49 protein-coding genes and 1 tRNA gene (2 of these 50 running past the window's edge) are annotated in these 57,671 nt (G+C 43.7%); 28 read left to right on the plus strand and 22 right to left on the minus strand.

What is annotated here, in order from left to right:
• A protein-coding gene (locus LJ707_RS09900) for a hypothetical protein (protein WP_228950651.1) crosses the window boundary here: on the plus strand, positions 1–936 show its end. Its footprint begins 1,827 nt before the window's first position; the window shows 936 of its 2,763 coding nt (coding positions 1,828–2,763); its start codon lies beyond the left edge, outside the window; it ends in the stop codon at positions 934–936.
• On the opposite strand, the gene LJ707_RS09905 is transcribed toward LJ707_RS09900, so the two are convergent.
• Together LJ707_RS09905 and LJ707_RS09910 are read right to left on the minus strand one after the other, a co-directional pair.
• Entirely contained in the window at positions 933–1,661 is a 729-nt protein-coding gene (locus LJ707_RS09905) for an esterase family protein (RefSeq protein ID WP_228950652.1), read from the minus strand. The genes LJ707_RS09900 and LJ707_RS09905 overlap by 4 nt on opposite strands.
• 62 nt (positions 1,662–1,723) lie before the next feature.
• Positions 1,724–2,320, minus strand: a complete 597-nt coding sequence (locus LJ707_RS09910; RefSeq protein WP_228950653.1) for a GDSL-type esterase/lipase family protein — start codon at positions 2,318–2,320, stop codon at positions 1,724–1,726.
• 225 nt (positions 2,321–2,545) lie between these two features.
• Between LJ707_RS09910 and LJ707_RS09915 the strand changes: the two genes are divergently transcribed.
• Positions 2,546–5,038, plus strand: coding sequence for an ATP-binding protein (locus LJ707_RS09915; RefSeq protein WP_228950654.1), 2,493 nt, complete (start codon positions 2,546–2,548; stop codon positions 5,036–5,038).
• On the opposite strand, the gene LJ707_RS09920 is transcribed toward LJ707_RS09915, so the two are convergent.
• The 10 genes from LJ707_RS09920 to LJ707_RS09965 form a co-directional block, all read right to left on the minus strand.
• The gene (locus LJ707_RS09920) at positions 5,035–6,405 is read right to left on the minus strand and encodes a sigma-54 dependent transcriptional regulator (protein WP_228950655.1); all 1,371 of its coding nucleotides are present in this window, start codon (positions 6,403–6,405) and stop codon (positions 5,035–5,037) included. The genes LJ707_RS09915 and LJ707_RS09920 overlap by 4 nt on opposite strands.
• A 93-nt stretch (positions 6,406–6,498) precedes the next feature.
• Entirely contained in the window at positions 6,499–6,888 is a 390-nt protein-coding gene (locus LJ707_RS09925) for a hypothetical protein (RefSeq protein ID WP_228950656.1), read from the minus strand.
• 163 nt (positions 6,889–7,051) lie between these two features.
• Complete coding sequence (locus LJ707_RS09930) at positions 7,052–7,933, minus strand: glycoside hydrolase family 25 protein (RefSeq protein ID WP_228950657.1); 882 nt, start codon at positions 7,931–7,933, stop codon at positions 7,052–7,054.
• Positions 7,934–7,995: 62 nt separating this feature from the next.
• Positions 7,996–8,391 carry a hypothetical protein gene (locus tag LJ707_RS09935; RefSeq protein ID WP_228950658.1) on the minus strand — a complete coding sequence of 132 codons (396 nt, stop codon included), beginning with the start codon at positions 8,389–8,391 and terminating at the stop codon, positions 7,996–7,998.
• 12 nt (positions 8,392–8,403) lie between these two features.
• A complete protein-coding gene (locus LJ707_RS09940; RefSeq protein WP_228950659.1) occupies positions 8,404–8,958 on the minus strand; it encodes an acyl-CoA thioesterase in 555 nt (184 codons plus the stop codon).
• A gap of 8 nt (positions 8,959–8,966) precedes the next feature.
• Entirely contained in the window at positions 8,967–10,619 is a 1,653-nt protein-coding gene (locus LJ707_RS09945; protein ID WP_228950660.1) for a M28 family metallopeptidase, read from the minus strand.
• Positions 10,620–10,864: 245 nt separating this feature from the next.
• Positions 10,865–11,248 carry a hypothetical protein gene (locus LJ707_RS09950; RefSeq protein ID WP_228950661.1) on the minus strand — a complete coding sequence of 128 codons (384 nt, stop codon included), beginning with the start codon at positions 11,246–11,248 and terminating at the stop codon, positions 10,865–10,867.
• Positions 11,249–11,392: 144 nt separating this feature from the next.
• Entirely contained in the window at positions 11,393–12,025 is a 633-nt protein-coding gene (locus tag LJ707_RS09955) for a uridine kinase (RefSeq protein ID WP_228950662.1), read from the minus strand.
• Entirely contained in the window at positions 12,018–13,016 is a 999-nt protein-coding gene (locus LJ707_RS09960; RefSeq protein WP_228950663.1) for a LysM peptidoglycan-binding domain-containing protein, read from the minus strand. Before LJ707_RS09960 ends, LJ707_RS09955 begins: the two co-directional genes overlap by 8 nt.
• Before the next feature lie 21 nt (positions 13,017–13,037).
• Positions 13,038–13,799 (minus strand): DUF4905 domain-containing protein, encoded by a 762-nt coding sequence (locus LJ707_RS09965; protein WP_228950664.1) that lies wholly within the window; start codon positions 13,797–13,799, stop codon positions 13,038–13,040.
• 98 nt (positions 13,800–13,897) lie between these two features.
• On the opposite strand from LJ707_RS09965, the gene LJ707_RS09970 reads away from it, so the two are divergent.
• Positions 13,898–14,377, plus strand: a complete 480-nt coding sequence (locus LJ707_RS09970) for a Dps family protein (protein WP_228950665.1) — start codon at positions 13,898–13,900, stop codon at positions 14,375–14,377.
• A 159-nt stretch (positions 14,378–14,536) separates the two neighbouring features.
• Here LJ707_RS09970 and LJ707_RS09975 read toward each other — a convergent pair whose 3' ends face one another.
• Both LJ707_RS09975 and LJ707_RS09980 read right to left on the minus strand, forming a co-directional pair.
• The gene (locus tag LJ707_RS09975; RefSeq protein ID WP_228950666.1) at positions 14,537–16,018 is read right to left on the minus strand and encodes an OmpP1/FadL family transporter; all 1,482 of its coding nucleotides are present in this window, start codon (positions 16,016–16,018) and stop codon (positions 14,537–14,539) included.
• Positions 16,019–16,057: 39 nt separating this feature from the next.
• Complete coding sequence (locus LJ707_RS09980) at positions 16,058–16,969, minus strand: hypothetical protein (RefSeq protein WP_228950667.1); 912 nt, start codon at positions 16,967–16,969, stop codon at positions 16,058–16,060.
• A 103-nt stretch (positions 16,970–17,072) separates the two neighbouring features.
• On the opposite strand from LJ707_RS09980, the gene proS reads away from it, so the two are divergent.
• On the plus strand, positions 17,073–18,545 hold the full coding sequence (gene proS, locus LJ707_RS09985; protein WP_228950668.1) for a proline--tRNA ligase: 1,473 nt from the start codon (positions 17,073–17,075) through the stop codon (positions 18,543–18,545).
• Between the two features lie 58 nt (positions 18,546–18,603).
• On the opposite strand, the gene LJ707_RS09990 is transcribed toward proS, so the two are convergent.
• From LJ707_RS09990 to LJ707_RS10000, 3 genes are all read right to left on the minus strand, one after another.
• On the minus strand, positions 18,604–19,539 hold the full coding sequence (locus LJ707_RS09990; RefSeq protein WP_228950669.1) for an endonuclease/exonuclease/phosphatase family protein: 936 nt from the start codon (positions 19,537–19,539) through the stop codon (positions 18,604–18,606).
• A 767-nt stretch (positions 19,540–20,306) separates the two neighbouring features.
• A complete protein-coding gene (locus LJ707_RS09995; protein ID WP_255678843.1) occupies positions 20,307–20,789 on the minus strand; it encodes an NADH-quinone oxidoreductase subunit B in 483 nt (160 codons plus the stop codon).
• Positions 20,779–21,408, minus strand: coding sequence for an NADH-quinone oxidoreductase subunit A (locus tag LJ707_RS10000; protein WP_228950670.1), 630 nt, complete (start codon positions 21,406–21,408; stop codon positions 20,779–20,781). Before LJ707_RS10000 ends, LJ707_RS09995 begins: the two co-directional genes overlap by 11 nt.
• On the opposite strand from LJ707_RS10000, the gene LJ707_RS10005 reads away from it, so the two are divergent.
• The 11 genes from LJ707_RS10005 (at position 21,407) to LJ707_RS10055 (ending at position 31,728) form a co-directional block, all read left to right on the plus strand.
• A complete protein-coding gene (locus tag LJ707_RS10005) occupies positions 21,407–22,621 on the plus strand; it encodes an NAD(P)/FAD-dependent oxidoreductase (protein WP_228950671.1) in 1,215 nt (404 codons plus the stop codon). The two genes, LJ707_RS10000 and LJ707_RS10005, sit on opposite strands and share 2 nt — an antisense overlap.
• Positions 22,622–22,688: 67 nt before the next feature.
• Positions 22,689–23,462 carry a 3-deoxy-8-phosphooctulonate synthase gene (gene kdsA / locus LJ707_RS10010; protein ID WP_255678844.1) on the plus strand — a complete coding sequence of 258 codons (774 nt, stop codon included), beginning with the start codon at positions 22,689–22,691 and terminating at the stop codon, positions 23,460–23,462.
• A 71-nt stretch (positions 23,463–23,533) separates the two neighbouring features.
• Positions 23,534–24,469, plus strand: coding sequence for an SIS domain-containing protein (locus tag LJ707_RS10015; RefSeq protein WP_228950673.1), 936 nt, complete (start codon positions 23,534–23,536; stop codon positions 24,467–24,469).
• An 87-nt stretch (positions 24,470–24,556) separates the two neighbouring features.
• A complete protein-coding gene (locus LJ707_RS10020; RefSeq protein WP_228950674.1) occupies positions 24,557–25,879 on the plus strand; it encodes a nucleotide sugar dehydrogenase in 1,323 nt (440 codons plus the stop codon).
• Between the two features lie 262 nt (positions 25,880–26,141).
• Entirely contained in the window at positions 26,142–27,545 is a 1,404-nt protein-coding gene (locus LJ707_RS10025) for an undecaprenyl-phosphate glucose phosphotransferase (protein ID WP_255678845.1), read from the plus strand.
• Between the two features lie 108 nt (positions 27,546–27,653).
• Positions 27,654–27,735: transfer RNA gene (locus LJ707_RS10030), tRNA-Leu, on the plus strand.
• Between the two features lie 287 nt (positions 27,736–28,022).
• Positions 28,023–28,604 (plus strand): Crp/Fnr family transcriptional regulator, encoded by a 582-nt coding sequence (locus LJ707_RS10035; protein WP_228950676.1) that lies wholly within the window; start codon positions 28,023–28,025, stop codon positions 28,602–28,604.
• A gap of 141 nt (positions 28,605–28,745) precedes the next feature.
• Positions 28,746–29,183 carry a nuclear transport factor 2 family protein gene (locus tag LJ707_RS10040; protein WP_228950677.1) on the plus strand — a complete coding sequence of 146 codons (438 nt, stop codon included), beginning with the start codon at positions 28,746–28,748 and terminating at the stop codon, positions 29,181–29,183.
• A 101-nt stretch (positions 29,184–29,284) separates the two neighbouring features.
• A complete protein-coding gene (locus LJ707_RS10045) occupies positions 29,285–29,875 on the plus strand; it encodes a TetR/AcrR family transcriptional regulator (protein ID WP_228950678.1) in 591 nt (196 codons plus the stop codon).
• Positions 29,876–29,917: 42 nt separating this feature from the next.
• Complete coding sequence (locus LJ707_RS10050) at positions 29,918–30,685, plus strand: SDR family oxidoreductase (protein ID WP_228950679.1); 768 nt, start codon at positions 29,918–29,920, stop codon at positions 30,683–30,685.
• A 38-nt stretch (positions 30,686–30,723) separates the two neighbouring features.
• Positions 30,724–31,728 carry an NADP-dependent oxidoreductase gene (locus tag LJ707_RS10055; RefSeq protein WP_228950680.1) on the plus strand — a complete coding sequence of 335 codons (1,005 nt, stop codon included), beginning with the start codon at positions 30,724–30,726 and terminating at the stop codon, positions 31,726–31,728.
• A 240-nt stretch (positions 31,729–31,968) separates the two neighbouring features.
• On the opposite strand, the gene LJ707_RS10060 is transcribed toward LJ707_RS10055, so the two are convergent.
• From LJ707_RS10060 to LJ707_RS10070, 3 genes are read right to left on the minus strand one after another with little or no spacing between them, the layout of a single operon-like run.
• A complete protein-coding gene (locus tag LJ707_RS10060) occupies positions 31,969–33,042 on the minus strand; it encodes a phytase (RefSeq protein ID WP_228950681.1) in 1,074 nt (357 codons plus the stop codon).
• Complete coding sequence (locus tag LJ707_RS10065) at positions 33,042–34,073, minus strand: hypothetical protein (RefSeq protein WP_228950682.1); 1,032 nt, start codon at positions 34,071–34,073, stop codon at positions 33,042–33,044. Before LJ707_RS10065 ends, LJ707_RS10060 begins: the two co-directional genes overlap by 1 nt.
• Before the next feature lie 32 nt (positions 34,074–34,105).
• The gene (locus LJ707_RS10070; RefSeq protein ID WP_228950683.1) at positions 34,106–36,814 is read right to left on the minus strand and encodes a TonB-dependent receptor; all 2,709 of its coding nucleotides are present in this window, start codon (positions 36,812–36,814) and stop codon (positions 34,106–34,108) included.
• 371 nt (positions 36,815–37,185) lie between these two features.
• On the opposite strand from LJ707_RS10070, the gene ligD reads away from it, so the two are divergent.
• The 4 genes from ligD (at position 37,186) to LJ707_RS10090 (ending at position 42,788) form a co-directional block, all read left to right on the plus strand.
• Complete coding sequence (gene ligD / locus LJ707_RS10075; RefSeq protein ID WP_228950684.1) at positions 37,186–39,924, plus strand: DNA ligase D; 2,739 nt, start codon at positions 37,186–37,188, stop codon at positions 39,922–39,924.
• Between the two features lie 2 nt (positions 39,925–39,926).
• Entirely contained in the window at positions 39,927–40,364 is a 438-nt protein-coding gene (locus LJ707_RS10080) for a hypothetical protein (protein WP_228950685.1), read from the plus strand.
• Positions 40,365–40,420: 56 nt separating this feature from the next.
• Positions 40,421–41,119 (plus strand): DUF72 domain-containing protein, encoded by a 699-nt coding sequence (locus LJ707_RS10085; RefSeq protein WP_228950686.1) that lies wholly within the window; start codon positions 40,421–40,423, stop codon positions 41,117–41,119.
• Positions 41,120–41,183: 64 nt separating this feature from the next.
• Positions 41,184–42,788, plus strand: a complete 1,605-nt coding sequence (locus LJ707_RS10090) for a tetratricopeptide repeat protein (RefSeq protein ID WP_228950687.1) — start codon at positions 41,184–41,186, stop codon at positions 42,786–42,788.
• 10 nt (positions 42,789–42,798) lie between these two features.
• Here LJ707_RS10090 and LJ707_RS10095 read toward each other — a convergent pair whose 3' ends face one another.
• Both LJ707_RS10095 and LJ707_RS10100 read right to left on the minus strand, forming a co-directional pair.
• On the minus strand, positions 42,799–43,272 hold the full coding sequence (locus tag LJ707_RS10095) for a hypothetical protein (RefSeq protein WP_228950688.1): 474 nt from the start codon (positions 43,270–43,272) through the stop codon (positions 42,799–42,801).
• A gap of 181 nt (positions 43,273–43,453) precedes the next feature.
• Entirely contained in the window at positions 43,454–43,672 is a 219-nt protein-coding gene (locus LJ707_RS10100; RefSeq protein ID WP_228950689.1) for a hypothetical protein, read from the minus strand.
• Positions 43,673–43,905: 233 nt separating this feature from the next.
• Between LJ707_RS10100 and LJ707_RS10105 the strand changes: the two genes are divergently transcribed.
• The 9 genes from LJ707_RS10105 to LJ707_RS10145 all read left to right on the plus strand — a co-directional run.
• Positions 43,906–45,819, plus strand: coding sequence for a tetratricopeptide repeat protein (locus LJ707_RS10105; protein WP_228950690.1), 1,914 nt, complete (start codon positions 43,906–43,908; stop codon positions 45,817–45,819).
• A 113-nt stretch (positions 45,820–45,932) separates the two neighbouring features.
• Positions 45,933–48,473 (plus strand): glycoside hydrolase family 38 C-terminal domain-containing protein, encoded by a 2,541-nt coding sequence (locus LJ707_RS10110; RefSeq protein WP_228950691.1) that lies wholly within the window; start codon positions 45,933–45,935, stop codon positions 48,471–48,473.
• Positions 48,474–48,529: 56 nt separating this feature from the next.
• Positions 48,530–49,891 (plus strand): M28 family metallopeptidase, encoded by a 1,362-nt coding sequence (locus LJ707_RS10115; RefSeq protein WP_228950692.1) that lies wholly within the window; start codon positions 48,530–48,532, stop codon positions 49,889–49,891.
• 87 nt (positions 49,892–49,978) lie between these two features.
• Positions 49,979–50,320 carry a HopJ type III effector protein gene (locus LJ707_RS10120; RefSeq protein WP_228950693.1) on the plus strand — a complete coding sequence of 114 codons (342 nt, stop codon included), beginning with the start codon at positions 49,979–49,981 and terminating at the stop codon, positions 50,318–50,320.
• A gap of 67 nt (positions 50,321–50,387) precedes the next feature.
• Entirely contained in the window at positions 50,388–50,969 is a 582-nt protein-coding gene (locus LJ707_RS10125) for a Crp/Fnr family transcriptional regulator (RefSeq protein ID WP_228950694.1), read from the plus strand.
• 136 nt (positions 50,970–51,105) lie between these two features.
• A complete protein-coding gene (locus LJ707_RS10130; RefSeq protein ID WP_228950695.1) occupies positions 51,106–52,002 on the plus strand; it encodes an SDR family oxidoreductase in 897 nt (298 codons plus the stop codon).
• 307 nt (positions 52,003–52,309) lie between these two features.
• Positions 52,310–52,720, plus strand: a complete 411-nt coding sequence (locus LJ707_RS10135; protein WP_228950696.1) for a response regulator — start codon at positions 52,310–52,312, stop codon at positions 52,718–52,720.
• Positions 52,721–53,068: 348 nt separating this feature from the next.
• Positions 53,069–54,583, plus strand: coding sequence for a GAF domain-containing protein (locus tag LJ707_RS10140; RefSeq protein WP_228950697.1), 1,515 nt, complete (start codon positions 53,069–53,071; stop codon positions 54,581–54,583).
• Positions 54,580–57,671, plus strand: partial view of a chemotaxis protein CheB gene (locus LJ707_RS10145; RefSeq protein ID WP_228950698.1) — the 5' portion only. It continues 1,744 nt past the right edge of the window; 3,092 of the gene's 4,836 nt are visible here — the first part of the coding sequence; it begins with the start codon at positions 54,580–54,582; the stop codon falls past the right edge of the window. The genes LJ707_RS10140 and LJ707_RS10145 overlap by 4 nt, the downstream gene beginning before the upstream one ends.

The raw sequence follows: 57,671 nt of genomic DNA on the forward strand, positions 1-57,671 counted from the left end.
TACCGCCTGTCTATCGTAGGGCAAAATGTGTTGAACACCTTTGAATCCGAACTGTATTTTAACTATAACCGTAACGAAGGTTACAAACAGGCAGGTTTTGATCTTACCTATGGTCAGCTTTTTCCATACCTGTCTGCCGGTGCCGATTATATTTATGAACGCCGCCGTATATACCGCGGCAGCGATGTTTACTGGAACGAGTTTAACATACATGGAGGTGTACAATTACCTTTTAACTTTACACGGGGCAAAAATATCACCGGCTTGAGTGTAGGCAGTGATTTGTATTACGCGCAAACCAATTACCAGGATGGTTTTGAGGCCTTTAACAGGCACTTTACTTACCTTAACAGTTACCTTAGCTTTTCAACCCGTGTACAACAGGCCAGGCAGCATATCAACCCCAGGTGGGGGCAAAGCCTGTTGTTCATCTATAAAAACGGGTTAAGCCTGTCGGCTAATCAATACCTGGCTTCGGGTACATTTTACCTGCCGGGTTTGTGGCCTAACCATAGTTTGGTTATCAATGCCGCGCATCAGCAGCATGGGCAAAACAACGCGGTAAGTTTTTCAAATAACTTCCCGTTTTCAAAAGGCTACTCGGTTGAAAATTTGTATAAGATGGATAAGCTGGGCGCTAATTACCATTTCCCGATTGCTTACCCTGATGCCGGGCTGGCCAATACCGTTTACCTGATGCGGATACGTGGAAATGCTTTTTACGAGTATACCCGCGCGTCTGACTTTTACACTACGGGCAACGTGTTTAAAGCCAATTTCAGGAGTGTGGGCGGAGCTGTGTTTTTTGATACCAAGTTTTTTAACGAAACGGCTATCTCATTCGGTGTAAGGTATAGCCGTTTGCTTGATCCGGATATTTTTGGTGGCACCGGCCGCGATCGTTTTGAGATAGTACTGCCGGTAAGTATTTTTTAAAGATAGAGCTGTACCATTTGTCGCCAGTAGCGTGGGCGGTGTGCATAGTTATCCCAAATGTACAGGCTGTTAGGTATTCCTTTATCCCAAAGTAACTGGCTAAACTCGTAGTTGTTATTCAAAAAAGGATCGGTTTCGCCAATAGCGAAAATATACTCGGAGCCGCGCAGTTTATCCAGCAGATCGGCATGGTGCATATTGCCGATGAATTGCATGGGTGAGTTGTAGTAAATTGAATCGTCGCGGTAGCCATCAAACAGGTCTTTGAATTCACCTATTACACGGGTAAGGTCATACCTGCCGCTCATGCATATTACTTTTTTAAAAACCGACGGATGTTTTAAGGCGATGTTAGCGGCATGGAAGGCGCCCATGCTGCAACCGGCCACTTCAAAAGTATCAGTATTGTTTTTTGAACGGATAAATGGCAGTAGTTCATCAAGTATATAGCCTTCGTACTGTAAATGCCTGTTTATACGTGCCGCCGGAGAAATTTCCTGATTATAAAAGCTTTCGCTGTCAATACTGTCAACGCAATATATCTGCAGGTGGCCATTTTCAAGCTGATCACGTAAAACCTCGATAATGCCCCAGTTCTCATAATCATAAAACCGGGCCATACGGGTAGGGAAGAAGAGTACCGCGCGGCCGCTATGCCCAAATACCAAAAGCTCCATATCGCGCTGCAATATGGTACTATACCATTTATGATATTCCCTGTTCATTTCGGCATAGCTTTTTGATGGTGAATATCAGTAGTGCATGTTACTTAATTGTGAATAAATAATTAATGATGAACCTTTAAATGATCAGATACTACCTGTTTCCACAGCTCGTAACCCTCCTTGCTTAAATGCAGTCCGTCATTAACAAAATACTTGCCTTTAGGATGGTCGCCGGCATCAACCATATGGCTAAATATATTAATAAAATGCCAGTTATTACCGCTTTTAACTATTTCAGTTTCAATTAAATTATTGGTGTATTTAAACCTGTCAATAATATTTCGGCGGTTTATGCTTGGCTTTAAGGATATATAATAGCAAGGTATATTGCCAAACCTGCTGCTTACCTCAACCATTAGTTGCCTGAAAAAAATGTATACCTCTTCGGGGGTGCGGCCATCGCCCAAATCGTTATCACCGGCGTATACCACCATGCGCTTTGGGTTATAAGTAAGCATTATCCGTTTAAAAAACCATACACAAGCGGCAAGTGTTGAGCCGCCAAAACCAAGGTTAACGGGTTTCAGGTCGGCAAAATCGGTGTATAGGTTTTCCCATAGCCGTATTGACGAGCTACCGTAAAACAATGTTTCAGGCTCGTAGGGCAATTGCCGGCTTCGTTTCTCTAACTCCTTAACGTCTTCTTCGTACCAATACATTCAAAAATACTTGTGTTTGCGGTTTCAAAGTAAGCAAATAATCAGCCAGCACAATATTATCATTTGCTTTTTAGCATCTGTATGCCAAATGCTTTTTAGTTAAAAACAAACATTTGGGTACAAAAATTAGTTGTTATACCGTTTATACAAGCCGCACAGATATATAGGTTAAACAATAGCGGCCAAGGTTTACGTTATAATATTTTGTCAATTTCTGATCGGTGAATGGCTGAAAATCATTGGAAACGGTTTATGCGCTCTATTAAAGGAAAGGTGGTTTTTGCCTTTTTGCTGGCTTGTGTTGCCCTTTTTTTAGCATGGAGTGTTAGCAGGGGCGCCTTTGATGAAATGCTGGATGCAGTTGAAAATATCTCCGCCCCGAATGATAAACTGCGCATTGTGAATGATCTTTCGCGGCGTGTGGCCCAGCTTGACCAGATGCAGCGTATGCAGGTGTTGCGTAATGGCGGCGAACACGATAAATTTTTTAAAGAAACCCGCCGCATTAATAAATCCATTGATACCCTGCAAGGTTTTTACCAGAATGACAGGGTGCAGCTTTGGCGCTTAAAATCGTTACGAAAGCTATTGCGTGAGCGCGATAAGCTGTTTATGAACTACCTCCAGGTGCGCGAAAAGCTGGTGAACAACAAGCTTTTTTCGGCACAGGTTGAGGTACTTAATGAGTTGGTTGATAAAAATGCCAAGGCTGATAGCGCCGCTGTAACTACCGAGAAAAAAACATCCACCACCATCATCTACCCTCAGAATAATGAGGACAGGCGTGGTTTTTTTGGCAAGCTGTTCGGTAAAAAGAAAAAGCCTGCCGATACTGCATATAAGGTGGTAAGTGAACAACTTAATATTGAAAAGGATACCGTTGCCCAGGCTATTAAGGACAGCATTATGGAGAGCATGACCCAGGCTGTATCCCGTATCGAAAAAAATCAGTTGCGTAAAAGTGCCCAGTTCATTAACCAGGAGGTGGTGCTGGCGAATGCCAATACCAAGCTCATAACGCAAATTCTCTCTATCCTGAAACAGGTTGAAAATGAGGTAGTATCACAAATAGAGTATAATAACAGCCACGCAAAAACAGTGGTGAATACCAGCGTTAAAAAGATAAGCCTGATCATGCTCGCTTTCTTTTTGATCACGCTGATACTGGTATCCTTAATATTGGCCGATATATCGCGCAGCAACCGTTACCGTAAGGAGTTGGAAGAAGCCAAGGAGATAGCCGAATATCATAGTATGGCCAAGCAGCGTTTCCTGTCAAACATGAGCCATGAAATACGTACGCCGCTGCAATCCATCATTGGCTATGCCGAACTCATCAGGCAGCAGGAGCATCCGCGCCGCAACCACATTGAGGCCATCTACCAATCGTCAGGCCATCTCATGCAGATTGTGGATGAGGTGCTGGATTATAACCGCATCATATCAGGCAAATTCACCTTTACCAACGCTGTGTTCAATATGCTCGAAGTGTTGAACGAGGTAGCCTCGGTAGTGCGTTTTCAGGCTGAAAAGAAAAAACTCAAACTGGAGCTTAAAGCCAATTTTTCGCCCCGGGTTTATGTTGATGGTGATGCTTTCAGGCTAAAGCAGGTTTTATACAACCTGCTGGGTAATGCTATCAAATTTACTGATGAGGGTTCGGTAAGGCTGGCGGTAACATGCGTTACACAAGGTGGTCGCTTAAACTTTACGTTCAGGGTGGCTGATACGGGTATGGGTATGGCTCCTTCAGATCTGCAAAAGATCTTTAACGAGTTTGAGCAGGCCGATAATAACCGTACGCAGATAGGTACCGGCCTGGGCCTTACCATTAGCAAGCAACTGGTTGAAGCGCAGGGCGGTAGTATACACGTAAGCAGCAGGCTGGGCCGGGGCTCGCAATTTATATTTCACCTGAGCTTCCCTGTAGCCGCCGAGCCGGAGAAGCATCATCAGCATACTGCCCCGCCTGTGTTAAAAGCGGGTACCGAAATGGTGTGGGTGGTAGATGATGATAATTTTATACTCGAAATGTGCTCGCTGATGCTTACCAGGCATAACATAAGCCACCGCAGTTTTAACTCGGCACAGCAGGTACTTGATGCCGCCTGGACCGAAGATGTAAAATATATCCTGATGGATATACGTATGCCGGGTATGAGCGGTATTGAGCTTTGCAAAGCCCTGCGTGCAAAATTACCGGGCGAGGTACAAATATACGCGCTTACGGCACAGGTGATTCCGCAGGAGCGGGAGAGCATACTGGCCTCGGGTTTTAATGGTATTGTTAAAAAGCCGTTTAAAGAGCATGAGCTGATAGAGATATTTGATTTTGAGGACAATGATGTAACTAATGAGGATATTGATTTGCGAACCCTTGAGCAAATGACCTTTGGCGATAAGGATCAGCTTGCCCGCATACTCGAACTGTTTACCGAAGATACATTTAATGATATTAACAGCTTAAAACAGTTGCTGGAGAATTACAGTGATGAGTTACTTGAGCAAATAGCCCTCACGGTGCACCGCATGGCCGGGCGTACGGCTCAAATTGGAGCAAAACCGCTCGCTGCCGATTTGCGCGCTACCGAGCTTGAACTGAACAAGGCGGATACGATGACCAATACACTTTCAAACAAACTGCTTGCTTTGATCGTACGCTTGCAGCAACTGCGTGAACAGATACGACGCGACTATCTTCACAACGCCGAAGTTTAAGAGTCGAGCCCGTAGCGCTCTATTTTAGCGTAAAGCGTTTTACGATCAATATTTAACAACTTGGCCGCTTTTGATTTATTGTATTTTACTTTTTGCAGCGTTTGCTGTATAACGGTTCTTTCATTCGCCTCGTTAAGTGCCTTCAAATCGGCATCGGCAGGTACGGTTGGCAGGTGGGTAATGTAGGTGCGCATTTCGTCGGGCAATGATTCTGCCCCGGCTTCTTCACCGCGGGTAAGCAACACCATGCGTTTTATCACATTTTTAAGCTCGCGCAAGTTTCCGGGCCAGTCATAACGGGTAAGCAATTCCATACCTTCCGGCGATATGCTTTTCACGTTACGCTCCAGTTCCTGGTTAGATATATTGATGAAGTGACTGATAAACAGTTGCAAATCCTTGCCACGTTCACGTAGGGCCGGTATCTGTATCTTAAATTCATTTATACGGTGGTATAAGTCCTGCCTGAAATCGCCATTGCTTACACTGCTCAGCAGGTCATCATTGGTAGCTGCAATAATGCGCACATCTACCTTTATCTGTTTGGTACTGCCCAGAGGCTGTATGGTATTCTCCTGCAAGGCACGCAGCAGTTTAACCTGCACATCGTAGCTCAGGTTACCTATCTCATCCATAAATAAGGTACCGCCATCGGCTACTTCAAATAAGCCCTTTTTGTCGGCCAGTGCACCTGTAAATGCGCCTTTAATATGCCCGAACAGCTCACTGGCTGCAAGATCTTTTGAAAGGGCGCCGCAATCAATGGCTATAAAAGGTTTATCGGCACGTTTGCTGCGCTCATGTATAAAGCGAGCGGCATGTTCCTTACCTGTACCGCTTTCGCCCTGTATCACTACCGACATGTCAGTAGGTGCAACAAGGTCAATATATTCGTAAAGTTTGTCTGATTCGGAGCTGGTACCTTTTATAAACCCGGGATAGCTGGTTGTGGTAGCAGCAGCGGCAGGTTTATCCGCTTTAACGGTATCCGCCTTTTGCTCATCGCTTTTTGCTGTTAATGCCGATTTTAGTATCATCAGCAATTCATCAGGATTAACCGGTTTTGTAATATAGTCTGACGCGCCTGCCTGTATGGCTTTAACTGCCGTACGTACATCGTTAAAACTGGTCATCATCACCGCCGGAATTTTCAGGCCCTTGTCATGCGCGTAAGCCATCACTTCTAAGCCGGTACCATCAGGCAAGCGGTAATCAAGCAGCAGCATGTCAAATTTTTCGTCATCCAGTTGCCTGAGGCCGTTCTTAATATTGTTTACAGCACTAACCTCATGACCATTTCTGGGTAAAAAGCCTTGTAAAATTTGTGAAAAAGTAGCGTCGTCCTCAACCAGTAATATTTTCGCCATCGGTAGTTTGTTGCAAATAAGGCGTAAAAATACAAAAGCCGGAATAAATTCCGGCCTTTGTTGTTGAGGTATATTGTGATTATGAGTGCTTATTTATTGCTTTACAGGGCGTCCGTCCTTGTCAAGCTTCACAAATCGCAGATCATCACCTTTTTTAAGGTTAATGATATAATACTCGGCTGCACCTGATTTTACTAATGATGCATCAACCGCGGTGTATTCTTTAACCGCGTCGCTTTTCAGCGTGGTTTTGATAGCCTCAGGTAATTCTTCAACTTTTACAGGGGTTTTAACTTCCTGGGTTGTGCCTGTAGCTGCGGTAGCATTAGTACCGGCAGCACCCGCGCTGGTTGAATCCTGCTGAGTTTGCTGCGCTGGTTGTTGTTGTGATGCTGCTGGTTGTTGGGTTGTTGTATTTTGAGCGTTTGCGTTTACTACTCCTATTAGGCCTAAAAAGGCTACTGACAAAATTATCTTTTTCATAAGTTATAAATATATGTTTGTTATAAGTATGATAACCTATTGTTCAGAATTGTGCCAGTACGTGTAATTGTATTTAATTGTTTGATAATTAGTTGTTTGTATTTTATTGATAGGAGAAATAATTGTGGAGCAACTCCACAATATGCCCTGTTAATCGGCAAATTCAGGGTATAAGCAGTTGTTTAAATTGCAGGCTATCTCCCTTAAATGCATTAAAATCTACCTCGTGGCTAATGCCATTTACGTAAGCCCTGTCCGAATGTTGCCAAAACCACCAGTTGGTATTTTCAGGTAATTTAAGTTCGTGCTGGTAATAATGTGCTATCCATAACGGGTAGGCATCAAAATAACCTTCCAGGTATTGCCTGTAAAAGCTGATGTTGGTGTAAATGATAGGCTTTACGTGTATCTTCTTTTCCAGGTGATTTATAAACGCGGTTAACTCCTGCCGCATTTTTTCGGGTGATACATTATCCGTAACCTCAATATCAACAACCGGCGGTAGATCTCCGCTTTCGGGCTTTACGTTTTGCAGAAAAAAACGTGCCTGCCATAAGCCATCCTTTTTAGGGTGAAAATAATGATACGCGCCGCACACAATACCAAATTTAGGGGCTTCGCGCCAGTTACGTTTAAAATAAGGATCGGCAGTGAGCAGACCCTCGGTAGCCTTTATAAAAGCGAAGCGTATGCGTACGCTATCCTCTTCCATGGCGGCCACCTGCTGCCAGTTTATGTTACCCTGCGCGTACGATACATCAATGCCATGTATCTTGTACGCTACCGGTATATCAATATCAAAACTTTTATAGGTGCGATAGGTGGCAGGCTTGCCGCTATCCCATATCCATCGCCAGGTTGATGAGAAAAACTTAACCACATAGCCATAATAAAAAGGCGATAGCAGTATAAGCACTAAACCTATGGCATAAGGGTACCAGTTAAATGTATTGCCCGTTTTCTTTTTCCGTTTCGCGGTAGCTGATGGCTTGCGTTTTACCGTTGTTCGGGGTTTGGCAGGGGCGGGTTGTTTACGGGTAGGCACGGGGCAAAATTATAAAAATAAAGCAGGCCGATTAAGAGCCTGCTTTATTTTTATAACAAGAGTTAGTTGTATAATACTATAAATTCGCTTGCAAATAATTCAATATTATAGTCCTTAAAAAAATCTACATAGTAATAATACAGACCATTATCTGATCGCTCAAACAATCCATCACTATTTTCAAACCTGCCTCTGTAAATATTATCAATGGTCAACGAGGTGAAATCACCATTCTGTAAAGAGGTGCTTACTTTAGTTATTTTGGCATCTTTAAAAATAAGCCCTACTCTTTTAACTTTCGGAACATCAAGGTTATTGGTGAAAACTAATTGTACCTCATTTGGACTTATGTTAACTTCCTTACAATCAAACTCATTATGCAAATCAATATATGTAGTGCCATCTTCAATCTCTGTTAGGCTTTTGAATAATTCAGTTTCTGTAAGTCTTATTTCCAAAACAGTCAGTTATTAATCTTTCTTCTGGATAATGCAGCGTTCATTCTTCAACAGCTCAACAGATTCCGCTATCTCATAGGCTGATTTCATGCGTTTTTCTTCCGTTTTATAATATTTTTTAAGCTCTTTGCGGTGATAAGCCTGGTAAAAGCGGCGTACTTCTTCGTCGGTTTGCAGGATCAGGCCGGGTACGGGTAGGGTGTTCCGCTGCTCATCCATGGCAACCATGGTGAGGTAACTGGTATTGGTATGCTTTACCTGCTGGGTGGTCACGCTTTCAGAGATCACCTTTATGCCGATCACCAGCGAGGTTTTGCCCACGTAATTAACTGATGCCATTAATGATACCAGCTCGCCAACCTCAACGGGCGCTAAAAAGTCAATGGTATCAACCGAGGCGGTAACGCAGTATGCCCCGGCATGTTTGGCGGCGCAGGCATAGGCCACCTTATCCATCAGCCCCATAATAATGCCCCCATGTATCTTGCCCCCAAAGTTGGAGTACGCGGGTATCATCAGTTCGGTAAGCGTGGTTTGTGATGCGGCTACGGTTTTAAAATCTTCCATCAATATAATTATTTACCTGCCATTGATTTTTCGCGGATCGACCTGAACTCCGAGTTCTTTTTCCACTGAGGGAAGGTGTTTTCGCCGGCCAATCTGGTGCCTATCTTATATAATATATTCGCTGTCTGCGTCATACCGCTCAGGTTCATATCCGGTGTGTAATTATCTGATGGTTGATGGTAGTGTTCGGCTGTAAATATTTCTCCCTGCTTTTCGCCCCACTTACGGCCATGCTGCTTATTGTCCGGGCCTGTGTGCATATCCAAAGCAGGTACGCCAACTTTGGCAAAATTAAAGTGGTCCGAACGGTAGTAGCCCCCAGCACCCGGGGTTGGGTCGGCCTCAACGGTCAGCCCTTGCTCTTTGGCTATCGCTTCTACGTAGTCTTCCAGGTCATTTTGCCCTTTGCCGGTAATGGGTATATCATTGCTTTCACCATCTGGCGATAGGGCATCCATATTCAGGTTACCCACGGTTTTATTTAACGGGAACAGCGGATGCGTAGCGTAAAACTCTGATCCTAACAATCCTTGTTCCTCCGCCGTAACTGATAGGAATAGTATTGAACGCTTAGGCTGTTCCTTAGCGTTTTTAAACGCCTTGGCCATGGCAAGCAGGGCGGCGGTTCCGCTGGCGTTATCAACCGCGCCGTTGTAAATGCTGTCGCCTTTGGCATCCGGCTGGCCGATACCCAGGTGATCCCAGTGGGCGGTATAAACAATATATTCATCAGGCTTGGTGCTGCCTTTTAACACCGCCGCAACATTATGCGAGGTAGAATACTTTAATTTATTGGTGATGCCGAGGGTTGCCGTAGTGTTAAGTGTCACTGCTTTAAAATCCTTTTTGCGGGCATAGGTGCGCATATCTTCAGTAATACCGGCATTGGCTAATAATTTCTTAGCTGTTTCTTCACTTAACCAGCCTTCCATTTTGCAACGGGAAAGGTGCTTGTCTGTTTGTTGCAGATATAATTTTGAGCCCGTAAAGCTGGTGTTTATTACGCTCCATGGGTAACTTGCCGGTTCTGTTTGATGCACAATGAGTATGCCTGCCGCGCCCTGACGGGCGGCTTCTTCATATTTATACGTCCAGCGGCCATAATAGGTCATGGTATCACCATGAAAAAGCGTACGGTTGCCTGATTTAAAACCGGGGTCGTTCACTAATACCACCACTGTTTTGCCCTTTACGTCCAAACCTTTATAGTCGTTCCAGCCATACTCCGGTGCAACAACACCATAACCGACAAATACCAGCGGCGAGTTTTTTAACGCTACGGATGGCAGTTCCTGGCGGGTTGAGGCCACAAAGTCGGTACCCGCTTTTAGTGTTGCTGATGTTTTTCCGCTTAGCTGGAGCGCGGTTGGCGTACCGGTAATTTCAACCAGTGGTACATCCTGAAAATAGCTGCCATTATTTGCCGGCTCTAAACCTAATTGTTTAAACTGCGCGGCCAGGTAGTTGATGGTTTTTGTTTCGCCCTCGGTAAAAGGTTTGCGCCCGGTAAGCGAGTCGTCGGCCAGTGCGGAAAGGTATCCGCGTATATCATTATCAGTGATTGGGCCGGTAGCTGTTTGCGTATCAGCTTTTTTATCGTTACAGCCAAACCAAACGGCAGCCGTAAACAACAGCCCCAGGGTTAGGGTATTGCGTTTCATGGTGTTCATATTACCAAATGTAATAAGCGCATTTTAAAAACACTAATCATATTAAAAACGAAAGATATCGGCCAGTGGTCGATTCAATGTTTCCATTGGTCGATACTACTCGTTTTTATGATTTCTGTACAATACTTTTATACAGCCGGGAATAAAAGAAGCTAACTATTGATTAGTGTGTTTAAGCAATTAAGGGTTATCAGCTTGCTGATAACCCTTTTGCATTTTAATAATAATATTGCTGATCAGTCGGCATCTTCGTCAGGCGAAACATCCCGGGCAGACCGTGAGCTTTCATAATCATGTTCACCATCCTGGTCGTCGCTTTTAAAATTTACCTTATCGGTTTTTTCGTCTGATGGTTCGGTACGCGCTAAGTAGGCATTGGTGTAACCCGCGTTTTGCGAAGGGTTATTTGGCGCATCACCTGATGGGGTTTGGTTCTCCTCACCAAAGTTATGCCCACCCGCGCCATGGCTTTCCATGCCGGGCGCATCGGCATTTTTTACCTCGCCGCCTAAAAAGGTTTTTTTAAGGCTTTCCTCTTTCAGGTTATCATCGTCAACCGGGTAAGCATTAGGCTTGGCGGCATCGTTATTCTTCAATTCATCATCGCTATATGCAGTCATAATATTTACTATTGGTACTGTATAGTAAGCTTTTGTATGATGAAATTGTTTTGATTAGTTCATGGATGATGGTTCATGGTTAATAGGCGGAGTAAGGAAATCGAATTGCTCACTATGAACCATGAACCATCATCTATTAACTCCCTAAAGCACCTTCTCGCGCAATTCCCTGGCAATGGCTTCGGTTACGCAAATAATATCTTCGGCTACGTGGCTGTTGTTGGTGATCACCTTGTGGCATTCATCCTTGTAAGGCAGCAGGTACTCTTTATATGCCGGTACAACATGGTTTACCCATTTGTAGTGCACGTCATCGTTAGAGTAGCCGCGTTCGGTAAGGTCGCGTTTAAGGCGGCGTTGCAGGGCCACTTCCTCATCGGCATCAATAAACACCTTGAGGTCAAGCATGTCAGCGATCTTACGGAAATGCAGTATAAAAAGTCCCTCAACAATGAGTATCGGTGCTGATTTTATTTCGAGCGTTTTAGGCTTCGCGTGAGGGTTGTTAAAAGTATATTCCTGCTTGGTGATGCTTTTGTTATTCAGCAGGTCCTCAATATCATTTTCAAAGTGGGTATGATCAATGGTATCAGGCAAATCAAAGTTGTACAGCTTGTTCTCTTCGGCTGTCATGGTATCAGCCACCGGGAAGTAATAATCATCCTGAGAAACAAGCGCTACTTCATTACTGCTGAAGTGCTGTAAAAAACATTTCAAAAAAAAAGTTTTGCCAGAGCCGCTGCCACCGGCTATGCCAACAATAAAAGGTTTATTCATTCGTGGTACCGTAGCTTATATTTACATGAAAGCGTTTATCAAGCGCGCCTAATGATTCGGCTACATTTTTTGTCATAACAATGATAACGTCTTTAGTTGACTCGTTATCGGTAAAGCGGCCAACCACCTTTGCAAAGGTAGTACGGTTGGTCATCGGGTTGATGATCTTGATCACCGTACCTATAGGGGCGGTGCGGTGCAATACCAGTTTTTTATTCGCGTCAAGGCCGGCCTCTTCCATCCAGGTGGCCACGCCTTTTTCATTTTTTTCGTATAAACCGTAGCGGTTTGGCCTAACACCACCAACCGAGTCGGTTGTTGATACCGGCATAGGCTCTGTTGAATCGCGCACGGCGGCTACTTTTGTGCTGTCAGGCACGGTTGTTACCGGGGCCACAACAGGAGTAGTGGTTGCCTTGTTGGCACGTACTTTAATGATCTGCCCTGCTGTAAGCGATTTTTTGGTGAGCTTGTTAATGTTCACTATGTCATCAACAGTGGTGTTAAAACGGCGGGCAATGGCAAACAATGTTTCACCTGCCGATACCTTGTAATCCTGATATTCCGGAATATTATTGGCATCAGCAACAGGTTGGGTTTCCGGTTGTGCAGCCGGTGTGTTGTTTTTTACAACAGGTTGTGTTGCGGGTTGCTGTACCGGCTGGGTAGCTGGTTTTGTTTGCTGTTGCTGAGCAGCCGGCGTTGTAGTGGCTACAGGTTGCTGGCTTTCGTTATAATCAACCTCGGTAGGTACCTTAATTACGTTGCCAATACGCATTGGCGCGTTGTTGTTGAATTTGATGATTGCGTTAGGCTTTACATTGTAGCGGCGGCCTATGGCGTAGTAGTTATCCTTTGGATCTATTTTATGGAGGATGATCTTTTTCCCGTTCTGGTTTTCGACACCTATTGAATCAATTACGTTACCGGCAAGTACAGGTATAGAAAAGGTAAGTGTTGATATCAATAGAAAAGTCAGCTTAAATTTCATAATGTTTTATAATACAATAAATTATAATTCCAAAACCAGCAGCTCGGTTTTGTTTTTCAGGCAGATTAGCCAATTTTTATGTAATACAAACGCCTCGGGCTGTAATTTTTGTATATCGGTCATCAATATTTCTTCGTAACAAATACTATCAGCATTCAGCACATATAACTCCTGCTGCAGGCCCCGGCTGTTACGGGTGTGCAAAGATACAATTCTATAACTATTGTGCTCAATATAATGTATCAAACCGTTTGCCGGTTTAATATGCTGCAATTGTGCGGGTAGCTGTTGCGGCGATATGTATTGCGGTACAATGATCTGCCTGATCAGCTCACTATCAATAACATAATTATAGGGCCTGATGGCTTTACCGGTTTCTATATCATGCACATATAGCTTTTTAGGTAACATCTGGGTGTTGAACATTATGGGGCCGTTAATGCTTAAATGATCAAACGCCAGGGAGTAATTGCTCCATAATGCAGCAGCATCGGCAACGTTAACGGCCGCTATGCCTTTATGCACCGGTGAACTTTCCCCCTGAAAAAAGTGGAGCAGCAGTACACCGTTATGCGCGGTTTCCATGCCGGTGAGCCAGCGTTCGTGCGTGGTATAGCCGTCAAAATTAAGGTGCGCCTTTGGCAGGTTAATGGCAGCAAAGCTTGTCGTTCTGTCAGCCTCGTTACGTATTTCAAGCAGCAGGGCAGAGGTAACCTCATCAATATCCATGCGCCAGATGGTGCCGTTAAATTTTTTTTGCAGGATGGGGCTCAATGCTGTCATAAGTTTGCAAATATCCTATAATTATTAAAATCTGCTTAGCTTTGGTACAAACATTGAACTTATACGCCTGTTAACAATCAAAACAACATTTAAATCTTATGAACGCAAAAGAAATAAGCCTTGAAGAACGTAAAGTAAAACCGGTAGTAGATCTGTTGAACGATCTGCTGGCTAACTACCATATACATTACCAAAAGCTAAGGGGCTGCCACTGGAACATAAAAGGACAAAACTTTTTTACCCTGCACCTTAAATTTGAAGAACTATATACCGAGGCATTAACCACTATTGATGAGCTTGCTGAGCGTATATTAACATTAGGCAAACCACCGCACAGCACCTTTGCCGATTATATAAAAGAATCAACCATCAAGGAAATAAATACCATTGGTATGAAGGATACCGATATGGTGCGAGCCATTATTCAGGATATGGCATTGCTGATTGGTATGGAGCGCGAGATACTTGACGTTACCGCTGATGTAGGCGATGACGGTACCAACGATATGGTTAACCGCTTTATGCAATTCAAGGAAAAAACCACCTGGATGCTCCGCTCATTTGTGAACGAAGACTAATTGGTTTAGATATTAAAAGTTAGATTTGAGAAATTAGATAAAGCTCATACATCATACATAAAAAGAGAAGCCCCGCTAAATCAGCGGGGCTTCTCTTTTTATAAAAATATGCAATTCAAAATTCCGTTAATTCTCAAATTCTGAAAATTCAGGTTCAGATTAAAATCTATAACTCAGCGTCAGATACAAATTATCATTAGTACGTTTTATCAAAGCTGATGGACTTGCATCTCCAACCTCATAAGGGAAAATAGTGTTCGAGCCGGTGCTGTGCAGATAGGTAGCATCAACAGAGTAATGGCCTGAACGGAAGCCTAAACCACCTGACGCGGTTTTGATGTTGCTGCCGTTATCGCGCATTGGGTTGCCAAAAATATTATAACCACCACGCAGGTAAGCAAAGCGGCCTAAACGGGCTTCAGCACCAACACGTGTATTTACAGCACCTTTATAAAAGGTACGGATGTTGCCGTTGTCTTCAAAATCAGCATCATAGCTGTCATTACTCATTAACTTGGCTGAACTATAATCAACATACTCCACATCGCCCGTAATAAAACCGTAGTTTTTGAAAAAGTAGGCTATACCACCTGCTACCTTTAACGGTGTACGCAAATCGTAATTCAAGGTGTACACTTCCGAATTACGGAAACTGTTAACACCGCTTACATCTGTTGCCAGTGTTTCGCGGTAAGTGTCCTCCATATTATACCAGGTAGGCGAGGTAAAGTTAAAGCCCAGGCGTAAAGACTCAACCGGTTTGTAGATCATACCCAGCTTAACATTTGCACCGGTACCGCGAGTAGCCTGATCCTGCATAAAAGCCGATTGAAAATCACGGTTCACATTTGTATTGTTTTCAAAGGATGACAATACACCGCTTTCTGAAAATATCTGGGTAGAGTTATAGTTAATGGTTGCTATACCCAGGCTTGCACCTATGTAAAATTTGTTGCTGTTATTAGCACCAAGTGAAAGATTGAATTCCGATTGGCCGCCTGTACGGGTAATTACGTTGCGTTGTATAGCATCGGTGTTATTATCAATAATTACGGCACTGCCATAGTATGGTACATTATTTGGGTCTCTATAATCTCTCACAAGTTTATGTGCGTAAGCCCAATCAGCTAATAAATCGGTTCCGCTTGCATTAGCCCGGTTGGTATAATAATCACTTATAGAGCTTGAATTATTGTTGCCGCCAAAGGTTGTATTGTCATAAAAATTATTGGTACGGCTGTAACCCACACCAAAGTTTAAGCTCAGCCATCCTTCGGTTTTGCTTGCACCGCGTGCCGTGTTCAACTGTGAGTAAAAAACAGCAGCCGCGTTATTTAAATTACCATTGTTTTTACTATCGTTTGTATTGTTACCCAAATAACTGCTGTTTGATTTAAACATGTTAAATTCAGGGGTAACACTCATTTCCGAACGGGTGAAAAAGCCTAAGCCTGCCGGGTTTCCGCTTACCGAGGTAAGGTCGCCACCTACAGCAACATTGGCATTACCAATGGCCTTAATGCGTGCCGTTGAGCCCGGTTGTGTAGTTGAAAACCTGATAGCATCCTGTGAATATTGGGCAAAGCTACTTTTAGCAATGGCTACCATAACCATCGCGCTCAGTATATATTTTAATTTCATGTAGTGATATATGTTACGTGATAATTCAGACAAAAATAATTAGTTACGTGAAGGGCGACCACCACCGCCACCGCCGCGTGAACCGCCGCCTGATGAACCACCGCCAAAGCTTGATGGTGATGATGACGGACGTGATGTAGCCGGAGGTTGGTAAGAAGGTGTTTCACGGGTTGGCCTTGAAATACGGCTGTCGCCGCTAATATCTCTGCCTGCGCCATTATTGCCACGGCCTGTGTATGAGCCATTTGATGAAGAGCCTGTACCATTAAGCCTGTTTGGCCTGTTTGGATAATAACCGGTATTGCCACCACTATTACCCATACCGTTACGCCCGGCGGTTAAACCGCTGCGCGGGTTGCCTGTACCTCTGCTTGGGCGGGCATTGCCTGATGAGCGGTAAGCAGAGTAAACACCCCAGTAAGGTGAGCCACCCCAGCCGGTACCCCAGTATGAATAGCCTAAGCCGCCATAACCGAGCCCATAGCCATAGCCCCCGTAACCATAACCTAAGCCACCGTAGCCCCATGGCGAGTAGCCATAACCGCCCCAGCCATAACCTAAGCCAAGGCCCCAGCCACCATATCCATACCCAAGGCCAAAGCCGTAACCCGCACCATAACCGTATGGCGCGTAGCCATAGTACATATTATCGTAATAACCGAACGGCGAAAAGTAACCGAAACGGTTTATGCGCGATGAGTAATCGTCATAATAATAATACTCATCATCAGTTGTGTAGTAATCATCCTCGTAACCATCGCTGCCTACGCCCGGGTCTTCATTGCGGTAAACGGGGCGTGCGGCATATACAGGCACATCACCGGCTTTTGCAATGGTATTGTATACGTCATCGTCGGCAATACTCTGGTTGGAGGCCAGCTTGGTTGTAGAACAGGAACTCAGTGCTGCAGCACTGATTAAGGCAATTCCTAATGTTATATGAAGTTTCATGTATTGTTTGGTAAAAAGTTCGAACCCGGATAAATTTTAAATTTATAAATTTGGCAGCACTATATATTAATCTAACGGTCAAATTTCATTCCACAAATATAAGATGAGCAAAGGCATTATTAGTAAAGACGAAGATTATTCGCAATGGTTTAATGAGTTAGTAATAAAAGCTGACATGGCCGAATATTCGCCCGTGCGCGGCTGCATGATCATCAAGCCCTACGGCTACTCGATATGGGAAAAAATGCAGGCCGTGCTTGATAAGATGTTCAAGGATACCGGCCACAGCAACGCTTACTTTCCATTGTTGATCCCAAAATCATTCTTCTCCAAAGAGGCGAGCCACGTTGAGGGTTTCGCGAAAGAATGCGCGGTGGTTACCCATTATCGCCTGAAGAATGATGAGAACGGGCAGATAGTTGTGGACGAGGACGCTAAGCTGGAGGAAGAGCTGATCATCCGCCCGACATCGGAGACAATTATCTGGAATACTTACAAAGGCTGGATACAATCATACCGCGACCTGCCCATACTGGTTAACCAATGGGCCAACGTAATGCGTTGGGAAATGCGTACCCGTATGTTTTTACGTACCAGTGAGTTTTTATGGCAGGAGGGCCACACCGCTCATGCTACCGCTGAAGAAGCTGTTGCCGAAACCGAGCAAATGCTTGACGTATATGCCGATTTTGCTGAGAACTGGCTGGCATTGCCAGTGGTTCGTGGCCGTAAAACACCTAACGAGCGTTTTGCCGGTGCGTTAGATACATATTGTATTGAGGCGCTGATGCAGGATGGCAAGGCTTTGCAGGCAGGTACATCGCACTTCTTAGGGCAAAATTTTGCTAAGGCGTTTGATGTAAAGTTTGCCAATAAAGAGGGTAAGCTTGATTACGTTTGGGCTACCTCTTGGGGCGTATCAACCCGTTTGATCGGCGCGCTGATCATGGCGCACTCTGATGATGCAGGTTTGGTATTGCCGCCAAAACTCGCGCCTATACAGGTAGTGATAGTGCCTATTTACAAGCACGATGAGGAGCTGGAAAACATCAGCGCGTATGTTAAAACCTTAACGGCCGAATTAAAAGCAAAAGACATTTCTGTTAAGTTTGATAACCGCGACACCCAGCGCCCTGGCTTTAAATTTGCCGAGTATGAGTTGAAGGGTGTTCCGCTGCGTGTAGCCATAGGTAGCCGCGATATGCAAAACGGTACGGTTGAGCTTGCCCGCCGCGATACTAAAACCAAGGAAACGGTACAGCAAGAAGGTTTGGCAGGTGTTATTGAAGGATTGCTTGAGGAAATACAAGCCAACATCTATAGCAAGGCCTATAATTTCCGTGAGGAAAATACTACCGAGGTAGATACTTACGAGGAGTTTAAGCGTTTGCTGGACGAAAAACCCGGCTTCCTATCAGCACATTGGGATGGTACACCTGAAACCGAACAGCGTATCAAAGAGGAAACCAAAGCAACCATTCGCTGCATACCATTAAACAATGTGCAGCAGGAAGGTAAATGTATATTAACCGGCAAACCATCAACCCAACGGGTATTGTTCGCCAGGGCGTATTAGGTTTTTGTCTGATAACAAAACGGGGTTAAGTGAATACATCGCTTAACCCCGTTTTTGCTTAATCTTCTTTTTCTACTTCCTTTTCAAGTATTTCTTTAGCGTCTTCAATATCATCACTGTCGGCTTCGGGTCCGTCCTGCAAATTTTCAAGGCGCTTGTTGAATATCAGGTGGGTGAATATCGGGTAATGGTCTGATCCGTTGTAGGGCAGGCGGCGCATTTGTACCAGGCCAAACTCGGCCGAGCAGAAAATATAATCCAGCGGAAAACGTAAAAACCAGTGCTTGGCCGAAAATGTACTGTAAAACCCACGGCCTTTACGTACATCCAGCAAATCGCTCACCTTACCGAAAAGGGTAGTGGTATGGCTCCACGCCACATCGTTCAGATCGCCGAACACAATGATCGGCAGGCTGCAATCACGGGCTTTAAAGGCTATCTTCATCAGCTCCTTATCCTTTGCGGTAGAGTACAGGCTTTCGCCCGGTACCGGCGGCTCGGGGTGCAGGCCCCACAATTGTACCTTTTGTCCTGAAGGCAGTTCAGCAATGGCTTCAATAGATGGTATATCGTTCTTGATAAGATAGTTTACCCGCGCATCGCTCAACGGAAAACGGCTGTAAAATAGCAAGCCGTAAGTATTTGGCAACGGCGCTTTCAGCATATGCGGGTAATGTGCCTCCAGTTCATTCATTGCTGTTTCCCACTTGGCATCCGTTTCCAGCAAAAATATCACATCAGGATCAACGGTTTTTATCTGATCAAGCAGTTTTTGGTATTCGGTATTATCCTGAAATACATTGGCTGACAGTACTTTTATCTCATTTTTAGGGTTGCGGCTTTTAATGCTGCTTACCTCTTTACGGGCAAATACAGTGTAATTGTATATTTTAATGATGAGGTAAATAATGGCTATGCAAAGGGCCGCGAAGGCGTAAATGTTGATTTGCTTTGTATTGGAGTACAGTATGCCCCAGCCAATAAATACCGCCATGCACAGCATGAATTTTTGAAACCGAGGGTACTCCAATGAGCGGAACACCCAGTAGCTATGTTTAATGAGCGGCAAAAAAACAAGAAATACAAGCAGAAAACTTGTGATGGTTAAAGCTAAATACATGTTGTGGGTTTAAGATGCCATGCCTAACCCGGCTTGGCAATATTAAATTATTGCTATTAAATGTTGTAACCGCATAAGTTGTTTTAATTATTTAAGTTTGATAAACATTATTATGAAAAAATACCGCCTTATCCTCAAAATTATCTTGTGGCTGTAAATTATTGGTGGCGTAACGCTCGATGTTGAATGTGTGCGTATACACACATACAGAAGAATTTAAATACCCTTTATAGTCCGGAGGTCAATAAAACCTTGTAATGATTATTTAATTAAAAGATATATACCGGCTATAAAAAATATAATACCAGCTAACATGGGATGAACTTACGAAAATTTGTATTGTCATAATATATTTCAACTTGCTGATTTTGCTTGAATACTTTAAAGTTGTAGCCAAAGTCAGATTTCAATCTACGTAATTTACCCTCATTGTCTTCAAATTCAATTACTGGATAATAAATTGATTTTCTGATTGAACCATACATGCTACCAAGCTCGTGGTCAGCAACGATGCCAATAGTTTTTATTCCGCTTTTTAAAAGATAGTTTTTTTGCTGTTTCTTTAGCAAACCGTACGCAAGGCCAACAATGCCAAGCAAAATAAGAAGCAAAGCCTGGTAGTTAGCGTCTAAAAAATTCCATCATATCCTAACCAATTGCTCGGTTTCAATTTTCTTCTGTAGTTCGAGGATAGCACCTATCAGGGCTTCAGGGCGTGGGGGGCAGCCTTGTACGTAAACATCAACGGGTATAACACGGTCAACGCCTTTTACTACGTGGTAGCCATGCTGCCAGTAAGGGCCGCCGCAGTTGGAGCATGAGCCCATAGAGATAACATATTTAGGATCGGGCATTTGCTCGTAAAGGCGTTTAATGCGCTCGGCCATTTTAAAGGTAACGGTGCCGGCAATAATAATTACATCCGCCTGGCGTGCCGACGGGCGGGGGAACACGCCAAACCTGTCCAGATCATACGTTGATGCCATGGAGCCCATCATCTCGATAGCGCAGCAGGCAATACCAAAGCTCAACGGCCATAGGGATGACATACGTGCCCAGTTGAGCAGATCGTTCATTTTAGTTATCACTAAACCACCACTTTCATTGGTTATATCAGGCGTCATTTCCGGGCTTTTTAAAAGTTGGTTTAAACATAGGTTTGCGTACAGGTGCTTCGGCAGCGGCCGCAGGTGGCGCAGCATTGGTTGGTGTACTTGCAGTAGCCGCGGCAGCTACAGGCTCAGTATTAAACGGCCTTACACGGTAAGCGCTTTCTTCAAGGTTTATTTTTTCGTACAACGAGGCAGGAATGTTCACGCCACTGCTTGGTATGCTAACCTTTGGTTTTATCCATTCCAGGTCGCCTTTGCGCCAAACATATACCAAACCCAATATCAGTATGCCTAAAAATATAAACATTTCAACTAAGGCGAACCATCCCCAGCGGTTATCGGCGGCTATCAGTTCATGGTTACCAAACACCGTAGCCCACGGAAAAACGAATACCATCTCTACATCAAACAGCAAAAAAATGAGGGCTATAACATAAAAGCGTGAGTTGAAGGGTAGCCATGCACTGCCGGTTGGTTCTTCGCCACACTCGTATGATGATAGCTTTAATTCGTTAGGGTTTTGCCTTGATAAAAGTTTGTTCAAAAAAAAGGTTAAGCCAACGGCTAAAAAACCGACTATTAAAAATATCAGTATCTTGCCAAATTCGGATATTTGCGAAACCTCGTGCATGACAGCAAATTTAATAAAACAAACAGATTTTGACGCTATAATAATTGGAGCGGGCGCCTGCGGACTAATGTGTGCCGTACAAGCCGGCTTTTTAGGCAAGCGTGTATTGATATTGGAGAAGAACGACCGCCCCGGCGCCAAAATACTTATTAGTGGTGGCGGCAGGTGTAATTATACCAACCTGTATGCCTCGGCGCAGCAGTTCATTTCAAAAAATGAACACTTCTGCAAATCGGCCTTCGCGCAGTGGACGGTAGATGATACCATCTCCTTTTTTGAAACTTACGGCATCAGCGGAAAAGAAAAAACGCTGGGGCAGTTGTTCCCGGTAACTGATAAGGCCCGCGATGTGGTGAACATGTTTGCCAACCTGTGTAATGATCTGCAGCAGCAGATATACTATTATGCTACAGTAAAAAGTATTGAACAAACCGACGGCGGTTTTGAGATTGTATACGAACAGCACATGCGCGAGCAAAAAATATTCGCGCCAAAGGTAGTTATGGCTTCGGGCGGTTTACCGATTGTTAAACTGGGTGCTACGGATATAGGGATGCGCATAGCGCGCAAATTCGGTATGGTCGTTGTTGATACCGCGCCAGCGTTGGTGCCGTTAACTATTACAGGTAAAGATCAGCCATGGTATGAAAAATTATCAGGCAACAGTATTTTTTGCCGGGTATGGAATGACAGGATCAGCTTTGAAGAGAATATCCTGTTTACCCACTGGGGGTTGAGCGGTCCGGCTATATTACAAATTTCATCATACTGGAAACCCGGCGAATTTATTAATATCGACCTGCTGCCCAAGCAGAATATAACCGAACTGATACAGCAGGAGCGTACCATAAACGGTAAAAAAACCTTACTGGCATTGCTGCAGGGTTTGTTTACCCGCAAGTTTGCCGATGCACTGGCCGACAGGCTGCCGGTACAAAAAAATCTGGCATCGCTAACTAAGGCAGATGTTGAGTTGACAGAAAGTCTGCTGCATCAATTTAAGGTAAAACCGGCAGGTGATAAGGGGTATGATAAGGCCGAAGTAATGCGCGGCGGCGTATCAACTGATGAGCTATCTTCAAAAACACTCGAAGCTAAAAAGGTACCTGGCCTGTATTTTGGGGGCGAGTGTGTTGATGTAACGGGATGGTTGGGCGGTTATAATTTTCAATGGGCATGGGCAAGCGGTTTTGTTATCGCGCAGGCGCTGTAAGCCAAATTGGCAAAAATTTATAATTGGCCCGAATTTTATCATCTTTGCTGATATTAATATAACTGCTATGTTGTTTGAACAAATACGGCAAAAGCCGTTCTTTATATTAGGTCCCTGCGTTATGGAAAACCAGGAACTGCTGTATACCGTTGCCGAAAAAGTTGCCGAAGTAGGGCAAAAATTCAATGTGCCGGTAATATTCAAATCATCGTTTGATAAGGCTAACCGTACATCCATCCACTCATACCGCGGGCCGGGATTAGAGAAGGGTTTAGAGATGCTGAATAATGTAAAAGAGCGATTTGGCTTACCCATATTGACTGATATTCATGAAAGCCACCAGGCATCAGTAGTGGGCGAGGTGGTTGATGTTTTGCAGATACCCGCGTTTTTATGCCGACAAACTGATCTGCTGGTTGCTGCCGCGCAAACCGGAAAGATAGTGAATGTTAAAAAGGCGCAGTTTCTTTCGGGCGCCGATATGTTTTATCCGGCCCAAAAAGTAATTGAGGCAGGTAATAACCAGGTGATACTAACCGAACGTGGCAATATGTATGGCTATAATAACCTTGCGGTTGATTTCAGGAATATATACGATATGAAGGCCTTTGGCCACCCGGTTTGCATGGATTGTACCCATTCGGTACAACGCCCGGGCGGTGCAGGCGGCAAAACGGGCGGCGACCGTACCTTTGTACCCATGATGGCCCTTGCCTCAAAAGCATTTGGTGCCGACGGTTATTTTATGGAAGTGCATCCCGACCCGGATAATGCCCTCAGCGATGGCCCCAACATGCTCAAGCTCCAGGATCTGGAAAAGGTAATAGCAACAATGGTTTAAATAGTATAGATACAAATCCGAAAAATCAATTCTGTCAATTCTCCAATTCTGAGAATTCAGGTTCAAGAAGAATGAAAAACATCGCCAGGAGAGTATTTGATATCGAAATAGAATCGCTTACGCATGTAGCCGGTTTGCTTGATGATGCTTTTGACGATACAATTAGCACCATATTGCAAAGCAGTGGCAAAACCATTGTTACCGGCATAGGTAAATCGGGCCTTATAGGTAAAAAAATTGCCGCTACTCTGGCCAGCACCGGTACGCCGAGCTTTTATATGCACCCGGCGGAAGCTTTTCATGGCGATCTGGGTATGATCAGTGAGCACGATGTAGTGATCCTGATCTCATACTCCGGCGAATCAGACGAGGTGTTGAAGCTCATACCATTCCTCAAATGGCATAATAATATTATTATCGGTATTACGGGTAACCCTGCATCAACCATCGCTAAAAACAGCCACCATCACCTAAATGTTAAAATAACGAGAGAAGCTTGTCCGCTTGAGTTGGCACCAACATCATCCACTACAGCCATGCTGGTAATGGGCGATGCCCTGGCCATCGCGCTGATGGAAGCACGCGATTTTAAGCATGAGGATTTTGCCCGCTTTCATCCCGGCGGCAGCCTGGGGCGTAAGCTGCTCACCAGGGTTAAGGACATGATGCGTACCGATAACCTGCCTTATATTGATAAGGGAGCCTCTTTTACAGATCTGCTGATGCGTATGTCCGCCGGGCGTTTAGGCATGGTAATGGTTGGCAGCAGCGCTGGTATTGAAGGCATTGTTACCGATGGCGACCTGCGCCGTGCGCTGATAAAGAACAGCGATACCCATACCTTGAAAATAGCGGATATCATGACCACATCGCCCATTATTATCAGCAGTGATGAACTTATGAGCAATGCCGAGCAATTGATGATCGATAAAAAGATTACCACGGTTTTAGTAGGTGATGCCAAAAGCCGTACCATTGAAGGGGTATACCAAATATACAACCAGTAAAACAAAATATAAGCTACCCGTATTTATGGGTTAGTTAGTTTTTTATTCAACCTGAATACTGTTATCGCAGTATAGCATTTTTTGTAAATGACAGATACCGTTACTCCCGCATCCGTTTTTTCGCCGCCGCAAAAGGTACACATAGCAATTATTGGCCTGGGTTATGTAGGCTTGCCGCTGGCAGTGGAATTTGCCAAAAAATATCCGGTTTGGGGTTTTGATATAAGTGCCGAACGCATCAGTGAGCTGCGCCGCGGGCATGACCGTACGCTGGAGATAGCGCAGGATGAACTAACATCAGTACTTAACAGGCAGCAAGCCGGCTTGCAATTAACTTCAAAGCCGGAAGATATAAGGGCCTGCAATGTTTACATCGTCTCAGTACCCACACCAACTGACAGGCATAACCGCCCAGATCTCAGCCTGATTGAAAAAGCCAGCGAAACTGTTGCCGGTGTGTTAAAGCAGGATGATGTGGTGATCTATGAATCAACCGTGTACCCCGGTGTAACCGAAGAGGTTTGCGTGCCGATACTTGAACGTGTATCGGGCCTTAAATTTAATGAGGGCTTTTTTGCGGGATACTCGCCTGAGCGTATTAACCCGGGTGATAAGGTGCATACGCTTACCAATATCCTGAAGATAACATCGGGCTCAACACCCGGTGCTGCTGATTTTATTGATGATTTGTACCGGAGTATTATAACAGCGGGTACACACAAAGCACCAAGCATTAAGGTAGCCGAGGCCAGCAAGGTAATAGAGAACGCGCAGCGCGATATCAACATCGCTTTTGTAAATGAGCTATCCAAAATTTTTAATTTGTTAGGGATAGACAGCAATGATGTGCTGGAGGCTGCGGGCACTAAATGGAACTTTTTAAAGTTTAAACCCGGCCTGGTTGGCGGGCATTGCACCGGTGTTGACCCATATTACCTGGCCCAAAAAGCACAGGAGGTTGGCTATCATCCTGAAATAATACTGGCAGGCCGCAGGCTTAATGATGGCATGGGTACTTACGTAGCCCTTGAGGTGATAAAGCTAATGGTAAAGAACAGCATCCCCGTAAAAAATGCCGATGTGCTGGTGTTAGGTTTTACTTTTAAAGAGAATTGCCCCGATGTACGTAACACCCGTGTAATAGATATTATAAAAGTGCTGGATGAGTTTGAAACCGCCTATGAAGTATATGACCCATGGGCTAACCCGGCAGAAGTTTCAGTTAAGTATGGTATAAAAACCATAGCCGACAGGCAGCAGTTAAAACATAAGTACGATGCCATAATTGTTGCTGTAGCCCACAACGAATTTTTAACGCTCGACTATACCAGCCTGAAAAGGAGTGACAACTCGGTTTTGTATGATTTGAAGGGCTTGCTTAACCGGGATATTATAAGCGGCAGGTTATGATAATTTAACACGGTTGGTATATTATTTAATAAATAATTATATTTAATGTTAAATTTATTTCAGACCATTGAATGCGAATTTTGATTAAATATTAATTAAACATTGTGCCTTTGGTGATAAGGTTAATTTATACGATTTTATTAGCATGAGAATTTAATTTTCTTAATTTTGTTCGCATCAGGGCTGAAAATTCATAATATTAGTCTTTAAAATTTAAAAACTTAATAATTTTTAGCTGTCTAATTTACAGTTATCCGTTTCTATGATTCATAGGTATACTACTTTTATTAAGGCTATCAACCTAACTATTGATTATATTATATTAAATCTGAGCATGGTGATAGCTTATCTAATTGAGGATAAGTCATACATCTCCTGGATCAGTAATAAAAACTACTTGCCTATAGTGCTGGTGTTTAACCTGATATGGCTTCTATCAGCCAATATTACCGGCCTGTATGAGCATGTGCTGAATAAGGATTCAATACGCACTTACCGGGGGCTTATAAAAACTTATTTTTTATTTGTAAGCTTTATTTGCTTTACCATTATCATACTTATTGGTACTAAAGCCTACTTCATCACCCGCGAATATCTATTCTATTCGCTCGCTTTGTTTGGCTTTTTGCTTGGCTTTTGGAAGCTCATATTTTTGAGTATTCGCCGTAGCGACAGGGCTTTGCTGCTTGATTCGCGCAGCGCTATAATTATTGGTGCCGGCCGTATTGGTAATGATCTGGCAAACTTTTTTAATACCAACCCAAGCCGCGGTTACCGTGTAGTGGGCTTTTTTGATGATAACCCCAATAAACTGCGTGACGAAGCGCTGTATCTGGGGAGTACCAACGATTCTATCAACTACGCGATAAGCAACCGGGTTGATGAGATATTTTGTACACTGCCAAGTACCGAAGCGCAAAAGATTGAAAGGCTGATGCTGGAGGCTGATAAAAACCTTATCCGCTTTAAATTCATTCCTGATTATTATGATTACGGTATTAAACCTACGCTGATACAAAGCTTCGGGCATATCCCGGTAATATCCATCAGGCCGGAGCCTTTGGAGAACATACTGAACCGGGCTATCAAACGTTTTTTTGACATTGGTTTCTCGCTGTTCATCATCTTGTTTGTGTTTAGCTGGCTGTTCCCAATACTGGCCATCATTATCAAAATGCAATCAAAGGGGCCGGTATTTTTTGTACAGGCACGTTCAGGGCGTGATAATAAATCATTCAACTGCTACAAATTCCGTAGTATGAAGGTGAACAATGATTCGGATAAGCGTCAGGCCACCAAGGATGATGACCGCATCACCAAAATCGGTAAGTTTATGCGTAAAACCAGTTTGGATGAGCTGCCGCAATTTTTTAACGTGCTGATCGGCAACATGTCTGTAGTAGGGCCACGCCCGCACATGTTAAAGCATACTGAAGAGTATTCAGAACTGATAGACCGCTTTATGGTGCGCCACTTTTTAAAACCCGGTATTACCGGCTGGGCCCAGGTACGAGGCCTGCGTGGCGAAACCAAAACTACCGAAGATATGATGGCCCGTGTTGAGGCTGACGTATGGTACCTTGAAAACTGGTCGTTTTTGCTTGATCTGAAGATCATCTTCCTTACCTTTTGGAATGCGGTAAGGGGTGAGGAGAATGCTTATTAAATTCATATAAAAAATAATAGCAAGATAATTAGTCACTTACCTATTATTAAAATTGTATTTTAATAATAGGTAAATAACGCTATCTTTGCAGCCTGTAAAAATCCTAATGCGGAAGTGGCGTAATTGGTAGCCGCACCAGACTTAGGATCTGGCGCCGCGAGGCGTGGGGGTTCGAGTCCCTTCTTCCGCACAGCAAAAGTAAAAGCCTTCAAAGTCATTGATTTTGGAGGCTTTTTTGTTTCGATAATATATCAAAAAATCAGAGGTTTAATTCTAATGCTTCCGACTACTAACTTTTTAAAGTGCTACCTTAACTATAGCTTTTCTCAAATATTCGTCTATCGTTATTTTGGCCATACCAAACATAAGTTTTAAGATTATTTACACGTTCTTACTCAACAATTATGTAAAGATTAACGCTGCGTACATTCTTTGTACCTTTGAATGTTGTTTAAATTAGTTTCCCTGTATAATTACATGCACGAGCCTCTTATAACTTATATTAATCAATATATTTCTTCGCCACTTACGAGTGAAGAAGAAAAATTGATTACCACTGCTTTTCAACCTAAAAGATTACGCAAAAAACAATACTTTTTACAGGCAGGAGAGGTGTGTAAGAATACGGGGTTTATTACAAAAGGCGCCATGCGGCAATATACCGTAGATGATAAAGGAGTTGAGCATATTGTACACCTCTATATAGAGAATTACTGGGCAACCGACCGTGAAAGTTCCATAATGCTAACACCTTCAAGATATAATATTGATGCCTGGGAAGATACCGAGCTGCTCGTTATTTCAAGAGCAAACATATTGGATTTAATGAATAAAATACCGGCCTTGGTAGAAATGATTCGTTTAATGGATGAAAGATACGCCATTGCCAATAACAGAAGATTAAGCTCTGCCATCAGCAATACGGCAGAAAAACGCTATGAGGAATTTGCACAAAACCATCCCCAGTTTAATCTGCGATTTCCACAACACATTATTGCTTCTTATCTGGGAGTTACCAAAGAAACTTTAAGCAGAATAAGAAAGCAACCGCTAAAATAAAGTTAGGTTTAAAGTATTATTCACGCAAAGCGTTAACAAATATCAACGCTTTTTTTTATCATTTCTCATCGTTACAGGCTTAGGTGTAATGCAATTTTGTATTGTTAAATCAATTAAGAAATAACAATAAAAATTAAAGAAATGAGTAATACAAATTTTAACAACAGTCCTTCTACAGAACTTCTCCGCAAAAGTTTAGATACCTTTTTAGCCAAAGACATGAAAGGTTGGACTGAGTTATGTGCAGATGATGTGGTGGCTGAATTTCCTTTTGCGCCTGAAGGTTCACAGGCACGATTTGAAGGTCGTGAAGCATTGTATGCATACCTTAAAGATTATCCAAGCTATATTGACATAAAATCTCTGCCTACATTGAAAATTTATGGCACGGATGACGCTAACGTAGCTGTAGCTGAATGGAGTGCATCTGGCGTTGTTATAGGCAATGGTAACCCTTATGATATGAGCTATGCCACTTTCGTCACGTTTCGTGATGGCTTGATTGTAAACTACAGGGAATACTGGAACCCACAAGCTTTTCAGAAAGCCATGAGTGGCGGAAGCTTTGCTACAGAATAACGTCGGCAGGTAAATAAAATACATAAATTGTGAAAAAATATACTAAAAAGTTTATTTAAATAAACTTTTTAGTATATTTTTGTTGCGTTAAGTTTATTGATATGATTACTAAAGCCGAAAGAACAAAGCAATTCATTCTTGAAACAGCAGCGCCTATCTTTAATCAGAAAGGAATATCGGGTGCTAATATAGATGATGTACTTGCGGCCACAAAATTAACTAAAGGATGCCTTTACGGTCATTTTGAAGGAAAGGAAGACTTGGCGCTGCAGGTTGTTGACCAAATGCTAAATAGTAACAGAGAAAAAATGTTGCTCACTATCAGCAAGGGTAAAACAGCAAAGGCTAAAGTATTTGCTTTTCTTGATTTTTATAAAGACCCTTTGAATACTTACCTTAAAGGCGGATGCCCTGTATTTAATATTGCTGTGGAATCAGATGATAACTTCCCGGTGATAAAGGAGAAGATAGCGGATGTAATTCGCCATGGGCAGGAAATATTTGTTAGCGTTTTGAATCAGGGCATAGAGAATGGTGAATTTTCTGACAAACTTGATCCTGCTGTTTACGCTTTTAAGGCAGTAGCGGCCGTTGAAGGTGCTGTAGTGATGTGCAGGGCCATGAATACAGCAAAGCCTATGGCAAGTTTGCTCAAGAGTCTCAAATTGGAATTAGAGGGCTATGCGCTCTGATTTTTTTTAACATAAAATATACTAAAAAGTATAAAATAAACTATGGAATTAAAAGGAAAAACGGTATTGATCACAGGTGGTGCATCGGGTATCGGGCTGGAAGCAGCAAAACAATTTTTAGCTAACGGAGCCAGTGTGATTATTACAGGCAGGAGCCAGGCAAAATTAGATGAGGCAAAGAAGCTTTACCCGGCAATTACGGCCATTAAAAGTGATGTATCAGATGCCGGCGATGCTCAAAACCTTTTTAACCAGGTACAGCAATTGGGAGGTATAGACATATTATATAATAACGCAGGGGTGTTAACTGACCCGGTTAATCTTGGAATAGCCAATGAAAGGCATTTTGAGGACGCGGCTTATGAAATGAACGTTAACTACCTGGGGGTAATAAGGCTTAATAACCTGTTTATTGATATGCTTAAATCAAGGAAAGAAAGCGCGATCATCAATACCACATCCATACTCAGCTATGTACCTGCATTGCTTGAAGCAACTTATTCAGCATCAAAAGTAGCTTTGCAGTTCTACACCAAAGCATTAAGAAAGCATCTGCAAATTTTGCACAGTAACCTCAAAATATTTGAACTGTTGCCCCCTGTTGTGGCCACAGAAATGACTGCTGACAGGAGCGACAAAAAAATGACTTCGGAAGATTTGGTGAAAGCACTTATTGCAGGTTTAAAAAAAGATAAATTTACTATCCGGGTTGGCGATACAAAAGCGCTTTATATAATGAACCGGCTTTTTCCAAATGTGGCTTTTGGATTAGTCAATCCTGAAAAAAGTTACCAGGTATTAATATCATAGAAATCCTTCCAATCCTAAAAAAAATAAAAAAAAAGATCATGCGGGCATTTATTGTAAAAAGCTACGGCAAAAAGGAAAAACTACATCTAACCGAATTACCCGAACCAATGGTTAAGGAAAATGAGGTATTGGTACAAATATATTCAGCAGGTGTAAACTCGTTGGATTCACTCATCAGGAATGGTGATTTCAAATTATTTTTACCCTACAAACCACCATTTATAAACGGGCACGATATGGCAGGCGTGGTTACCAATGTTGGTTCAAAAGTAAGCAAATTTAAAATTGGTGATGAGGTATATTCCAGAGTAGGTGATCACAAGATAGGCACTTTTGCCGAATACATTGCTGTAAACGAAGCTGATCTCGCCTTAAAACCAAAAAATATCACCATGGACGAAGCCGCCTCTGTTCCGTTGGTTGGCTTAACCGCCTGGCAGGCACTTGTTGAAACAGGAAATGTAAAAAAAGGCCAAAAAGTATTCATTCAGGCAGGCTCGGGCGGTGTGGGTACATTCGCTATTCAGCTCGCAAAGCATTTAGGCGCTTATGTTGCCACCACAACAAGTGCCACTAATGCTGATTGGGTTAAAAAACTTGGTGCTGACCTCATTATTGATTATAAAACCGAAGATTTTGAAGCCATATTGAAAGATTACGATTTGGTAATACACAGTAATCGTGATGCAAAAATCCTTGAGAAATCATTCCGCATTTTAAAAGCCGGCGGGCAACTCATTTCATTAGTCGGGCCTCCCACACCTGAATTTGCAGAGGAGATAGGTTTGCCCTGGTATTTAAAATTGGTGATGAAGCTCCTGAGTGCCGGTGCAAAGAAAAAAGCGAAAAAAGCAAAAGCCGCTTTTCGATTCTTATTTATGAGAGCTGAAGGAAAGCAATTGGCAAATATTACATCATTGATAGAAGCAGGGGTTATTAAACCGGTGATTGATAAATTATTTGTATTTGAGCAGACTAATGAAGCGATGGCTTATGTGGAGAGCGGTCGCGCTAAAGGAAAGGTCGTTGTAAAAATGAAATAATAAGTGTGGATTGTAACCGCACCAGCCAACACAGTTGCAAATTAAAGGGTACATGTTTTAAATTAAGTGTTAACTATTTATACCGCTAAATGTTATAAACCGGCTTTACATTGAATTTATGACTTTAACATGGTCAGGCGCTTTAGCGGATGCACAACAAGCAAAAGCCCGATCAAATTTAATCGGGCTTTTGCTTATATTTTTATAGATAGATTTTATTTTTTCAAACCAAAGTTCTAATCAATCATTCACCTTTAAATCCTTACCCGCCAAATCCTCCCAACGGTAAAGCTGGAAAGTTTTGTCATCGCTCATGCCTACAAACAGGCCGTGCTTAAAGTCGGCGTTTAAGGGTACAGATACCACGTCAGATCCATCGCTGTTGCTGGTTGATACATGTATGCTTTTTACAAAAGCGTTGTTGCCTTCACGCTTAAATACCTTAAACTGCCCGGCTGCCTGGTCAGACACGAGGATGTATCCCGTAGTATCGCCCGTTTTATAAATGCTGATACCTTCGTGATCTTCTGTAAAGCCTGTTTGGGCGAAAAGGTTAAGCTCCTGGTCGCCTTTGGCCGGTTCGGCGTAGTATTTACGCACGCCAAATTGCTCATCGGAGTAATAAATATAACCCATCTCATTATCTGCCGCTATGGATTCTATTTCCTTTTTGCCGCTATACTTGCCGAACTTGCGTTTCAGCGTAGCTTTAACGTGGCCTGTGCCATCATCGGTCAGCAGGTATTGCCACAGGTAGCCGCCGGTAGTTGGGCCTGTTTTGCGGCCAACAATGGCGTAAATCTGTTTTGCTTTGTTGGTATAAAGGGCTATTCCCATCAAATCGCGAAACCCGGCAGCTTCATCCTCTCCCTCAAAAACAGGCATGCCGCCGTTATCAACCGGTTTCATATCCGGTAGTGAAAATATGCGCAGCTTATGTGTCATGCGTTCGGTAACTACGGCGATATCTGTAGGCTTACCATTAAGCATTAAGCCGTAGGCGATATCCACATTGTTAGGGCGTTTAAGGCCTTTTACCACCTTATCCCTAATGATCTTTCCTTTCAGGTCGAAAACATATAATGCGCCTATCTCATCCTTATCTGTGCCTACTATAAGTGATTTTGAAGCGTCAGTAGGGTTTATCCAGATAGCAGGATCATCCGTATCATACATTACCTTTTCGGTAACGTACAAAGGCTTTACCACCGTATCTGCCGTGGTTGATGCTGCTTGTTTTGAGTTATTGTTTCCGCAGGATGCTATGGCCACAAGGCCACCTAACCAAAAAATGCTGTTGATATTGATCTTCATTATTTGCTCAGGTTTAAAGTGATCTCCTCGGTTTCATCATCATTATATTCGCCTTTTAAGGTAAGAGCAAGGGTTTTGCCGGTAATTTTAAATTCACCGCTATATTTAAATTCAGCCTCTGATCCGTCTTCCTGCTCAATATCATCGGCAAACTCAACAGCACCAGCAAGCGTTTGTGTGTCCAGTTCTTCCAGGCCGCCTTCAATTTCTATCTCTTTGTTTACCGTTTCTGTTTCGCCGCATTCATCAACCTGCTCAGTTTCCTTTAATTTTATTACAGCCTTAAATTTATCGTAGGCAAATTCAATCGTTATCTCATCAACATCTGCCGCTTTCAGACCTTTTACGTCTTCGTTGATCAATCCAAACAAAGCCACAAACCTGCCGAACTGCTCGGCGTTGTTCACGTCCAGTTCGTACTCGCCGTGTATAGCTTCATCATCCAATACAATATACTCAAACTTGTTGGCGGTGTTAACTACTGCTTTTTTGGTATCGTCGGTAATGCCGGTTAGTTTTATCTCAATTTTGCGGTCGGTAGTGTTTAATACATCATCGTCAAACAGTTTGTCGTCGGTTTCAAACTCAACTTCTATCTCTTCAACCCCTGCCGGAAAGTCAACACTGCCTTTACCTGTATTTACATCAAAAGTTAAATTCAGGTCAATATCCTTATCTTCAGATGTGGTGCAATCATCTATCTCGTAAAAAGCCTTGGCATCTTTTATATAATCGGATAATTTGCTGAAGCCCTCAAAATCGGTCACTTCAAAATTTACCCTTACGCCTTTGCTTAGCGGAATCACTTTGCCTCCCAGGTTTTCGCCGGTCGGGTCAACACGGTCAATCAAACCAAGCTTAAAGCTGAATTTATCTTCATCCTCCAAACCGCCGTCGCCTTCATCGGCAAAGTTGATGATCTGCGGAAAGGCATCACCCACATTGGGCTCCACCACGTTATCGTTACGTTTATCGCAGGCGCTTAGTGCTACTAAAAATGCCGGCAATATAAAATATCTTAATATTTTCATTACTGTATTATTAATTGAAAATGATGGCTGTATTATAAATTGAACTTGAGGCCAAAACGCATCCAGTACGAATAAAACTCGCGTTGTATGTACTGGTTAGGGGTGCCCTGGTAAGCCTGCAATGGCTGGTTGGTTAGGTTAAGCGCCTCCACAAACAAACGGAACTTGCTGGTGATGGCATAACCGGCCGTAGCATCCAACTGCATACGTTTGTTGATGAAGATATCTTCGCTTGAAACTCCGCCCAGTTCAGACAGGTAGCTGCCGTTAAAGTTCATTGATAACCTGGCCGAGAATTTTTTACCCTCATAAGCCAGCGAAGCGTTACCTACGTGGTTAGCCTGACCCGGCAGCCTGATCTCCTCCTGCGCGTTAGCATTGTCCTGATTAGCTTCGCGACTTTGGATGCGGGCTTTGGAGTGCGTGTAGGTGTAGTTAAGATACACGCTAAAATCACGCAGAAAAGGTATGAACGACAGCCTGCGTTGTAAGGCGATCTCGGCACCCAGCACATCAGCATCATTACCGTTTTGCGATTGGGTAATATCAATACGCTCAATAATAGGCGTACCGGTTGTTGGGTATGGCGAATTAAAAATGGTACGGCGATAAATAAAGTTATCCAGCTTTTTGTAGAACAAACCTGCTGAAACAATACCTACTGAGCCAAAGTAATGCTCGCCCATTAAATCGTAGTTAATGGCCTTAACCGGTTTCAGATCGGCATTGCCAATGGTAGCCAAACGATCCTCACGGTTTATCTCCTGCGATGGAATGATCTCCGAAAAATTAGGACGGGCGTAGGAGTAAGTTACCGCTGCACGCAGGTTGCTGAATTTATCCAGCTCATATTTAAGGTGTAATTGCGGTAATACAAAATCGTACACGCTGCTGCCTGTTACCGGCCTGATGGCTTCCAGATCGCCATTGGCGGCAATAATTACATCTTTAGAGTTGTAACCAACTTTGGTACGCTCGTAACGCACACCGCCCAACACCATCAGCTTATTAATTTGCTGGCGGCCCATCAGGTAAGTTGCAAATACATCCTCTGATGCTTTGTATGATTCCAGCGCTTCATCAGCGGCCTTATCCGCAATCTGTAATTCAAATTGTGATGGGTTGGCGTTGAAGTAACGTATCAGGCTCGTCACATCCAGCGGGTTACCCATAGAATAGCGGCCTTTCATAAATTCATCTTTAACCGGCTTGCCTTCAAACTCATTTAGGTTAGGCACACCGCCCAGGTTTTCAAAGGTGTTTTGTGTAATGCTGTAGCTCTTGTCCTTTGAGCGAACCTTGGCACCAAATTTTATTAAGCCCGCGCTGTTATTTATTTTGTATGGGATGCCGACATTGAATTTTGCGGTAAGGTTTTTGTCTTTTGCCAGCGTGTTACCCATGCCCAGTTCGTCAAATTCGTAGCGTGAGTTATTAGTATAATCCTCATCGGTGCTGATGGATGGATATTTAGTATCGGTATAATTCAGCGTGCTCGGGATACCGGCTACAAATGCCGCTTCGTTGTCAAAAGGAGTATTTTGCTCGGCATAGCTGTATTGCGCCTCATAGTCCAGCAAAAAGCTTTTAAAGGTATGCTTGGCACCCGCGTTTAATGATAATACAGATTGCGCCTCAAACCTGTCTTTAGTTAGTTTTTCAATCTCCTCATCATTAGGTTTAAATACGTAACGTCGGCGCCATTCACGGTCGGTAAAGCGTGAATAAATGGTGCGGAAATACGCTTCGTGATGGTTGTTGAAGCGGTAATCCAATGATGAGCTTAAACCTAAACGGGTACGGGTCAGTTGGTAATCGCGCAGTTCAACCTCGTTATCATTAATGGCACGTTCCACACCATCTGATCCCAGGTTATTTTGATAATAGTTGCCATTTAACAGTACACCCAGCTTTTCGTTTTTACCTAAACGCTGGCCATATTGCAACTGGCCCTGCACATTGCCCTTGTTCATCAGGTTATTATACCCGCCGCCAATAACCCCCGAGATAGCCGGGGTTTTGGTTTGAGCCGTGCGCGTGATCAGGTTGATAGAACCACCGATAGCGTCGCCATCCATATCGGGTGTAAGTGCTTTGGTAACTTCTATTGAGGCTAACTGGTCTGAAGGTATCGCATCCAGCGCTACATAACGCACATCGGCTTCAGGAGAGGGTATCTGCTCGCCGTTGATACTGGTATTGGTAAACTGAGGCGCCAAACCACGTACGGATACATAACGTCCTTCACCCTGATCGCGCTCGATGTTTACACCCGGTACACGCTGCAAGGCTTCGGCCGCGTTCGGGTCGGGGAATTTGCCTATCTGATCTGCCGCTATAATGTTTTTAATGTTGTCGGCATTTTTTTGCTGGTTAAGTGCCTTAGCCTGGCCTTCGGTATAACCGGTAACCACCACATCCTGCAAGGTGGCCTGGCGGCTTTGCATCATAATGTTAAGTACCTTTAGTTGCCCGGCATTAACGGTAACGTTCACTACTGTATCCTTATAACCCAGGTAGCGTACAGTAACGGCAAGGTTGCCTGCATTAACGTAAAACTGGTATTCGCCGTTCAGGTCGGCAGCGGCACTGCTTGTTGTGCCGTTAACCAACAATGTTGCCCCGGCAAGCGGCTCATTGGCCTGCCCGCTGATCTTGCCTTTAATAATACCGCGCTGGGCCATAGCCACACTGCTGCCGCATACTAAAAGCATTAAAAAGAGTAATTTTTTAAATTCCATAAATTGATCTCAGTGAGTTGATGCAGCAAAGATTATTCACCTGAAATGCAATTGTAATATTAGCAGCGTTACAAAACGTATACACGTTTTTTTAAGGCGTAAACAAAGCGTGTACAAGCGTAAACAAAATGAAGCAATTAATTGATAATCAATGGTATAAAAATAATTATCAAGCCATTAAGTTTACGTTAACGGGAGGTTAGGATAGTTTTAACATTTGCAATGTATTGCTGGATGGATATGCACTAACCGGTTGTGCAGGGAAATTACCTTAACATTCAAAACTCTTTTATTATTTGATGTGCTGCTTATATCCAAACTTACCTGATTTTTAATTGTTCAGAAAATAAATCAATTAAAGGTAAATAGCGATGAGCCTTAAAGAGTATACCCAAAAGCGTGATTTCAAAAAAACCGCTGAACCCAAAGCCGGCCGCAGTAAGGATAGTAACCATCTGATGTTTGTGATACAAAAGCATGATGCCAGCCGCCTGCATTATGATTTCAGGCTGGAAATGGATGGCGTACTCAAAAGCTGGGCGGTACCCAAAGGTCCATCAACCGATCCTCAAACCAAGCGGCTGGCCATGATGGTTGAGGATCACCCGTTTGATTACCGCAACTTTGAAGGCATCATCCCTAAAGGTGAATATGGCGGCGGTACTGTTATTGTTTGGGATGAGGGTACTTACGAACCTATTGAAGAAATTAAAGGCAAAAAAGCCCAGGAGAAGCACTTACTAAAGCAACTAAAGGAAGGCTCGTTAAAGATAAAATTGCATGGCGAAAAATTACACGGTGAATTCGCGCTGGTAAAAACGCATGGCATGGGCGAGAATGGCTGGCTGCTTATTAAGCATAAGGATGAGTTCGCCTCTAAAAAGGATGTGACGAAGCTGGACAAGTCGATATTATCAGGCAAAACCATCGAAGCGATGGAAAAAACCAGCGATAAGGTTTGGCAAAATGGGCATGAAGAGGATGTAGAGAAGCCAAAGAAATCCTCTAAAAAATCAACTGCCAAAAAGCAACAACCGGCCATGGCTGATGATAAGCTGGAAGAGGAAACGCAGGAAAGCGAAAAGCCAGATCTGAATGTTGATGATCTGTTAAAGTCGGCTCCAAAATCAAAAGCGCCTGTTAAAATAAAGCCGATGAAGGCTACCCTGGTTGATGAACCGTTTGACGACCAAGACTGGTTATACGAGGTAAAATGGGATGGATACCGGGCCATAGCGGTGATTGATAATGACAGTGCCGAACTTATATCGCGCAATAATATTCCGTTTGATAAATATTACCCAATAAATAAACTATTAACGGACTGGAAGATCAACGCGGTGATAGATGGCGAGATAGTAGTATTGAATGATAAGGGAACATCTGACTTTGGCGCGCTGCAAAACTGGCGCAGCGAGGCTGATGGCAACCTGGTATATTATGTTTTTGATATATTGTGGTATGAAGGTCGGGACTTAACGCAGTTACCGTTGGAGCAACGGCTGGCTATACTCCAATCCGTTATTCCTACTGATGATGATCGCATTCGTCAAAGTAAATCATTCGCCGCTAACGGCGTTGAGTTTTTTGAGGCGGCTGAAAAGATTGGCCTGGAGGGAATAATCGCTAAAAAGGCCAGCAGTGTTTACACCTCTGATTTGCGTTCAAAAGAATGGCTTAAAATAAAAGTGCAGCGCCGCCAGGAAGTAGTTATAGCGGGTTTCACCAAAAATGCAGGGACATCAAAAGCCTTTAGTGCCCTGGTACTTGGCGTTTACAATGGCAAAACCTTACGTTACGCTGGCAAGGTAGGCACCGGATTTTCGGACAAGCTGCAAAAGGAAATGATGGCGCAGTTTGAACCCTTAATTACCGACAAGGTACCGTTTGATGTAGAGCCGGATGTGGATAAACCATCGCGTTTCAGGCCGCAGCGTATGGGCGCAAAACCTACCTGGTTAAAGCCCGAACTGGTTTGCGAAATAAACTTTGCCGAGGTAACCAGCGAGGGCGTTTTCAGGCAGGCCTCATTTAAAGGTATGCGGGTTGACAAAAAGGCTAAAGATGTGGTGCTTGAAACGCCAAAAGATACCGAAGAAACCGTTGAACAAACAGAAGATAAACCCAAAATATCATCACATCAAGCCATAAAGCCACCTGCCGGTAAAGACCGCAAAACGCTGCTCAACCCTAAGGATGAAACCCAGGTGCGCAAAATTTGTGGCCATGATATTAAATTCACTCACCTTAGCAAGGTTTACTGGCCCGATGATAATATTACCAAGCGCGATATGTTCAATTACTACTATCGGGTGGCAGAATACATATTGCCTTATCTGGTTGACAGGCCCATGTCGCTTAACCGTTTTCCGAATGGAATTAACGGAAAAAGTTTTTATCAGAAAGATATAAAAGGCAAAGCGCCTGATTGGGTTACAAAAACCTTCCCGTATACCACCAGTGATGGCGAGCATAAGGAGTACTTGGTAGGTTCGGATGAATCGTACCTGTTATGGATGGCATCATTAGGCTGTATTGAAATGAACCCCTGGTTCAGCAGGGCGAAAACACCGGATAACCCGGACTATTGCGTGATTGATCTCGACCCCGATAAAAATACCTTTGACCAGGTGATTGAAGCCGCGCAGGAGGTACGCAAGGTGCTGGAGGCTATTGGCGTGCCATCGTATCCTAAAACATCGGGCTCAACAGGAATACATATTTATATTCCGCTGAATGCTAAGTACGATTATGATCAATCGCAAATGTTTGCCAAACTGATCGTTCAACTGGTACATGAGCAGATACCCGCTTATACCAGTTTAGAACGTATGATAAGCAAGCGAAAAGGTAAAATGTACCTGGATTTTTTGCAGAACAGACCCGGCGCTACCATTGCCTGCCCGTACTCGTTAAGGCCAAAACCGGGTGCTACCGTATCTATGCCCTTGAGTTGGGATGAGGTAAAGCCCGGACTCACCATGCGCGATTTTCATATTAACAACGCCGTGGACAGGCTTAAAGAAACCGGCGACCTGTTTAAAGGGGCGTTGGGCAAGGGCATTGATCTTGAAAAAACATTAAAAAAAGCACAAAGTATATTTAAATAACCATGAGCATTATTAAAAACATTATAGGCGGCATTGCAGGCGCGGTTGCCCTGAATATATTGCACGAAACGTTGAAACGTTTTGACCACGACGCGCCACGGGTTGATCTGGTAGGTGAAGAAGGCATTAACAAAACCATTGAGGCCGCTGGCGGTGAACGTTTAAGCGGCGATAAACTTTATGCCGCGGCCTTGGGTGGCGATCTATTAAGCAATGCCCTATATTACAGTACCATAGGCTTAGGTAAAAAGAAGTACCTGCTTGTGCGCGGAGTTGCTTTAGGCCTTGCCGCAGGTTTGGGAGCCGTAACTCTGCCGGAGAAGATTGGGCTGAATGATACCCCGGTAACTAAAACGCCCCGTACAACCGGTATGACGGTAGCTTACTATCTGTTTGGTGGTTTAGTTACCGCGTTAACTATAAAGGCACTTCGTAAATAATGCAGGCTGACAGGCTCAAAAGGTTTTATTCAGGCACGAGTAATTTGGTATTGCCGGTGAAGAATAAGCTGCAGTTTCCTGACGATTTTAAGGACAGGAGCCGGTTATGTTATTATGCCAGTCTGTTTAACACCGTTGAGGTGAACAGCACTTTTTATAAATTGCCCATGCCATCAACAATAGGTAAATGGGCTGATGATGTGCCTGATAACTTTCGCTTCACTTATAAATTATGGAAGCAGATAACACATAACAAAGGCCTGGAATTTGATCCGGCTGATGTTGCGCGTTTTGTTGAGATAATAAAACAGGCCGGCGAAAAAAAGGGATGCTTGCTGATCCAGTTTCCGCCCTCGCTGCAAGTAAGCAGTGCGCACAGGCTGCAATATTTGCTAAGTGTTTTGCAGGATGCCGGAAACGATTGGAATATAGCGGTTGAATTCAGGCACAGATCATGGTATACTGATAATGTTTTTGAACTGCTTGATAGCTTTAATGCAACCCTGGTACTGCATGATCTGCCTGCATCGGCCACGCCATTAGAGGAACCTTCGACAGATTTTGTATACCTGCGCTTCCATGGGCCTGAAGGTGGTTACCGTGGTAGTTATAGCGATGCGTATTTGGCAGAATACGCATCATACATCAATGAATGGTTGGATGATGGTAAGACAGTATATGTCTACTTTAATAATACCATGGGCGATGCTGTAAACAATCTGCTCTCGTTAAATGATCTTGTAGCAAGCGGTTGATATAGTTACTTAACATTTACTTAATACGGCAAAGCTACCTTTAGGCAAATATTGATTAAAGGTAATGTACGGTAAGCGAGAGATTAAAAAAGATATCCGTAGTTTGGGATCGCAGGCTCTATGTCTTTTATTGTGGTTTGCCGGTTTACAGTATGCTTCAGCTCAAAACCATATTGATGATACGCCTGAAAAAAAGATCACTACCGCCGTCGCTGATCCGCAGGCATCATTTATCGCCATAAAAAAGAAACTTAGCCACGCGCTTGCTATTAACGACCAAATGAGCGCGGCGTTATGTTACCAGCAAATTGGCCAGCTTTTTTATTATCAGACAGCCTATTCGCAGGCTATTGGGAACTATTACAGGGCCGATAAAATATTCCGTTCTTTTGGTGATAGGCTAAAACTGGCCGAAAACCTGAACAATATTGGCCAAACCTATTACCATGCCCGGCAGTACTCGGCCGCTACCAAGGTGTTTATGGAATCGCTCAGGCTATACAAAGCCCTTAACGATCATAACGGAATGGGCAAGGCCTATGGCTTTATAGGTCAAACCTTCGAGAAAACCAATGCCTACGCCAGGGCGGTTAAATACCAGCAGTTAGCTTTAAAAGAATTTAAGCTGGCAGGCAACAAAAGCGGTATAGCCAAGATATATGAGAATTTAGGTAGCCTGCACGAAGATAAATTACAGCTTGATTCGGCGCTTAAATATTTCAGGCTTGCCGAGCAGATCAATCACGCTAACAACAACATGCTGGCGCAGATAGAGGTGCTCAACAACCTGGGCGATGTTTACCGTAAATCGGGCAGGTACCGGCAATCCTTGCCTTATACCTATGCCGCTGCCAAGCTTGCCGCTAAGCATAATGATCAGTACCAGTTAGGCAGCGCCTATCGCGACCTGTCTAAAGCATACAACTTGCTTAACCGTAATGATAGCGCTTACCATTACAGCGAAGCCGGGCGTACCATCTTCCTTAAAATATATACCGAGGATAACGAAAAGCAGTTAGCCCTGTTGCAAACCTTGTTTGAAATAGAGCAAAAAGATAACGCGATTGATCGCTTTGAAAGTGAAAAGACTACCAACCGTATTATAGCCATTGGGGCAACGGTAATTACCGGCCTGGTTGTATTGCTTGCCGCCAGTGTGATAAGCAGGCAACGGCTTAAAATTAAGAATGATCAACGGCTGAATGAGCAAAGTCAGCAAAGTTTTAAAAGCGCCCTCGAACTAAAAACCAAGGAGCTTACCACCCATACGCTTAATATCATACAAAAAAACCAGTTGCTTGATGAACTGAAGGATAAGCTCAACGTGATGATAAAGGATGACAAGCGCGACCAGCGGCGTGAGCTTAAAAAGCTGATGAACATGATCCAGATCAGCAGCAGTCATGATAAAAACTGGGAGGATTTTAGGGTAGTGTTTGAGCAGGTGCACGAAAACTTTTTTGACAGCCTTAAACAACACCCCGCCGGGTTAAACGCTGCCGATATGCGCTTGCTGGCTTTGTTAAAAATGAATTTAGGCTCGGCAGATATTTCAACCATGCTGGGCATATCACAAGATAGCTTGCGTATAGCCCGTTATCGCCTGCGTAAAAAACTGAATTTGGATGAAGGCGAAACGCTGCAGGATTTTATAAAGACCCTGGAATAATAGCCTGCTGCTATTTACGCCCGATGAAATAACCGATCAGTAAAGCGATCACGATCAGTGCCCAACTGATGTAGAGCTGCATACGCATGGCCGCTGCCTTTTTTTGCAGATCAATAACCTGCGATTGATTGGCCAGTCGCTCGTTTTGCAGCTTCATATTTTGCTGCTGGAGCTTGGCGAGGGTACCGCCAACCTCATTAGTGCGTTGCTGCTCTTGCTGGTAACGGCGTGTAAAACCACCATCCTTTAAAAACTTTTCGCCCTTGGGTTTAAGAATTAGCTTTTCGGGTAGTTCAAATTCACCGTAACTGCCTGATGCCACTACCAGATCCTCACGTATAAGCGCCTGTACCATGGCAAAAGCGGCGGCTTCGTCATGGTCAAATAGTTCAAGTATCTGGCGGCGGGTTAAACTATCAGGAACGCCGAATGCCTCCAGCATAACATCCAGCATCTCGCATTCATATTCGTTCAGATCGGTCATTTTTCAAATTTAATAATAAACGGCTGCTTTTTAACAATTTTGCATGGTTAGTTAAGCTTATTTATGTATTAAAATCGTAAAAATATTACGGCTGAGGTTAATCACGTCAATTATCGCCATAAATAAAAGGCCATGGTTAAATGCATTAACCATGGCCTTAGCTTTAACAGCGGGTTTTTGATCAGGGAGCCTGAAAAACCGGCGGTAATTGCGAAAGCTTGATCAGGATAAGTGCCAATGCGAAAAAGCAGCCTAACCCGAGGTATATCTGATAGTTTTTTCGGGCGCTAACAATCTCAACCACTTTTCCTGAGCCAATTTTAGCTGTAAAACTTTTGTAATGCCTGTAGGCAAGTACCAGCATCGTGGCCGGTATTAAAAAGGTAAGGTAAAACATCATCACAATTCTTTATGGGTAATCAACATAAACATATACGCAACTAATATGCCAGCGGATTAGCTGAATATTAAGAGCGTGTTAATTACTATGGTAATGTGCCATGTTTGTGTGTAACGATATAATTGCTTCTGAAATTAAAGTTTATATAAATCATTATTTTTGCAGGTACAAATCCCCTAATGCAAGCTGTACGTTCAATAAAGTATGTTTTAATGTGCTGTTTGGGTTTTGCCATGTTATTGGTAACAGCCGGAAGGGGTTATGCGTCTGATCAGCCTAAAACCGTAGCTGATTACGAAAAACTGGTTATAAACTATCGTTTCTCTATTCCCGATTCGGGGATTTTTTACGCCAAAAAGGGGCTTGAACTGAGTCGGCTGTTACACGATAAAAAGGGTGAGGCCATAATGCTTAACCATCTGGGTATTATTGATGAAAACCAGGGGCGTTTTTCGGCCGCGCGCCATAAGTATTTAAAGGCTATACAATTATACACGCAACTGAGTGATAAGGCAGGCATTGCCGATGAAACCATCAGGCTGGGTGTTACCGAGATGCGGCAGGGTAATTTTGATGCAGCTACATCCTATTTTTTTAAGGCACTGCGTATGCACGATGCCATAAAAAATACCCGTGGCATAATGGAGTGCAACATTACCCTTGGCGAGGCATACATGGGCCAAACGGAGTATGATATTGCCTTAACTTATTTAAAAAACGCCGAAACACTATCGCGCAAATTGCCTTTGATGGGGCTTACTTTATACATTTACAATAACCTTGGCCTTTTATATACCGAAACAGGCGAAATAAATAAGGCCATTACTTATTACGAGAAAGGTATAGCACTAAGCAATCAACCCCAATATGCCGGCCTGAATGTAACCCTGCTTAACGGCCTCGGTATGGCCTATGCCCGCGCGGGCGATACAAAGCGTGCGGCAGCCATACAGCTTACCTCGCTTGAAAGGGCAAGGCGCATAAAAAATTACCTGCGTGAAATACAAACGTTGAATGGCCTTGCTGATACTTACAGCAAGCAAGATCCGGATAGGGCATTAGCGTATTTAGAACAAGCCGTAACGCTTGCTTATCAAAAACACGCCAGCAAAGTAGCCATTGAAACCCTTAGACTCATGACTGCCTTGTATGAGCAGCAAGGCAAATATGCCGAGGCATTACAGGTAAACAAACGCGAACGGGCGTTAAGCGATAGTATATTTAACCTTGCCAGCAGTACCGAGATAGGTAACTTAAAGGCAAGCTATGATCTGCAGCAATCACAAACCAGTGTTGAAAGGCTAAAATATCTTAACAGCGAGCAGCGCAGCCAGCAAAAGGTAATTGTTTTTATAGTTATAGCCATGGTAACCATACTGGTTATTGTGATGATATTTTACGCGCGCATCAGGGCGTACAACCGGCGTCTACAACAATTGAATGCCGATTTGCTGGCATCAAATGAGAGTAAGGATAAATTATTCTCGGTACTTGGCCATGATCTGCGTGCGCCGCTGGCCACGGTGAAAAATTTTTTATCGTTACTGGATGATGATGACCTTACCGCTATCGAGCGCAACCAGGTAGTGAGTGAGTTGCAGCATAATTGCGATGCCTCCCTTGATGTACTGAATAAGCTGCTGCGATGGGGGCAATTACAGCTTAAAGGCAAGCAGGTTAACCCTGTAAACTTTAATCCTGCCGATATTGTGGCGCAAAATGTACGTTTATTCAGAAACGCCGCCGCCGAAAAGCATATCATCATCAATATTAAAGTCGACCAAAAGGTGATGATCAACGGAGATGCCGACCATTTTGATTTTATTGTGCGCAATTTATTATCAAACGCAATAAAATTTACGGCAACAGGCGGTTATGTAATGGTGGGCAGCCTTGTAACCCAACCAACCGATAATTTGAGTTTTTACATAAAGGATAACGGGGTAGGCATGCCCCCGGAGCAGGCGGAGCAAATATTCAGACGTATAAACACCAGCCAGCGTGGCACACATGGCGAAAAGGGTACAGGCTTAGGGCTCATGTTATCTTATGAGTTTATACAGGCCAATAACGGCGCCATTGAGGTAAGCAGTGCGCCGGGTAAGGGTACTACCTTTACCTTTACTTTTGGCGAGTGGGTTAAATAGTGCAGGCCTGTTTATGCTTATGTTTTGTAAGTAATATATTTGGCTAACCAATTATTATTAAATCACATTTGGCAACCAAAACCATATACAGGTAACCTCATGAAACTTTTTACATGAAAAACATCATTAAACTTTTGTGCTTAGCAGTAAGTTTTATTGGTGTCACGTTAAACGCACGGGGGCAGCAGGCTTATTTTATTGATGGTTACCATGGCGGCATCTGGGGGCATTACCCTGATTGGAATACCCGCTTTATGGTGGATATGCTCAAAAAGTATCCCTACTGGAAAATAAACCTTGAGATAGAGCCCGAAACGTGGGATCGCGCCGCGAAAATTGATCCGCAGGCATTTGCTGAATTTAAGGCGCTTATGGCCAATCAGTCAGTTAACCAGCGTATTGAGTATGTTAACCCGGCTTATGCCCAAAGCTACATGTATAATATTGATGGCGAAAGCATTATTCGTCAGTTGGGCTATGGTATCAAAAAGTTGCAGGCTGCATTTCCGGGCATCCAATTTAATACCTATTCATCTGAGGAGCCTTGTTTTACAAACGCGCTGCCCGGTATATTACGGTCGTATGGTTTTAAATATGCATCGCTTAAAAACCCCAATACCTGTTTTGGGGGTTACACCACAGCTTTTGGTGGCGAACTGGTTAACTGGATAGGCCCTGATGGCAGCAGCATTTTGACTGTACCCCGTTATGCTATTGAACGGCTTGAACCTAAATCAACTTGGCAAACCATCGGCTGGAACAATAATGCTGATTATGTTGACGCCGCTTTAAAATATGGCATTAAGCACCCTCTTGGCATGACGTTGCAGGATGCCGGCTGGAAAGGCGGACCATTTCTTGACAAAAATAACCCGGCTACCCAAAAGCAGTATACCACCTGGCGCAACTATTTTGAGCGCATAGCCAAAGGCGAAAAGGCTACCGATTGGCGCGTAAGCCAGGAGGATATTTTGGTGAGCCTGGTTTGGGGATCGCAGGTTACGCAGCAAATAGCACAGCGCGTGCGTGCTGCCGAAAACAAAATATTACAAGCCGAAAAATTATCAGCCATAGCCGGGTTGATCGGCAGCAAAAAGCAAACTGCAAATTTTGATGATGCCTGGCGCACCCTGATGCTGGCTCAGCATCATGATTGCTGGATAGTGCCCTATAACGGAGACAAGGGTGATACCTGGGCCGATAAGGTAAAGGGCTGGACAGCCAACACCATCAGGCAGAGTGATAGTATCAATAAGGAATCTTTAAAAAAAATGAGCGGTAGTGGGTTAACAGGTAAGGTTATTACAGTGTTTAACACCTGCGCCCGTGCCAGGCAACAAATTGTAAGCGTAGCTGTACCGGCGGGGCTCAATGCTGATAGTGTAATTATTAACGATGATCAAGGCCGTGAGGTTGCTACGCAGTTCAATGGTGATAGTGTTTTGTTCATCGCTCACGCGCCTGCATTTGGTTACAGCACTTACCGGTTTGTAAAGGGTAAACCAAAAACTGTGGCAGGGGTAAAGGTTTTAAGCTTACCTGGCGGGAGTTACACGCTTGAGTCGGATATTTATGTAATAACCATTGATGCTAAAAAAGGCGGCAATATCACAAGGCTTTATGATAAGCGTTATAAAAGGGATTTGGTAGACGCCCGCAACGCCAATGGTTTCAACGCGCTTCGCGGAAATTTTTATGAAGATGGAGGCTTTAAAACAACCAGTAATAGTGAAGCCAAAATATCGGTAATTGAGCAAGGCGCGGTTAGGGCAACGTTGCTTATCAAAACAAACATAGCAGGTACAGAGGTAAGCCAGCGCGTTAGCATAACCATGGGCTATCCGCTGATTGATATGCACCTGGGCATAAACTGGCAAAAAGATGTTAAGGTGGGTGAGTATGTAAATAAGGCCAATTATAAATGGACGGATTACAAGAAGCCCTTTTACAACGATAGCAACAAACTATTGGCTGTATTTCCGCTGGCGCTAAAAGATCAAAAGATATACAAAAATGCCCCTTTTGAGGTTGAAAAAAGTAAATTGAACAATACTTTTTTTAACAGTTGGGATAGCATTAAAAATAACATCATACTTAACTGGGTTGATGTAATGGCCGCGGATGGCAGTTACGGCGTGGCTTTATTTACCGATCATACCACCAGTTATACCCACGGCAATAACTTCCCGTTAGGCTTGGTGGTGCAATACTCTGGTATGGGTTTATGGGGCAGAGATTATTTTACTAACGGGCCAACCGGCATTCACTATGCCTTGCTGCCACATGCGGGTAATTGGAAAAAAGCAGGTGTATGGTCAGCTTCTGCCGGGTGGAACGAGCCTTTGCTGGCATCGGTTTCAAATACCGGCCCTTTGCAAGCAAGTAAAACACTAATAGATGCAGGAAACAACGGTTTAACAATATCATCAGTTGTTGATGATGGTAAAGAACTGCTTATCCGGTTTTTCAATGCCGAAGGAACATCCGGAAGGAAGATAATTAACTTAAATTTCGCGTTCAAAAAAGCGCGGCTGGTTGAATTGAACGGCAATATTAAGCAGGAGTTGAAGCCAAAACAGCTTAAAAACGGCACTTCGCAGGTCGAATTTATGATGCCCGAATTCAGCTTTCGTACATTACGCTTGCTACGATAGGTATCAGCACCAACAAATAATAGTTTTATAGTATTTTAGCGGATATGCCTCACGCCATGAAAAAACTTTTATTACTACTGCTTACTGCTTGCTTAACAAAAGTATCGATCGCTCAGTCGCCGGTAATTATTCATAAGGATGCCGAGATAGCCGGTATGGTGGCCGAAGTTTCGACTGATTCGTTAAAAAGCTACATTAATAAGCTGGTTAGTTTTGGCACACGTAATACGTTAAGCAGCACCACTAATGCGCAAAGGGGTATAGGCGCTGCACGTAACTGGATATTGAGCCGGTTCAGCGGCTTTGCGCGTACTTCGGGTGGCAGGTTTATGGCTAAGTTTGATACAAGCACCTACAAGCCCGATGGTAAGCGGATAGATAGTACGTTGATACTGACCAATGTGGTAGGCACCCTAAAGGGTACTGATCCGGATGATCATCGAATATTCATCATCAGCGGGCACATGGATAACATGCGTACCAGTGTGATGGACCGCACCGGTATTGCCCCCGGCGCTAATGATGATGGCAGCGGTACAGCCGCGGTTATAGAGTGCGCCCGTATTATGAGTAAGCATAAGTTTCCGGCAACTATAATATTTGTAGCGGTATGCGGGGAGGAGCAGGGCTTGCTTGGCGCCGGTTTTATGGCGGCAAATGCCAAACGCGATAAATGGGACATACAGGCCGTACTTAACAATGATATTATAGGCAGCAACAACACTAATGAAACCAATATAATAGGTAACACACGTGTGCGGGTGTTTAGTGAGGGCCTCTCGGCTTTTGAACTTACCGAACAAAAGGCGGCCGCCATACGTGCCATGGGGTTGGAAAACGATGGCCCCTCACGGCAGTTAGCGCGCTATGTTAAGGAAGTAGGGGAACGTTATATAGATAACCTGGAAGTAGTGATGATATACCGGCCCGACCGCTTTTTGCGCGGCGGCGATCACCTGCCATATCAGCAACAGGGCTACGCGGCCGTAAGGGTTACCGAGATGAACGAGAATTTTAACCATCAGCACCAGGATGTACGTGTTGAAAAAGGCATTCAGTATGGCGACCTGCCCGAGTTTATGGATTTTGAGTACCTGCGTAAAAATACCGGCATGAATTTGAGCAACCTGGCTAACCTGGCCAAATCGCCGCAGGCACCACAGGAAGTGAATATTGCCGTGGTAGCCCTGAGTAACTCAACCGGGTTAAGCTGGAAAGCCCCTGCCGGTAAAGCCGCCGGTTATTACGTGCTGATGCGCGAAACCACAAGCCCGGTATGGCAAAAAAAGATTTTTACAACTGATACCAGCATCACGCTGCCCTATTCAAAAGATAATTACTTTTTTGCTGTGCAGGCTGTAAGCGCCGCAGGGAACGAGGGCTTGCCGGTAGTGCCATCGGTAAGCCGTAAGCATTGAGTTATTATCCAGCCATCAATTTTTATTTTGATCAGTAAATGAGATAAAGCTATTGTAGCTTTGCAGCCCTTGTAGCTATATTAAATAATGAAAGAACAACTAAACATACTACTCCAAAAACTAAAAGATAACACAGCATTATTTGCTGAGGTAATTGAATTTATTGAAAGCTATTACGAGCATCAGCCAACAGCTTTTAAAAACGGCGATGTGTATAACGAGGCTGCGCAAAACCAGGGCAGTGCCAAGGTTTTCGCTTTTGCACAGTTAAATGAGCTAAGCGCCGAAGATACGCTGTACTTATTTGCCGAACATTATCAATCGGTACTGAATGATCCGCAGGGAGAGGGGCATCAAAACATCAGGCAGTTTATGGCTAATGGTTGGGCGGGTATAGCTTTTGAAGGCCGCGCGCTTACCGCTAAATAAACATTAAAATGCAGGGCGATACAATTAAGTTGCCCCGCACCTAATATTTGCTATTTTTGAATTGAGCATGTTTGCCGACTTTGAAAAATATATAAAAACGCAGACCGCCGTTTTAACTGACGACGAGATCAGCATGATAGCCCGGGCCGCCACTGTAACCAACGTACGCAAAAAGCAATTGCTGTTACAGGCGGGCGATGTTTGCCGTTATAAGATATTTATACTTGAAGGTTTTTTGCGTACCTACGGTGTTGATGCTGATGGTGAAGAGCACGTTATGCAATTCTCGCCCGCGCTGACCTGGACGACCGAAGGAGAGAGCTATGCCAATTGTATTCCATCAAACTACAATATTGAAGCCATTGAAGATAGCCGCTTGATGCTATGGACCAAGGATACTTTTACAGGTTTAATGAGCAATATTCCCTCATTGAAACAATATTCAGAAAACCTGGTCGCCCAAAACCTGCATACCAGCCGTAATCGTTTATACAAGGCCATCAGTGCCACAGCCGAGGAGAAGTATGAAGACTTTGTTAAAACCTATCCCGGTATTTTGCTGCGTGTGCCCTTACGTATGGTAGCTTCTTACTTAGGCGTATCATTAAAAACATTGAGCCGTATAAGGCAGGCGCAACTGCAGCGGTAGGCAAAACAGCGTCAAATGTCCTCTTTCAGGGGGCTGCAATTCATCAATTTTGTATTGTTAAATAAGGGTGCTGCATTTTATAACGCATTTATGGTTTAAGGTGCATCACCGGGTAATAATATAATAATTGAAAAACATGCGTGTATTTGTAACCGGAGCTTCGGGCTTTGTCGGCTCGGCCGTAGTAAACCAACTTATTAGTGCAGGCCACCAGGTGCTTGGTCTTGCCCGTTCAAACTCATCAGCCGAAAAACTTATTGCCGCGGGTGCCGAGGTGCATATAGGCGATCTTGATGATCTGGAAAGCTTAAAAAGCGGCGCCCTCCGGGCTGATGGAGTTATTCACACCGCCTTTATTCATGATTTTAGCAAGTTTGAAGAAAGTTGTGCTACAGACCGCCGCGTAATTGAAGCCATAGGCGATGTACTGGCAGGCACAGGTAAGCCATTCATCATCACATCAGGCATCGGGCTGTTAAGCCTTGGCCGGCTGATTACTGAGGATGATAAAGCCACACCGGAAACATCGAATCATCCGCGCAGGGCATCAGAGGAGGCGGCCGAAGCTATTGCCGCCCGCGGTGTAAATGTATCATTGGTGCGCCTGCCGCCATCGGTACATGATGCCGGCGACCATGGTTTTATACCCATACTTATCAACCTGGCGCGCGAAAAAGGAGAGGCCGTTTACATTGGCGACGGCCAAAACCGCTGGCCTGCGGTACACAGGCTTGATGCGGCCAAATTGTTCAGGCTTGCTTTAGAGAAAAACGCACCATGGGCAATATACCATGCCATAGGTGATGAAGGTATACCTTTTGTTGATATTACTGCTGTAATAGGTAAAAATCTTAACCTGCCGGTGGTTAGCAAAGCAAAGGATGAAGCCGCGGCGCATTTTGGTTGGTTTGCATATTTCGCATCGCTTAACAGCCCGGCTTCAAGCGAGCAAACACGTAAGGCTTTGAATTGGGAACCAACCCATCGCGGACTGATCGACGATCTTGATTCAGATGCTTACTTTGGTAACTGAGCGGAAGCTTAATCACATTTAAACCCTTAAACAAAGGCTGTGGATCAAAGATCTATGGCCTTTGCTTATTTAACTGAGGATTTATTATGCGGTTGATTTATTAATTACGGGTTATTATATCGATTAAATATATCATATTGCGCAACTTGATTAACTGTTGGTGTTGTGTGATTTTCCCAAATTTCTACAATTTGTGACTCATTGTGTAATTGATACACCATTGGTTAAGGGTAATAAATGTAGGTTGTACATAAAATGTTATGGCATACTGATTGTATTGATCAATTAAACAAATTAGCAACTAACCATGTGCAAAACATTAATGATTGACGACAACCCTATTGAACATTTGATAATGCAGAAGATGTTTGATAAGTATGAGGTATTTGAAGATACAGCCCATACACTTGATGCTGCATCAATTATCAACTTTTTAGAGGAAAATCACTGTGACCTGTCACTATTGCCTGACGTTATTTTTCTTGATCTGAACATGCCTTACAGCGGCTGGCAGTTTTTAACCGACCTGGAAAGCCTGATGCCCGCGTTACACAAACAACCCGATGTTTTTATAGTAAGTTCGTCAATTGATTGCCGTGATAAACTACGCGCCACTGAATTTGCCTCTGTAAAGGGTTTTATAAGCAAGCCGCTGCCAAAACAAATGTTAGCTGAGATAGTAGAGCGTTATTTACCAAGCAAACATCTGGCTAATTAATGCCTGCAATAGCTTGTAATCCAATTATTATTAAACTTTTTACAACATCATTAGTACGGTGTAGCTCTCACTAAAAGAGTACATCTGTTATTGATTCAAAGTATTACATTAATAATTTATTGTCAACATGTGCATTAATTGCTTTGTCGCTTTTTTGCATTTTTTTCAATTCCACACATTATACCATTTTCCATTATAGCTTTAGGTTGTATGCAAAGTAAAGTTCATTGTTTATACTGAACTATTTGTATTATTTTAGCCGGTACATCTACTGTTGATCTGTTTTAGCCGATAATTACGCTCCGTTATTGTTCTGGTCATCAGTTGTTTTATACCGAAAAAAGCTACATGGCTGGAAAAAAAAATTATGATTCGGATTTTTGCGGCAGCCTGCCCTTAAATCATATTAACGTTATTCAGGATTATGGTTTTCTGCTCGTAATAAAGCCCGAAAACCTGCAAATAATACAATGCAGCGAAAACTTAGCTGTATTGCTGCAACTGCAACCGCGGGATCTGATCAGCAAAAGCCTTAATGAGCTTACTGATGCTGATCAGCTTGATAAAATCAGGCAGCGTTTAAATGACGAGGTACAGGCTAAGGCGCCAATGACCTTTGATCTGCATGGCCATCAGATGGAAATACTGATACATGCCAAGGATGGGTACGTGATCCTTGAAATGGAAAAAAAGGTTAGTACTGACCGTGCCTTTACACAAGCCTTTGAAGAGGTTAAATTAGCCATAGCCCGTTTAGAAGCCTGTACTACAGCCGAAGAGGTTAGCAGGGTAGGCATCACCGAGATCAGGAAGATAACCGGGTTTGACGGGGTAATGATGTACCGTTTTGATGAGGACTGGAACGGAACCGTTATAGCCGAAGAAAAGGTGCCGGAACTTGAACATTACCTGGGGCATACCTTTCCCGCTTCGGATATACCCCGCCAGGCACGGCAGTTATATCTCAAAAATCCGTACCGGTTAATACCCGACCGAACGTATAAGCCGATAAGCCTGTACCCGATAGTTAACCCTGTTACCCGTACGTTTACTGACCTGTCCGACTCGAACGTGCGTGGTGTTGCTGCCGTACACCTTGAATATTTAAAAAATATGCAGGTAATGGCATCCATGTCTATCCGGGTGATCTATCATGGCGAACTTTGGGGGCTTATTGCCTGTCACCACATCACGCCAAAATATCTTAGCCTGGAGGTTTGCTCTATCTGTGAACTTTTGTCATCAATCATCTCTGCCCGTATAGAATCATTACTGCATAAAAATGAGGCGGATGTTGAAACCGAACTGCAAAAGGAGCAAACTGCGCTTATGGCCCGTGTTTATGCCGAAGATGATATTATTAAGGGTTTGCTGGATGCCGAACAAGCTAACATTGCCGATTTGTTTAATGCCAGTGGCGCCGTAGCGGTTATAGGCGGCGTTATATCAGGTATTAAAAACATTCCGGACGAAGAGTTTGTTGAGAACCTGATTTTGTGGTTGCAAACCAAACGCGTTGAGCGGACATTTGCAACAGACCATTTACCCGAAATGTATGATGATGCCATACCGGTAGCTGAAATTGCAAGCGGTATTTTAGCATTGCCCATAGATACAGATCAGGGCGATTTTATCGTTTGTTTCAGGAGTGAGGTAAAACGCGAGATCAAGTGGGGAGGAAATCCGGATGAGGCCATTAATTTTGAACTCGACGGAAAAAACTATCATCCCCGCAATTCCTTTAAGCTTTGGCAGCAAACGGTGCATCAAACGTCGGCCCCATGGACGGCGCATGAGCTTGCCGCTGCTGAAACGATGAGGAGCTTTATTTATGAATTTCATACAAAAAAAGGTAAGTTTTGAGAACTAAGGCTATTAAGGATTCGAGGAAGAACGTGGTTAATGATCGCTACATCATTACCATTGGTGCATCTGCCGGAGGATTGGAGGCCATCCATGAGTTCTTTGACCATATGCCACCTAACTCGGGCTTTACGTTCGTAGTTATTCAGCATTTATCTCCTGATTATAAAAGTCTTTTGGTAGAGCTGGTTGCCAAACACACCCACATGAAGGTGATGGAGGCCGGCAATGATATGTTACTGGAAAAAAATTGTGTATACATTATTCCCAGTAAAAAAATAATGACCATTAAGCACCGCAAACTGCGGCTTGCCGATAAGGTTAAGGATAAAACGCCCAACACGGCAATTGATAGCTTTTTGTTTACCCTTGCCAATGATGTTAAAGAAAAGGCCATTGCCATAATATTATCAGGCACGGGTACCGATGGCAGCAAAGGTATTGAAGCCATAAAGGAGTGCGGTGGTATGGTAATAGCACAGGACCCATCAACCGCCAAGTTTGACGGGATGCCTAACAGTGCCATCGCATCCGGCAATACTGATTTTATATTGGCCCCGGCTAATATGCACACCGAGATATACAACTATGTTAACCATAGTTATGTACCGGAGCTTGAAAAAGAGCTTTATGAGGATGAACACCTGACCGAAATATTCGAGATGGTATCAAAGCAAACCGGGCAGGATTTTAACCTATATAAAACACCTACTATTTTAAGGCGCATAGCCCGCAGGCTGGCTGCCGCCGAGGTTAATAACCTTGAAGAATATATTGACTATATAAACGAGAAACCTGCCGAGGCTAAAATATTAGCCAAGGATTTTTTGATAGGCGTAACCAAATTTTTTAGAGATAAGCCCGCGTTTGATAAGGTTGAGCAGGCCGTTATCCCCGAGATAATTGCCTCAAAAGAGGATGGCAGCACAATTAAGGTTTGGGTATGCGCCTGTAGTACGGGCGAAGAGGCTTACTCACTGGCCATTGCCTTTCACAGGCGGATGTTAGCCGCCGGGCGTGATATTGAGCTGAAGATATTCGCTACCGACCTGGATGAGGAAAGCATCCGCATCGCCTCAAAAAATTGTTACCCGCCCGCGAGTGTTAAAGAGATTGATAGTGATACTTTAAACCGCTATTTCATCAAAAACTCCGACAGTACATTTTCCGTTATCCCGGAGATCAGGAAGAAGGTGGTTTTCGCGGCGCACAACGTTATCAAATCACCGCCTTTTATAAAAAATGATCTGATCTCGTGCCGCAACATGCTGATCTACATGAACACTGTTTTGCAGCAAAAGATACTCACCACTTTCCATTATTCTTTACGGCCGGACGGGTACCTGTTTTTAGGCTCGAGCGAAAATGCCGGCAGTATAATGGATGGGCTTGTTGAGGTTAGCGGTAAGCTTAAAATATATAAGCGGTCGGGCAATATCAAATACAACCTGCATCATAGTTATTCAACATCGCCGCTGCCGGTACCAAATTCGTCAAAAAAAATATTGATCAAGCCGGTTGAAACCAATCGGTCTATAGCGGATGAGTTTCAAAACCTCATGACCGAGCAAATGGGTTATGTGGGCGTATTTATTGATAAGGGCTTTACCATAAAGGAAACCATAGGCGATTTTAGCCGCTTTTTAACCCTGCCTAAAAAGAAGCTTGAGCTTAACGTGCTCAATATGGTTAACCGCGAAATCTCTATAATGCTGAGCACCAGCATACGCAAGGCCTGGAAAGATAATGAGCTGAAATTGATAACCGGCCAGTTGGACGGAGGCAGGGTACTGCAAATGACCATTAAGCCACCCGACGAGCAATCGCCGAATGGCTATACGCTTATACTGCTTAATGAATTGCAGGTAGATGTGCCCATCAAAAACGTTCAGCCGGCAGATATTGATCATCTTACCTCGCAGGAGGAGTACCTGATGGAAATGGAAACAGCTTTGACCGAAACTCGCTCAAACCTGCAACTGGCCATGGAGGAGATGGAAACTACCAACGAGGAGTTGCAATCATCCAACGAGGAACTAATGTCAGCCAATGAAGAGCTGCAATCAGGTAACGAGGAATTGCAATCACTGAATGAGGAGTTGCACACGTTGAATACCGAGCATCAGCAAAAGATACGCGAGCTGCTGGAGCTTAACGAGGATCTTGATAACTATTTCAGGAGCACCACCATCGGGCAGATATTTATTGATGCTAACCTTAATATCCGCAAGTTTAACCCGGCCGCGGTAAATATGATCAATGTGATCGATTCAGATATCGGCAGGCCGATCAATCACTTGTCAAACAACATAAAGTACGATAACCTCAACAGTGATATTCACAGCGTACTGGCCAATAATGCCGTTATTGAAAAAGAGGTTACGCTGCACAACGGCAGTAATAACCTGATGCGTATTATGCCATACCTAAAAAAGGGTGGTAAGGTTGATGGCGTGGTTATAACATTTATTGATATTACGGCTATTACAAGGCTTAATAACATCATTTCGGGCGTATACAATGCAAGTTCGGCAGCTATACTGGCATTTAGTGCGGTAAAGGATAAAGATGGTAAGGTTAACGGTTATGAATGTATCTCGCATAATAACGCGGCTAAAGAGCTTTTTCAAAAGTCTTCGAATGAGTTGCTGAGGCATCCCGATCTGAGGGAGTTTCCGCAATTAAGTAAAATGCTGCCGGCCGGAAGTCTTGAAAAGATATTGAATAACAACGAGCCATTTCAAACTGAGCTGCAGATAACCGGCAGCAACTGGCACCAAATGGTGGTAGCTAAAATGGCCGATGGCTTTGTAATGAGCTTTACTGACATTACCAAGCGTAAACTTGCCGAACAAAAGCTGAAGAATAATTATACCGAACTTGTTAAAGCGCGCGAGAGTTTAAGGTTATTAAATACAGGGCTTGAAGAAAAAATAATAGAGCGTACCAGGGAACTGAGCGAAAGCGAAGAAAGGTTCAAGTTTGTATCAAAGGCTACAAATGATACCATTTGGGATTGGGACCTGGTAACCAATAAAATGTGGCGGAGCGAGAATTTTAAAACCATGTTTGGTTATGATCGGTCTGC

The organism is Mucilaginibacter sp. UR6-1 (assembly GCF_020880975.1).
Classification (GTDB): Bacteria; Bacteroidota; Bacteroidia; order Sphingobacteriales; family Sphingobacteriaceae; genus Mucilaginibacter.

Excerpts from the sequence above, each read along its gene's own strand:
- LJ707_RS10005 (WP_228950671.1), top strand. The coding sequence starts at position 21,407 with ATGACAGCAAATTTAATAAAACAAACAGATTTTGACGCTATAATAATT.
- LJ707_RS10040 (WP_228950677.1), top strand. The coding sequence starts at position 28,746 with ATGAGTAATACAAATTTTAACAACAGTCCTTCTACAGAACTTCTCCGC.
- LJ707_RS10045 (WP_228950678.1), top strand. The coding sequence starts at position 29,285 with ATGATTACTAAAGCCGAAAGAACAAAGCAATTCATTCTTGAAACAGCA.
- LJ707_RS10015 (WP_228950673.1), top strand. The coding sequence starts at position 23,534 with ATGAAAAACATCGCCAGGAGAGTATTTGATATCGAAATAGAATCGCTT.
- LJ707_RS09975 (WP_228950666.1), bottom strand. The coding sequence starts at position 16,018 with ATGAAATTAAAATATATACTGAGCGCGATGGTTATGGTAGCCATTGCT.
- LJ707_RS10070 (WP_228950683.1), bottom strand. The coding sequence starts at position 36,814 with ATGGAATTTAAAAAATTACTCTTTTTAATGCTTTTAGTATGCGGCAGC.
- LJ707_RS09995 (WP_255678843.1), bottom strand. The coding sequence starts at position 20,789 with ATGACGCCTGATATAACCAATGAAAGTGGTGGTTTAGTGATAACTAAA.
- LJ707_RS09910 (WP_228950653.1), bottom strand. The coding sequence starts at position 2,320 with ATGTATTGGTACGAAGAAGACGTTAAGGAGTTAGAGAAACGAAGCCGG.
- LJ707_RS10125 (WP_228950694.1), top strand. The coding sequence starts at position 50,388 with ATGTTTGCCGACTTTGAAAAATATATAAAAACGCAGACCGCCGTTTTA.
- LJ707_RS09915 (WP_228950654.1), top strand. The coding sequence starts at position 2,546 with ATGGCTGAAAATCATTGGAAACGGTTTATGCGCTCTATTAAAGGAAAG.
- LJ707_RS10090 (WP_228950687.1), top strand. The coding sequence starts at position 41,184 with ATGTACGGTAAGCGAGAGATTAAAAAAGATATCCGTAGTTTGGGATCG.
- LJ707_RS10000 (WP_228950670.1), bottom strand. The coding sequence starts at position 21,408 with ATGCACGAGGTTTCGCAAATATCCGAATTTGGCAAGATACTGATATTT.
- LJ707_RS09940 (WP_228950659.1), bottom strand. The coding sequence starts at position 8,958 with ATGGAAGATTTTAAAACCGTAGCCGCATCACAAACCACGCTTACCGAA.
- LJ707_RS09950 (WP_228950661.1), bottom strand. The coding sequence starts at position 11,248 with ATGACTGCATATAGCGATGATGAATTGAAGAATAACGATGCCGCCAAG.
- LJ707_RS09955 (WP_228950662.1), bottom strand. The coding sequence starts at position 12,025 with ATGAATAAACCTTTTATTGTTGGCATAGCCGGTGGCAGCGGCTCTGGC.
- LJ707_RS09980 (WP_228950667.1), bottom strand. The coding sequence starts at position 16,969 with ATGAAACTTCATATAACATTAGGAATTGCCTTAATCAGTGCTGCAGCA.
- LJ707_RS09920 (WP_228950655.1), bottom strand. The coding sequence starts at position 6,405 with ATGGCGAAAATATTACTGGTTGAGGACGACGCTACTTTTTCACAAATT.
- LJ707_RS10110 (WP_228950691.1), top strand. The coding sequence starts at position 45,933 with ATGAAAAACATCATTAAACTTTTGTGCTTAGCAGTAAGTTTTATTGGT.
- LJ707_RS10025 (WP_255678845.1), top strand. The coding sequence starts at position 26,142 with ATGATTCATAGGTATACTACTTTTATTAAGGCTATCAACCTAACTATT.
- LJ707_RS10120 (WP_228950693.1), top strand. The coding sequence starts at position 49,979 with ATGAAAGAACAACTAAACATACTACTCCAAAAACTAAAAGATAACACA.
- LJ707_RS10035 (WP_228950676.1), top strand. The coding sequence starts at position 28,023 with ATGCACGAGCCTCTTATAACTTATATTAATCAATATATTTCTTCGCCA.
- proS (WP_228950668.1), top strand. The coding sequence starts at position 17,073 with ATGAGCAAAGGCATTATTAGTAAAGACGAAGATTATTCGCAATGGTTT.
- LJ707_RS10050 (WP_228950679.1), top strand. The coding sequence starts at position 29,918 with ATGGAATTAAAAGGAAAAACGGTATTGATCACAGGTGGTGCATCGGGT.
- LJ707_RS09990 (WP_228950669.1), bottom strand. The coding sequence starts at position 19,539 with ATGGCGGTATTTATTGGCTGGGGCATACTGTACTCCAATACAAAGCAA.
- LJ707_RS09905 (WP_228950652.1), bottom strand. The coding sequence starts at position 1,661 with ATGAACAGGGAATATCATAAATGGTATAGTACCATATTGCAGCGCGAT.
- LJ707_RS10095 (WP_228950688.1), bottom strand. The coding sequence starts at position 43,272 with ATGACCGATCTGAACGAATATGAATGCGAGATGCTGGATGTTATGCTG.
- LJ707_RS09960 (WP_228950663.1), bottom strand. The coding sequence starts at position 13,016 with ATGAAATTTAAGCTGACTTTTCTATTGATATCAACACTTACCTTTTCT.
- LJ707_RS10065 (WP_228950682.1), bottom strand. The coding sequence starts at position 34,073 with ATGAAAATATTAAGATATTTTATATTGCCGGCATTTTTAGTAGCACTA.
- LJ707_RS09945 (WP_228950660.1), bottom strand. The coding sequence starts at position 10,619 with ATGAAACGCAATACCCTAACCCTGGGGCTGTTGTTTACGGCTGCCGTT.
- LJ707_RS10080 (WP_228950685.1), top strand. The coding sequence starts at position 39,927 with ATGAGCATTATTAAAAACATTATAGGCGGCATTGCAGGCGCGGTTGCC.
- LJ707_RS10130 (WP_228950695.1), top strand. The coding sequence starts at position 51,106 with ATGCGTGTATTTGTAACCGGAGCTTCGGGCTTTGTCGGCTCGGCCGTA.
- LJ707_RS09965 (WP_228950664.1), bottom strand. The coding sequence starts at position 13,799 with ATGACAGCATTGAGCCCCATCCTGCAAAAAAAATTTAACGGCACCATC.
- LJ707_RS09925 (WP_228950656.1), bottom strand. The coding sequence starts at position 6,888 with ATGAAAAAGATAATTTTGTCAGTAGCCTTTTTAGGCCTAATAGGAGTA.
- LJ707_RS10055 (WP_228950680.1), top strand. The coding sequence starts at position 30,724 with ATGCGGGCATTTATTGTAAAAAGCTACGGCAAAAAGGAAAAACTACAT.
- ligD (WP_228950684.1), top strand. The coding sequence starts at position 37,186 with ATGAGCCTTAAAGAGTATACCCAAAAGCGTGATTTCAAAAAAACCGCT.
- LJ707_RS09970 (WP_228950665.1), top strand. The coding sequence starts at position 13,898 with ATGAACGCAAAAGAAATAAGCCTTGAAGAACGTAAAGTAAAACCGGTA.
- LJ707_RS10100 (WP_228950689.1), bottom strand. The coding sequence starts at position 43,672 with ATGATGTTTTACCTTACCTTTTTAATACCGGCCACGATGCTGGTACTT.
- LJ707_RS10105 (WP_228950690.1), top strand. The coding sequence starts at position 43,906 with ATGTTATTGGTAACAGCCGGAAGGGGTTATGCGTCTGATCAGCCTAAA.
- LJ707_RS10115 (WP_228950692.1), top strand. The coding sequence starts at position 48,530 with ATGAAAAAACTTTTATTACTACTGCTTACTGCTTGCTTAACAAAAGTA.
- LJ707_RS10140 (WP_228950697.1), top strand. The coding sequence starts at position 53,069 with ATGGCTGGAAAAAAAAATTATGATTCGGATTTTTGCGGCAGCCTGCCC.
- LJ707_RS10020 (WP_228950674.1), top strand. The coding sequence starts at position 24,557 with ATGACAGATACCGTTACTCCCGCATCCGTTTTTTCGCCGCCGCAAAAG.
- LJ707_RS10060 (WP_228950681.1), bottom strand. The coding sequence starts at position 33,042 with ATGAAGATCAATATCAACAGCATTTTTTGGTTAGGTGGCCTTGTGGCC.
- LJ707_RS10135 (WP_228950696.1), top strand. The coding sequence starts at position 52,310 with ATGTGCAAAACATTAATGATTGACGACAACCCTATTGAACATTTGATA.
- kdsA (WP_255678844.1), top strand. The coding sequence starts at position 22,689 with ATGTTGTTTGAACAAATACGGCAAAAGCCGTTCTTTATATTAGGTCCC.